The 57671-nt window shown below is 42.7% G+C and carries 43 protein-coding genes (2 of these 43 only partly in view); 23 read left to right on the forward strand and 20 right to left on the reverse strand.

Translation table 11 applies throughout. The features are described 5' to 3' along the window. The 3 genes in view from C505_RS22130 to fhuF are tightly spaced (each overlapping or abutting the next) and all read left to right on the forward strand, a layout consistent with a single transcriptional unit that may run on beyond the window. Positions 1–606, forward strand: partial view of an iron-siderophore ABC transporter substrate-binding protein gene (locus tag C505_RS22130; protein WP_018692682.1) — the 3' portion only. Its footprint begins 288 nt before the window's first position; 606 of the gene's 894 nt are visible here — the last part of the coding sequence; the start codon falls outside the window, past its left edge; its stop codon occupies positions 604–606. Continuing rightward, on the forward strand, positions 606–2603 hold the full coding sequence (fhuB, locus tag C505_RS0111100; protein WP_018692683.1) for a Fe(3+)-hydroxamate ABC transporter permease FhuB: 1998 nt from the start codon (positions 606–608) through the stop codon (positions 2601–2603). The genes C505_RS22130 and fhuB overlap by 1 nt, the downstream gene beginning before the upstream one ends. Next, a complete protein-coding gene (gene fhuF, locus C505_RS22135) occupies positions 2593–3345 on the forward strand; it encodes a siderophore-iron reductase FhuF (RefSeq protein WP_083938331.1) in 753 nt (250 codons plus the stop codon). Before fhuB ends, fhuF begins: the two co-directional genes overlap by 11 nt. A gap of 35 nt (positions 3346–3380) precedes the next feature. Here the strand turns inward: fhuF and C505_RS0111110 are convergent, their stop codons facing one another. From C505_RS0111110 to C505_RS0111140, 7 genes are all read right to left on the reverse strand, one after another. Further along, entirely contained in the window at positions 3381–4211 is an 831-nt protein-coding gene (locus C505_RS0111110; RefSeq protein WP_018692685.1) for a class I SAM-dependent methyltransferase, read from the reverse strand. 106 nt (positions 4212–4317) lie between these two features. Further along, positions 4318–4851, reverse strand: a complete 534-nt coding sequence (locus C505_RS0111115; protein WP_018692686.1) for a cob(I)yrinic acid a,c-diamide adenosyltransferase — start codon at positions 4849–4851, stop codon at positions 4318–4320. A gap of 26 nt (positions 4852–4877) precedes the next feature. Then, entirely contained in the window at positions 4878–5999 is a 1122-nt protein-coding gene (locus C505_RS0111120; RefSeq protein WP_018692687.1) for a CsiV family protein, read from the reverse strand. Next, on the reverse strand, positions 5996–9481 hold the full coding sequence (gene mfd, locus C505_RS0111125) for a transcription-repair coupling factor (RefSeq protein ID WP_018692688.1): 3486 nt from the start codon (positions 9479–9481) through the stop codon (positions 5996–5998). The genes C505_RS0111120 and mfd overlap by 4 nt, the downstream gene beginning before the upstream one ends. Before the next feature lie 66 nt (positions 9482–9547). Then, positions 9548–10441: a carbon-nitrogen hydrolase gene (locus C505_RS0111130; RefSeq protein WP_018692689.1), complete on the reverse strand. Its 894-nt coding sequence runs from the start codon at positions 10439–10441 to the stop codon at positions 9548–9550. A 17-nt stretch (positions 10442–10458) separates the two neighbouring features. Then, positions 10459–11502: an agmatine deiminase family protein gene (locus tag C505_RS0111135; RefSeq protein WP_018692690.1), complete on the reverse strand. Its 1044-nt coding sequence runs from the start codon at positions 11500–11502 to the stop codon at positions 10459–10461. Beyond that, positions 11502–12113 carry a PilZ domain-containing protein gene (locus tag C505_RS0111140; RefSeq protein WP_018692691.1) on the reverse strand — a complete coding sequence of 204 codons (612 nt, stop codon included), beginning with the start codon at positions 12111–12113 and terminating at the stop codon, positions 11502–11504. Before C505_RS0111140 ends, C505_RS0111135 begins: the two co-directional genes overlap by 1 nt. A gap of 32 nt (positions 12114–12145) precedes the next feature. On the opposite strand from C505_RS0111140, the gene C505_RS0111145 reads away from it, so the two are divergent. The 4 genes from C505_RS0111145 to C505_RS0111165 all read left to right on the forward strand — a co-directional run bounded on the left by C505_RS0111145 (position 12146) and on the right by C505_RS0111165 (position 17663). Then, positions 12146–13420 (forward strand): lipoprotein-releasing ABC transporter permease subunit, encoded by a 1275-nt coding sequence (locus C505_RS0111145; protein ID WP_083938326.1) that lies wholly within the window; start codon positions 12146–12148, stop codon positions 13418–13420. Further along, the gene (gene lolD / locus C505_RS0111150) at positions 13413–14093 is read left to right on the forward strand and encodes a lipoprotein-releasing ABC transporter ATP-binding protein LolD (protein WP_018692693.1); all 681 of its coding nucleotides are present in this window, start codon (positions 13413–13415) and stop codon (positions 14091–14093) included. Before C505_RS0111145 ends, lolD begins: the two co-directional genes overlap by 8 nt. Next, positions 14090–15328 (forward strand): lipoprotein-releasing ABC transporter permease subunit, encoded by a 1239-nt coding sequence (locus C505_RS0111155; protein WP_018692694.1) that lies wholly within the window; start codon positions 14090–14092, stop codon positions 15326–15328. The genes lolD and C505_RS0111155 overlap by 4 nt, the downstream gene beginning before the upstream one ends. Positions 15329–15719: 391 nt before the next feature. Further along, positions 15720–17663, forward strand: a complete 1944-nt coding sequence (locus C505_RS0111165; protein WP_018692696.1) for a hypothetical protein — start codon at positions 15720–15722, stop codon at positions 17661–17663. Between the two features lie 148 nt (positions 17664–17811). Here the strand turns inward: C505_RS0111165 and C505_RS0111170 are convergent, their stop codons facing one another. The 3 genes from C505_RS0111170 to fadE form a co-directional block, all read right to left on the reverse strand. Next, on the reverse strand, positions 17812–19071 hold the full coding sequence (locus tag C505_RS0111170) for a M12 family metallo-peptidase (RefSeq protein WP_018692697.1): 1260 nt from the start codon (positions 19069–19071) through the stop codon (positions 17812–17814). A gap of 179 nt (positions 19072–19250) precedes the next feature. Then, entirely contained in the window at positions 19251–20468 is a 1218-nt protein-coding gene (locus C505_RS23650; protein WP_083938327.1) for a substrate-binding periplasmic protein, read from the reverse strand. 107 nt (positions 20469–20575) lie between these two features. Beyond that, complete coding sequence (gene fadE / locus C505_RS0111180) at positions 20576–23032, reverse strand: acyl-CoA dehydrogenase FadE (RefSeq protein ID WP_018692699.1); 2457 nt, start codon at positions 23030–23032, stop codon at positions 20576–20578. A gap of 525 nt (positions 23033–23557) precedes the next feature. Between fadE and C505_RS0111185 the strand changes: the two genes are divergently transcribed. Further along, positions 23558–25405 carry a pre-peptidase C-terminal domain-containing protein gene (locus C505_RS0111185; RefSeq protein WP_018692700.1) on the forward strand — a complete coding sequence of 616 codons (1848 nt, stop codon included), beginning with the start codon at positions 23558–23560 and terminating at the stop codon, positions 25403–25405. Between the two features lie 557 nt (positions 25406–25962). Here the strand turns inward: C505_RS0111185 and C505_RS0111190 are convergent. Beyond that, entirely contained in the window at positions 25963–28311 is a 2349-nt protein-coding gene (locus C505_RS0111190) for a penicillin acylase family protein (RefSeq protein ID WP_018692701.1), read from the reverse strand. A gap of 273 nt (positions 28312–28584) precedes the next feature. On the opposite strand from C505_RS0111190, the gene C505_RS0111195 reads away from it, so the two are divergent. Further along, positions 28585–31548 (forward strand): bifunctional diguanylate cyclase/phosphodiesterase, encoded by a 2964-nt coding sequence (locus C505_RS0111195; protein ID WP_018692702.1) that lies wholly within the window; start codon positions 28585–28587, stop codon positions 31546–31548. Positions 31549–31558: 10 nt separating this feature from the next. Here C505_RS0111195 and C505_RS0111200 read toward each other — a convergent pair whose 3' ends face one another. Together C505_RS0111200 and C505_RS0111205 are read right to left on the reverse strand one after the other, a co-directional pair. After that, a complete protein-coding gene (locus tag C505_RS0111200; RefSeq protein WP_018692703.1) occupies positions 31559–32359 on the reverse strand; it encodes a response regulator in 801 nt (266 codons plus the stop codon). Between the two features lie 45 nt (positions 32360–32404). Next, on the reverse strand, positions 32405–32743 hold the full coding sequence (locus C505_RS0111205; RefSeq protein ID WP_018692704.1) for an SUI1 family translation initiation factor: 339 nt from the start codon (positions 32741–32743) through the stop codon (positions 32405–32407). A gap of 95 nt (positions 32744–32838) precedes the next feature. On the opposite strand from C505_RS0111205, the gene C505_RS23655 reads away from it, so the two are divergent. The 5 genes from C505_RS23655 to C505_RS0111235 all read left to right on the forward strand — a co-directional run bounded on the left by C505_RS23655 (position 32839) and on the right by C505_RS0111235 (position 38985). Then, the gene (locus C505_RS23655; RefSeq protein ID WP_018692705.1) at positions 32839–33987 is read left to right on the forward strand and encodes a methyl-accepting chemotaxis protein; all 1149 of its coding nucleotides are present in this window, start codon (positions 32839–32841) and stop codon (positions 33985–33987) included. 15 nt (positions 33988–34002) lie between these two features. Next, a complete protein-coding gene (locus tag C505_RS0111215; protein ID WP_018692706.1) occupies positions 34003–34308 on the forward strand; it encodes an STAS domain-containing protein in 306 nt (101 codons plus the stop codon). A gap of 18 nt (positions 34309–34326) precedes the next feature. Next, a complete protein-coding gene (locus C505_RS0111220) occupies positions 34327–36003 on the forward strand; it encodes a fused response regulator/phosphatase (protein ID WP_018692707.1) in 1677 nt (558 codons plus the stop codon). Positions 36004–36130: 127 nt separating this feature from the next. Next, on the forward strand, positions 36131–36439 hold the full coding sequence (locus C505_RS0111225) for a hypothetical protein (protein ID WP_026317900.1): 309 nt from the start codon (positions 36131–36133) through the stop codon (positions 36437–36439). Between the two features lie 332 nt (positions 36440–36771). After that, positions 36772–38985, forward strand: a complete 2214-nt coding sequence (locus tag C505_RS0111235; protein ID WP_018692709.1) for a TonB-dependent siderophore receptor — start codon at positions 36772–36774, stop codon at positions 38983–38985. A 62-nt stretch (positions 38986–39047) separates the two neighbouring features. Here the strand turns inward: C505_RS0111235 and C505_RS0111240 are convergent, their stop codons facing one another. From C505_RS0111240 to C505_RS22150, 5 genes are all read right to left on the reverse strand, one after another. Beyond that, the gene (locus C505_RS0111240; protein ID WP_018692710.1) at positions 39048–39650 is read right to left on the reverse strand and encodes a hypothetical protein; all 603 of its coding nucleotides are present in this window, start codon (positions 39648–39650) and stop codon (positions 39048–39050) included. Between the two features lie 140 nt (positions 39651–39790). Further along, on the reverse strand, positions 39791–40180 hold the full coding sequence (locus tag C505_RS0111245) for a SirB2 family protein (RefSeq protein WP_026317901.1): 390 nt from the start codon (positions 40178–40180) through the stop codon (positions 39791–39793). A gap of 48 nt (positions 40181–40228) precedes the next feature. After that, a complete protein-coding gene (locus C505_RS0111250; protein ID WP_018692712.1) occupies positions 40229–41434 on the reverse strand; it encodes an NnrS family protein in 1206 nt (401 codons plus the stop codon). Positions 41435–41579: 145 nt separating this feature from the next. Beyond that, on the reverse strand, positions 41580–42878 hold the full coding sequence (locus C505_RS0111255) for a Na+/H+ antiporter NhaC family protein (protein ID WP_018692713.1): 1299 nt from the start codon (positions 42876–42878) through the stop codon (positions 41580–41582). Positions 42879–43165: 287 nt separating this feature from the next. After that, positions 43166–45079 (reverse strand): DNA topoisomerase III, encoded by a 1914-nt coding sequence (locus C505_RS22150; RefSeq protein WP_018692714.1) that lies wholly within the window; start codon positions 45077–45079, stop codon positions 43166–43168. 206 nt (positions 45080–45285) lie between these two features. Here C505_RS22150 and C505_RS0111265 point away from each other — a divergent pair, with 206 nt between their 5' ends. The 6 genes from C505_RS0111265 (at position 45286) to C505_RS0111290 (ending at position 51750) form a co-directional block, all read left to right on the forward strand. Continuing rightward, positions 45286–45894 carry a DUF2057 domain-containing protein gene (locus C505_RS0111265; protein WP_018692715.1) on the forward strand — a complete coding sequence of 203 codons (609 nt, stop codon included), beginning with the start codon at positions 45286–45288 and terminating at the stop codon, positions 45892–45894. Positions 45895–46005: 111 nt separating this feature from the next. Further along, entirely contained in the window at positions 46006–47103 is a 1098-nt protein-coding gene (locus tag C505_RS0111270; RefSeq protein ID WP_018692716.1) for a DUF2066 domain-containing protein, read from the forward strand. A gap of 4 nt (positions 47104–47107) precedes the next feature. Beyond that, complete coding sequence (gene hda, locus C505_RS0111275; protein ID WP_018692717.1) at positions 47108–47809, forward strand: DnaA regulatory inactivator Hda; 702 nt, start codon at positions 47108–47110, stop codon at positions 47807–47809. Between the two features lie 248 nt (positions 47810–48057). Beyond that, on the forward strand, positions 48058–49038 hold the full coding sequence (pheS, locus tag C505_RS0111280; RefSeq protein WP_018692718.1) for a phenylalanine--tRNA ligase subunit alpha: 981 nt from the start codon (positions 48058–48060) through the stop codon (positions 49036–49038). Positions 49039–49051: 13 nt separating this feature from the next. Further along, the gene (gene pheT / locus C505_RS0111285; protein ID WP_018692719.1) at positions 49052–51439 is read left to right on the forward strand and encodes a phenylalanine--tRNA ligase subunit beta; all 2388 of its coding nucleotides are present in this window, start codon (positions 49052–49054) and stop codon (positions 51437–51439) included. A gap of 2 nt (positions 51440–51441) precedes the next feature. Next, entirely contained in the window at positions 51442–51750 is a 309-nt protein-coding gene (locus C505_RS0111290) for an integration host factor subunit alpha (RefSeq protein WP_018692720.1), read from the forward strand. Positions 51751–52097: 347 nt separating this feature from the next. On the opposite strand, the gene C505_RS0111300 is transcribed toward C505_RS0111290, so the two are convergent. Both C505_RS0111300 and C505_RS0111305 read right to left on the reverse strand, forming a co-directional pair. Then, the gene (locus C505_RS0111300; protein ID WP_018692722.1) at positions 52098–53225 is read right to left on the reverse strand and encodes a response regulator; all 1128 of its coding nucleotides are present in this window, start codon (positions 53223–53225) and stop codon (positions 52098–52100) included. Between the two features lie 76 nt (positions 53226–53301). Further along, complete coding sequence (locus tag C505_RS0111305; RefSeq protein WP_018692723.1) at positions 53302–54564, reverse strand: tyrosine-type recombinase/integrase; 1263 nt, start codon at positions 54562–54564, stop codon at positions 53302–53304. 259 nt (positions 54565–54823) lie between these two features. On the opposite strand from C505_RS0111305, the gene C505_RS0111310 reads away from it, so the two are divergent. From C505_RS0111310 to C505_RS0111320, 3 genes are all read left to right on the forward strand, one after another. Continuing rightward, positions 54824–55687 (forward strand): putative porin, encoded by an 864-nt coding sequence (locus tag C505_RS0111310; RefSeq protein ID WP_018692724.1) that lies wholly within the window; start codon positions 54824–54826, stop codon positions 55685–55687. A 173-nt stretch (positions 55688–55860) separates the two neighbouring features. Next, positions 55861–56658, forward strand: a complete 798-nt coding sequence (locus C505_RS0111315) for a porin (RefSeq protein ID WP_018692725.1) — start codon at positions 55861–55863, stop codon at positions 56656–56658. Positions 56659–56954: 296 nt separating this feature from the next. Further along, on the forward strand, positions 56955–57671 hold the 5' portion of the coding sequence (locus C505_RS0111320; protein WP_018692726.1) for a MipA/OmpV family protein. 75 nt of this gene lie beyond the right edge of the window; only the first 717 of its 792 coding nucleotides appear in the window; it begins with the start codon at positions 56955–56957; the stop codon falls past the right edge of the window.

Here is a 57671-nt window from a genome sequence, read left to right on the forward strand (position 1 = left end):
ACGCCATATCAGGTTCATATCAAACCTTTTTTAGAAAAAATTGCGCCCGTTGTTTCCATGACAACTTACCAAGTTGCTGGAGATGTCATTGAAAAATCAGTGAAAAACACCCGTGAACTGGGCACTATTTTGGGGCGTGAAGCACAAGCAGAGGCTTTGATCACATCAACATATCAGGCAATGCAAGATGCAAAGCAAGTAGTTGAAAAGTATGCATTTCCTTCGTTTCTCGTCATGCGTGTTCATGATAAACAACATGTTTGGGTCTATGGAGAAAATAGCCTTTTTCAGTCCGTGATGTCGCGGATCGGTTTGCAAAATGCTTGGACTCAAAAAACGAATACGTGGGGATTTTCTTCTCAAGGGCTGCCAGCTGTGACTCGAGCGAATCAAAACAAAGAGACCTTTGTTGTCTTTTTAGAGCCAATGCCAGATGAAGGTGTTCGCTCACTCAATGAGTCACCTTTATGGCGACTTCAGCCCTGGATGCAAGAAAAACGATACATTACATTACCGCCAGTACTTCAGTATGGTGCTTTGCCAGCTGCCCGGCGACTCTCGCATGTATTTGTTGAAGCCCTTCAATCGAAGAAAGAGAAGATGTAATGCAAGCTTGCCCAAATTTGATTCAATCTGTTTCTGTAAAGACAATCATCAGCTTTTTTGGCTTGATCTTATTCACGTTTGGACTGTGTTACTTATCCTTTGCCAGAACACTTCCAAGTCTGTCACCCATTCAAAGCATGTGGTCTCCAGATACGGCTCAGATCCCACAATTACTCATTCATTACAGTTGGCTACCAAGGCAGTTTGTTGCATTGATGGCTGGTGCTGGACTCGCCTTAGCTGGTGTGATCTTACAACAAGTTTTACGTAATCCACTGGCTGCGCCCTCCACGCTTGGTTTTTCTTCTGGTGCAATGATGGCTCTCACGCTCGCCACAATCCATGCGCCGTGGATGTTAAGCTTTGGCCGTGAATGGGTCGCGATGGCTGGTGCGCTTGGGACAGGGCTGATTATTTTGGCCCTTACGAAAAAACGAGGCTTTAGTCCGCTCACTGTGATCCTCGTTGGCATGTTTATGACACTCTACTGTAGTGCAGTAACTGCTGTACTCAATGTGATGGATCAAAAAGAGTTGTGGAGTGTCTTTTTGTGGGGAGGAGGGTCACTTGTTCAGCATGACTGGCAGACATTCAAGCAAATGAGCCTTCCATTCTTACTGAGTGTTGTTGCAGCTATTGTATTCGTTCGGCCGCTATCACTCATTGGACTCAGTGATGAAACAGCTGGCAGTGCGGGGCTGAATGTCAATCGAACCCGTATGATTGCCTTTCTCATTGCTATCTTTGTGACCGCTTCAATCGTGAGCCATGTTGGTGTGATCACCTTTATCGGACTGGCGGCACCTGCTTTGCTGAGGATCGCAGGAATTCATCGATTTGGGCAACGCCTTATACTCGCACCCATCGTCGGAGCACTTCTACTTTGGTTTGTAGATTTAGTCGTTCAAAACTTTGGAACATTTTCTGGGTATGCTGCTCCGACCGGTGCTGTGACCGGACTTTTTGGTGCACCGATTATGATTTGGTTGCTACTCAGAACGAAGTCGATGTTTCAACCGAGTGTGGTTGATCATGGGTATGTGTTTCGGACGCAAAAACCCATGCTTGTCGCTTGGGTTTTCTTTGCAATTTTGGTGCTTCTGGTGGTTATTGGTCTCTTTTTGGGGAAAAGTCAGACAGGCTGGGTTTGGGGGGCGCAAGCGTTGGAATGGCGTTCTCCAAGGGTCATCGCAGCCTGGATGGCGGGTGCCCTGCTCGGTGCATCGGGTGTGATCATGCAAAGAATGTTGAGAAACCCGATGGCTTCACCCGAGCTACTCGGGGTGAATGCGGGCGCTTCAATTGGGATGGCGATTGCAATCCTCTCTGGACTTGGCGTGAGTATCGTTATCCAGCTTGGTTTTGCTGCGGTTGGCGCTTTTGGTGCGATGATGTTTGTCATCACGATCAGCCGTCGAAGTAACTATTCACCAGAAAAAGTGATTTTGGTTGGGGTTGCGCTTACATCGTTTGTTGAAGGGATCACGTTGTTGATGTCTGCATCGGGTGATTCAAGAACCTTGCTATTGATGAGCTGGCTCACCGGGTCGACATTTCGAATTGATATGACGTTGGCATTGTTGTCCTCAGGTGCTGCGATTGTGTTGCTTGGTGCTGCTTTTGCTTGTACTCGAATGCAGCAAGCGGTTGAGCTTGGCCCTGCTTTTATTCGAAATGCGGGGCTGAACGAATCAAAAGCACGGCTCATTCTTCTCCTATTGGTTGCAGGCATGAGTGCGACAGCAACGATTGTGGTTGGTCCGCTGAGTTTTGTCAGTTTGATGGCACCTCACATCGCACGAATGCTTGGTGTGATCCGAGTGCACCACCAATTGCTGGTTTCTGCACTGATTGGTGGTCTATTACTGGTTTTTGGTGATTGGGCAGGCAGAACCCTCTTTTATCCATGGCAGGTCACAGCCCCATTGTTTACCTGCCTTGTTGGCGGCCCGATGCTAATTTGGTTCCTGATGCGGAGAGAGCAACATGCTAGATAGTACCCTTCAGACACAACATACGCTTAATCAACGGCTCAAGCTGCTTTCTGAACAGTATGCACCTGAGTTATTGAGTTACTTTCACTTTGCTGGAACGAAAAGCGCAGCGGATATTTCATTTCTATCCGCTGACTCTTGGAGTGAAAATGAGAGATTTGAGTCAATTATTCAGCTGTATGCTGATTTCAGCCACTATGAAGATAGAAAACCACTGATTTCACTTTGGTCTCAGTGGTATTTTGGCTTGTTACTTCCACCTGTAATGGCGGTGATCCTGGCAACAGATACAGCATTGAATCCTGATGCAGCATCATTTCCATTGGAAATTGGCGATGACAATGGTCGACCAAAAGGGTTTTTGTGCGACGATCAGTTTATAGATGTATCCCATGTACCTCAGTCTCAGGAGCAAAAACTCTGTGACTTCATTCAATGGCATTTGATACCGGATGTGGAACGGTTGGTTGCATTGAGTCCTCTCAATGCACGTTTTATTTGGAATAACATTGGATTTGTGCTGCATTGGTATCTTGGAGAAATGACGGAAAAAACGGGAAACCCGTCGTTTATTGCTCTACGCGGTTTATTCCAGCAAGCGCAGCTGCCCTGCGGCACAGAAAATCCACTCTACCGGACGGTTTTAGAGCGCCGAGGAGAACTCCAACGGCGCGGGTGCTGCCTCAGATATGTGATCCCACATGTTGATTACTGTGATGGTTGCCCCAAATTACTGCCAAAGTAATCTTTGGAGAGCCAGTGTCTCGCTGATTTTTATATTCAAGTCGGTTTTCTGGCAATCGTGATCTCACCTGGCAGTGCCATGGTCGATCGTGATTGCTCGAAGAGGATCCGGTTATTTCGAACTAATGTGATCGAATCACGTTGTGCTGATATGATTTGACGCAGTGCTGGTGGCTCATTTTGTCCGGGGAAGTAATTTTCTTTGACCGCATCAGAGCAAATTCGGTAGTCGAATCGCGATGCTGAGGAGATTTGTTCAAATCCAGTTTGTTCTAAAAGTCCATAAAATTCATGTCGCATCAAAAAATAGCGGTTCTTAACCGCATTCTCCATTCCAACAAGTTTGTCCTTGATCTTTGTAACACCTGCAAGCTCTTCTCTTTCTTGCTCGCAATCGAATAAAAAGCCGAGATTGATGAACTGACCACCAGGTCTTAAAAGTTGAAATAGATTATGATAAAGCTTGTTTTGCAGTGACAAGGGGATCTCATGATTTGCACTTTTTATAAAGATACAGTCAAATTGTTGCTCCGTAATCGAGGTCTCATGATCGTGTTCGAGTGTAAGAATATCACCACACACAACGGTACATTCTTCTGGACTCAACCAGGACTTTGCGATATCGGTTTGTGTCTTTGAAAGCTCAAACAGTGTGCTTTTGGGCTGAGAAATTCCATGAAGAGTACAATGATCGAGAAGTCGTCTGGTGAGGTTGCCATTTCCACCCATCACATCCAGTATATTTTGGTTTTGACTGGGGTTGATGAATTGTATAAATTGCGTCAGTAAGTCGTCCGTAAATCCATTTATTTTATCCTGATTATAGTGACCGACAACGTCATAATCTGCTTGAGGAATGTGAGTCATTTGTTGAAATAGCCGCTCTCAGTTAGGTTACCTTGAGCTGAAACTATCACGAACGTGATTTGAGCGACTATCGGATGAAATCATGAAATTAGAGGAAAATGTACACTTAAGGAACGGGAACCTCTTGAACATCGCGACTGGCATTGAGCCATCGAGCGAGTGCAAAGAAATAATCGGATAATCGATTTAAAAAGCGTAAATGATTGGTAGGAATATCATAATGATCTTGGATACCAACCATCATACGCTCAGCTTGTCGTGTTGTTGTTCTACACAGATGAGCGGTGCACGCAGCTTTTGTTCCTGATGGAAGAATAAAACTTGTTTGCGGCGGCAACTCAGCATAAAAGTGGTCAATTGCTTGCTCAAGTTGTTCTGTTTGCGAATCATCAAGAACCTTTTGCGCAGAGATCCCATAGCCAAGCTGGAATAGGTTCTGTTGGATCTGTTGTAGTGCAGGGGTGAGCTTTGATATTTGCTCATCCCCAGTGAGTTCACAGCATAAAAGGCCAACGAGTGCATTGAGTTGATCAAGTGTGCCATATAGCGCTAGCTCAACACTATCCTTTCGCACACGAGTCGTTTTGTCAGCATAAATTTGTGTCATTCCCTGATCGCCAGTCTTGGTATAGATTTTCATTTGCTTATGTTCCTTAATCAGTCGACTTAATGATTAAAACGTCTCAATTGTAAAATCATTCCCATCTTTGGGTGATCAAAATAATGGATCTCTTTTGTGATCACACGACGAAACTGGCTGAAGCGAATTTTCTTTAATGCCTTCGTATGCTTCGTCACTTCTTGTTGTGAAAGCTCTCCCTCCGTTAAGACCAGCGTTGGGATCTTCTCTTGTACACTCAATTCTTCTTCTTCTCGCAGGTCAAATCCAGCATTGACGTAGAGATAGTGGCTTAAATGAATACGAATATAGCCATCCATTTCCCATAGTGAATCTGTGATGATCGGTGGGCTGGATTCAACATGATTTTCTAGGGGGAGCGGCAGTTTAACAGGCTGATTTTGATCCAGTAATGCCAGCTGATGCTTGAGTAGGTACTGCCAGGTGGACTGATTGACACTCGTTTCGTAGTCGTCTTCATTGACTGAAGCGGCTTCTTGCATGTTGCGTGACTGACCATTGACATAGTAATCATTGGCGAAATTTTTACCTGCAAACAAATGTATTGCTCTGGTTTCTCTTCTCGGTACGCCTTTGAAGCGCCACCCGACATGCAACATCGGATGAATATCTTTTCGCCATTGGAGCTTTTTATAAATACCACCAAGCCTGAGTTGAGATTGATTCAGCAAATAAGTTTCTTTTTGATCACTTCTGGCAGGTGCGTTAATTCGCTTAGGAACTTGATTCAACTGTAATATTCGTTGTGAAGGGGTATTGCTTTCCAACCACTCGTTAATATCGTCGACAGATTCAGGTGCCGGGCAAGGGGAAGTGGTTTGCGAAGTATCTGATTGTTCATCAAGGGGTTCGGAGAGGTTTCCGACACTCGTTTGCGTTTCACTTTTTGCCTGTGCCTGTTTTGCTGTGTTCGCATCTGTTGGAAAGCAATCTTGTCCTTGTACAAAAGGTGTTACTTCGGGTTGAAGGAACTTCCTTAGGTTTTCATGCGCATTTGGATAGTCCAAATCAGACAGGTTTTGTGGAAAAGTCTCACCTTGTACGTCATCGTAGGTGCGTTTAAATAAAATGACTTCTGCTTCAAACCAGCGCTCAGCTTGGGCAAGAAGCGGTATACAGCAAATCAGTGTTACAAATAGTTTTTTCATGATGCGATAGACTTTTCCTGAAAATCATTAAGCATGGACTGGACCAGTTTAAACCGTTCATCTGCATTCGCAACTTCAATTGCAAACTTCAATTTAGCCGGGCCATCCATTTTATAAATACGAGGTTGTGCTTGAACAAGTGAAATAATAAACATCGGGTCGACTCGGGTTTGTTGATCAAAGTCTACAAACCCGCCTTTTGGACCAGCTTCGATTTTCCGAATGCCCAAGGTTGTTGCTTTTTGTTTGAGTTCGCTGAGCTTGAATAAATTTTTGGCTGCATCAGGTAGCAAACCAAATCGGTCAATGAGTTCGACCTGGATCTCATTGAGTGCATCTGTATCTACTGCACTTGCAATCCGTTTGTATACGGATAGGCGTGTATTGACGTCTGGAATATAGATATCAGGAAGCAGGGCAGGGAGACGAAGCTCGACCTCTGTTTGCTTTTTCAATGCATTTTCCAGCGAGATCTCTTTCCCTTGCTTGAGCGATTCAACCGCTTGGTCGAGCATATCCATATACAGAGAAAACCCAATCGAGGTCATTTGGCCGCTTTGTTCATCCCCAAGTAATTCACCAGCACCGCGGATTTCCAAATCATGCGTTGCTAAGGCAAATCCAGCGCCGAGGTCCTCTAATGATTCAATGGCTTCTAGACGTTTTTGGGCATCTTTGGTCATGCGCTTTGGTGGTGGAGTAAGTAAATATGCATAGGCTTGGTGATGAGAGCGCCCAACTCGGCCACGTAGTTGGTGCAATTGCGCCAGTCCAAAGTTATCAGCACGATCAATCAAAATCGTATTGGCTGTTGGAATGTCGATTCCCGTTTCGATAATCGTTGTACAAACAAGAACATTGAAGCGTTGATGATAAAAATCGGACATGATCCGTTCAAGCTCACGTTCACGCATCTGACCATGAGCAATATCAATCCGTGCTTCAGGCACCATTGCTTGCAGCTCTTCCATACAGTCCTGAATTGTCTCAACACTGTTATGGAGAAAGTAAACCTGACCACCGCGTTTAATCTCTCTCAGAATTGCTTCTTTCGTGATCGAATCGTCTTTTTGGCGAACAAAAGTTTTGACTGCGAGTCGCTTCGCTGGTGGTGTTGCAATGATTGAGAGATCTCGAATACTGTGCATGGACATATTGAGTGTTCTGGGGATCGGCGTGGCGGTCAGTGTCAAGATATCGACCTCGGAACGTAATGATTTGATCCGGTCTTTTTGACGGACGCCAAAGCGGTGCTCTTCATCCACAATCAATAAACCGAGATCAGAGAAGTTGATATCCTGTTGTAACAACTTATGGGTCCCGATCACAATATCAACCTTGCCTTCGGTCAATTCAGACAAAGTTTGTTGCTGCTGTTTATTGGACTTGAAACGAGATAAGACATCAATTTTGATCGGCCAATTTGCAAAGCGGTCTTGGAAATTCTCGAAATGTTGTTGAGCAAGCAAGGTTGTTGGGACCAAAATTGCTACCTGACGACCACAGGAAGCCGCGATGAATGCAGCACGCATGGCGACTTCTGTTTTACCAAAGCCGACGTCACCGCAAACGAGGCGATCCATCGGCGTTGGACCACGCATATCTTCCATGACTGCCTGAATTGCATCAACCTGATCATTCGTCTCTTCAAATGGAAACTCCTGGCAGAAGGAGATATAGTCCTCTTTCGAGAACTTGTATTCAAATCCAGGTTTTGCTGCACGACGGGCGTAAACATCTAACAATTCAGCGGCAACGTCGCGGACTTTTTCTGCGGCCTTGCGCTTGGCTTTTTCCCAGGCTTCTGTGCCAAGTCGATTCAACGGTGCATGCTCATCATCTGCACCACTGTATCGGCTGATCAAGTGCAAAGAATTGACCGGAACATACAGCTTCGCTTCATTGGCGTATTCAATGGTCACGAATTCTGCTGTGATGCCGCCAGCATCGAGTGTTTGCAACCCTTGATAACGTCCAACACCATGATCAAAATGAACAACAGGCTGACCGATGGATAGCTCAGTTAAGTTCTTGAATACGGCATCTGGAGATATATCATGCTTTGACTTTTTACGACGTCGTTGTTGAACAACACGGCCACCAAGCAGTTCTGTTTCAGTCAAGATGACCAGTGGCGAGGTTTCACCTCGGATAAAGCTATGTTCAATTCCACCAACGATAATGTTGAGATCATGCTCACCCGTTAAGAACGTTGAAAAACTCAGGCAGGGTTTAGGGCGGAGATGAACCTGATTGAGGATATCCAATAAAGCTTCGCGGCGACCTTCTGACTCTGCGACAAATAATATCCGACCTTGGTTTTCTTTGATGTTTGCAACAAAGTCAATGAGATCCTGATGCGGCTGTTTCGATTGGTGTTTGATGCTCACATCGGGCATCAGGGAGAATGGCGCATTTGATTTGCCTGCCCCAGTCTCAATCGAAGTTGCGCTCAGCGAGATCCGAGCAAGCGGTTTAAATTGGCTAAATAGCTGCTCTTTGCGCAGGTAAAGGTGTTCAGGAGAGAGTAAAGGTCGAAGTTGATCGTGCCGACGATCTTCATAGCGTGCTGAGACCTCATCCATAAACGCGTCATAAGCTGGCTCAATTCTATCCTGAGTAAGGAGCTGCGTATTGTCAGGCAGATAATCAAATAGGGTGGCTGTTTCGTTAAAAAAGAGTGGTAAATAGGATTCGATGCCTGAGGGAAAGGTACCACTACTGACTTGATGATAAAGCGCCTCTTTTTCATTTCTCACTGTCAAATATTCCCGAAACTGCATTCGGAAGCGCTCAATGGCTGCTTCATCAGTTGGGAATTCTCCAGCAGGAAGAAGATTAATTGACGAAATGGTATCACCGGAGCGCTGGGTTTCGATATCAAACAAGCGGATACTTTCGAGCTCATCATCAAAAAAATCCAAGCGATAAGGCGTCTGACATCCCATTGGGTATAAATCAAGTAATGAACCACGCATGGAAAACTCACCGTGCGCCATGACTTGATTAACGGCATGATAACCTGCATTTTCCAGATTGCGGCGCATTTGGTGAATATCAATTTGATCACCGTTTTTCACGACAAGGCTTTGCGATTCAATATATGCACGCGGGCACAATCGAGCACTCAATGTTGAGATGGGAACAATAACAATCCCGTGGTGTGTTCTTGGAAGCTGATATAACGTCAGCAGACGCTGTGAAATAATATCCTGATGCGGGGAAAAATGATCATAGGGAAGGGTTTCCCAGTCAGGAAAAGGCAGCAGTGAAATCGACTTATCTTCTAAGAAAAATCCAATTTCATGCTCTAGCTTCAATGCAGCGGCGGTGTCTGTGGTTACAACAAGCGATAAGCCAGGATGTTGCTCCGCAGCTTGTGCAACAGCGAGTGCATATGATGCACCGATGAGATTTCCCCAGGCAATTTTATCCTGCGTGCTTTTCGTAAAAGGAAGAGACAAAAAGTCTTTGGTATACATCAGGGTTAGCGTTCCTGTTTGTTATACGCTCAGGGTGTTGGTGAACCTGAGCGTGATATTATCCAGCTAGTCGCGGTATATTTTAAGCAAATCGCCATAGTGGTCAATACGGCGATCACGCAGATATGGCCAAATACGGCGCACATCTTCACTGCGTTGTAAGTCGATATCGGCCAGTAATATTTCATCGTCATCATCTTCAGCATGGGACAAGATCTCTCCCTGTGGCCCGGCCACAAAGGAGTTCCCCCAGAATTGGATCCCCTCACTTTGCCCAGATGGATCGGTCTCATGACCAACGCGATTACAGCTTATGACTGGAACACCGTTCGCAATAGCGTGTGCACGCTGTACAATGACCCAGGCATTGAGCTGGCGTGTTTGTTCGTCTTCATCGTCTCTTGGATCCCAACCAATCGCTGTTGGATAAATGAGGATTTCAGCTCCCGCCATCGCCATTAAACGCGCACCCTCTGGAAACCACTGATCCCAGCAGACAAGGACGCCGAGTTTACCTACGCTGGTTTGGATTGGCTCAAACCCTAAATCTCCTGGTGTGAAATAGAACTTCTCATAGAAACCAGGATCGTCAGGGATATGCATTTTGCGGTATTTCCCGGCAATTGTACCATCGGTTTCGATGACCACGGCTGTATTGTGATAGAGCCCTGTTGCTCGCTTTTCAAATAGGGAAGCGACAATGACGATGTTGAGTTCTTTTGCGACATCACCAAGTGCTTGCGTTGTTGCGCCAGGGATTGGCTCTGCCAAATCAAATAAATCTACATCTTCTGTTTGGCAAAAATAAAGAGAACGATGCAGCTCCTGCAAGACAATGAGCTGAGCACCATCTACGGCGGCCTCGTGGATACCAGAGATGGTTTTTTGTAGATTATGTTCAACATCAGAACTATTGCTGTGTTGGATCAAACCGACACGGAGCGTTTCTTTTGCTGTCATGGGTATTCTTCTCGATACTATTGTTGACGAATAAAACCGACGGGCAACTGCATGGTAAGACAATGCAAACTGCCGTGCTGTTCAATGATACTGCGGCAATTGATCCCGATGACTTCATGATCGGGGTAAGCGCATTGGATCTGAGCGAATGCATGCGGATCTTTTGGGTCATCATAAGTTGGAACAAGAACACGCTGATTGATGATGAGATAGTTCGCATAAGTCGCTGGTAATCGATAACCTTCTCGACCAATGATTGATGTAGGCCAGGGCAAAGGGATCAAATTGAAAGGTTTGTTTTGTGTATTGGTCATACTGCACAGTTGTACTTCCATGCGTTGCAAAGCATCAAAATGTTCATCTTTTGGGTCATCGCATTGAACATAAACAATCGTGTTGTTTGGTGCAAATCGAGCAAGGGTATCAATGTGCGCATCCGTATCATCACCAGCCAAGTAGCCATGGTCAAGCCAGAGAATTTTTTCAGCGCCAAGGAGCTGCAATAAGGACGCTTCGAGCTGTGATTTCGAGTGGGCTGGGTTACGGTTGGGGTTGAGTAAACATTCGCTTGTGGTAAGAATGCAGCCCGCTCCATCAGACTCAATCCCACCACCTTCGAGTATAAGGTCAACCGACTCTGAGGAGATTGGGTGAATCTCAGGATGTTGAAATAACGCTTGATTAATTGCGTTATCTTGGGTCGATTCAAACTTGCCACCCCAGCCATTAAAGGTAAAGTTCAGCGCTTTGACCTGCCTTGTTTGTTGGTTCACAAGCGTGATTGGGCCATGATCTCTGGCCCATGTATCATCGGTTGGCGTCTCGACAAAGATGACCTGCTTAAGTTTGTCCTGTGGCAACAAGTGGCTAATATGCGATTTGAGCTCAGTATTGTGCACAGCAATGACCAATTGTTGGACATCTAAAATGGCAGTCGCGATCTGAACAAAAATAGGTTCAACATCCTGAAGTATCTCTGCCCAGTCAGTGTCTTTGTGGGGCCAGGTCAACAGAACAGCATCTTGGGGATACCACTCCGCGGGTAAACGAAATGCATTCACTACGAATTTGTGCCTTTATCTTTTTGGCGCGCTTGCGCTTTGCGTTTTAATTGTTTGGATTGTTCATGAAGCGATGCACGAACGATGATTTCCCGATCTTCTTCGCGAAGACGTGTGAATAGTAATGAATGGTGAAATCGTTCATCCTCTTCTTCGGCTTGTAAGATTTCACCATAACCATAAATCGCACTTGCTTCATCCTTGAGGAATAATTTTAAGCGGATCATGGTCCCAACTTCCAATTTTTTTTCGTGAAAAAAAGTCAGACCACCGCCACCGAAGCTTTGTGTGTCACACCGATCCCCCTCATGATCTTGATGAACAAGAATATGGCTCATGAGAAGGTCTATTTTTCTGGATTGTGCGCGAAGGAATTCAACCAGATCATCTGCCACATCGCCCAAGTTCATCAGTGGGCGTAGCATTTTGGCATCAATCGCGGAGACTTCACTGGCAATTTGAAATAGCTCAGGGATTTCGTTTTCAAAATCCGATTCTCCCGGAATATCATCAGGATCCGTGATTGGCAGGATATTTAAGGTATATCGCCGCTTGACCAGAAAATATTCATGGAACAGCTCAAATTTTTGCTCTAAAGAGAGATCACTCATATATTACTCTTCATGACAATGGACTTGTGTTTATGGTACGAAACACATATTATCCCGGGCAAATACTCCTATCTATACTATTATCACCCATGTTTCAACCCGTTACCTCATTTATTGGTTTACGATACAGCCGCTCCAGAAAGGGCAATGCATTTATTTCATTCATCAGCTTCTTTTCGATTGCAGGGATCGCGTTGGGGGTTTTAGCACTGATCGTGATCACGTCAGTGATGAATGGGTTTGAAGGGCAGCTCAAACAACGAATTTTAGGGATGGTTCCACAGATCATCATCAACCAAGATGGGCGAACGTTTTCAGGGCCGGATAAAATCCTCCCCCAATTACAAATGCACCCTGAAGTCAAATCGGCAGAGCCGATCAGTTTGTCTTCCTCACTCGTTCAATATCATTCCGAGTTGAAAAATGTGCAACTGCAAGGCTTGTATTCAGAAAAAATGCCGCCTGGTATTTTGCCGCATGAAGTGATTGCAGGTCAGTGGGAGCAACTGCAAGCACAAAAGTATGGGGTGATGATAGGACGTTATCTAGCGAGCCAACTTGGTGTCAGTGTTGGTGATAAAATCCGGGTGTTGGTTTCTGAGTCTTCCAGATATACCCCAATGGGTCGGATCCCAAGCCAGAGAAATTTTAAAGTGGTGGCTTTATTTGATACGCAGACAGAAATGGATGAGCGGGTGATTTTTGCAAGAGGCCAGGATGTCGCAAGATTGATGCGTTTACCCAAAGATCAGGTCAGTGGTGTACGTTTGTATTTAAACGATGCGTTTGATGCGCCACAAGTTGCAACAGAGTTGCGGCAACAATTTCCGGATCTGGTTGTCACAGATTGGCGACAGCAACAAGGGCGATTTTTTGATGCGGTTAAAATGGAAAAGAAAGTGATGTCGCTTTTACTGATGCTGATTATCGGTGTGGCTGCATTTAATATTGTGGCGGCATTAGTGATGACAGTCACAGAGAAAGAGTCGGAAATTGCGATGTTGTTGACGATGGGAATGGCAGCGAAGAATATCCAGAAAATTTTTATGTTCCAAGGGGGATATAATGGCATATTGGGGACTCTCATCGGCGGTTTGCTTGGTGTACTGCTTTGTGTGAGTCTCAACCCGCTGCTTAGCCTGTTTGGTATTCACCCATTAGGCTTACCCGAGCTGCCTATGATTATGGATGGGGTTACAATCACCTTGATTCTCATTGGTGCATTGTTCCTCAGTCTTATCGCCACCCTTTATCCGGCGCGCTTGGCCGCCAAAGTTCAACCTGCAGAGGTTTTAAAATATGAGTAGTGTGCTTTCATGTCGTCAAGTGTCAAAGTCTTACCGTGACGGCGATCATCAGGTTGAAGTGCTTCAAGGTTTGGACTTGGAAATTCAAAAACAGGAACAAGTCGCAATTGTTGGTTCCTCAGGATCGGGCAAATCAACTTTATTGCACATATTAGGCACATTAGATAAACCAACATCAGGTGAACTCCATATTAATGGCACGAATGTATTCTCTCTCAACCAAACGAAATTGGCTGACTTTCGTAATACGTCGCTTGGTTTTATCTATCAATTTCATCATTTGCTCATGGAATTTACAGCACTTGAAAATGTGGCCATACCATTGCTGATCCGGGGGGAAAGTGTTGAGCATGCAAGTGAAAAAGCAAAAGATTTATTAGTCAGAGTTGGTCTGGGACATCGTTTAACTCATCGACCGAGTGAAATGTCGGGTGGGGAAAGGCAACGCGTCTCTATTGCGCGTGCAGTGATTACATCCCCTGCGCTTGTGCTTGCAGATGAGCCGACAGGAAACCTCGACGGTCACTCTGCGTCAGAGGTTTATGGGTTGCTCTGTGAAATCAATCAGGAATTTGATACAGCCATTATTGTCGTCACCCATGACTTGCGACTCGCAGGAAAGTTGGACAAGTGCTATCAGCTGGTTGAAGGTAAACTTGGGGTGATGGGATGAAAACGGGCAAGGCGCTGAGTTTTTTTCTTGCATCTCGCTATCAAAGCGAAAAACGGAAATCAGGTTTCACGAACTTTGTTTCTGCCAGTTCTATCTGGGGTATTGGCCTTGGTGTTGCAGTGATGATCGTTGGCTTATCGGTGATGAATGGTTTTGAGAAAGAGCTGAAAAACCGTTGGCTGGATATGATCCCACATGTCGAGTTTCGAGCGGTTGATGTCCCCATTCGCAACTGGCAACAGAAAGTAAGACAGTTGGAAGCAGATCATACGGTATTGCGCGCAGCACCTGCAATTACACTCAATGGTATGCTTCAACAAGGCGCTGGTTTTAAACCGCTTCAAATCACAGGCATTGATGCGATTGATAATCATGCGATTGCACTTGAAAAATATTTATCCCCAGATGTCTCACATACGCTGACCGGAAATCAAATCATTCTTGGCTCACAGTTAGCCCAAGATTTACATGTGGACAAAGGGGATACTTTGGTGGTGCTTGTCGCTCAAACCAACCAAAACTTTTCGACACCTAAAATGGTTGAGTTTCAGATTGCGGGGACGTTCAATATTGGCGGATTACTCGATCACTCTGCCGCGTTTATTTCTTTAGTGAAAGCCCAGGAAATACGAGGCTTAAAGCCAGGAGAAGTTACGTCTTTACAACTCAAGATTAAAGATGTGTTTGCAGCACCTCAGGTGTCACGGATGCTAGGCATGAACCTTCAGGAATATGTCTATATGTTGGATTGGCAACGTTTACATGGACACATTTACAATGATATCCAGATGGTTCGATTTATCATCTACTTGGCATTAAGTCTGGTGATTGCGGTTGCATGTTTTAACATTGTCTCCACACTCGTGATGATTGTCCGTGAGAAGCAAAGCGACATTGCCATTTTAAAAACCATGGGGATCCACCACCGAGTGATTAATCAAACGTTTGTATTTTATGGGTTGAGAAATGGACTACTAGGAACATGCTGGGGGGGCATTGTGGGCATTCTGCTCGCAATCTATCTGCCAGATATGATGCATTGGATTGAATCCACATTTCATTTAGAGTTTTTAGATGGAAGTGTCTATTTTATCGGTTTTATTCCAAGTGATTTCCAACCCATGGACGCAGTGGTGACTGTCCTGATTGCACTTGTGATCAGCTTTTTGGCAACAATGTACCCTTCCCGAACCGTGTTAAAGATCGATCCAGCTGTCGTACTGGGGCAAAAGTAACTTCACTAAGATCTGATTGAGGAAGTGCAATATGAACGCACTTCCTCGACTCTTCACCTCATTGTTTGGGCGAAAGCCAACGTATTGACGACATCAGCTTTCTAAAAAATACCGTTTTGATTATGAAGTGCTCAAATTAAATTTAATAACAAAGAATGAGTTTATTAACGAAAAATATTAATTCACCCTATTAGTTTACGCTTTATTAATCTCTTCGCTTTTTTAAAATTCCCACTTTATTCAATAGATTATATTTTATTTTTTGGTTTTTAATACTAAAGAATTGCTTATTCATTTTTCTAATGATATATTCCTGCGCCTCGTAAACGGCGGTGGTGATAAAGTAACCACTCCCAAAGGTTATTTTATTTGTTAAATTAGGCAAGCTCCCATGAAATATAAATTACTCTCAATACTCGTCTCATCTGCCATCGCTTTAGGTGGATGTCACTCATCACATGACAATAAAAATACGTCAACAACTCCGAAAAAAGAAACGCCGGATACGTCAACAACGCCAAAAAAAGAAACGCCGGATACGTCAACAACGCCAAAAAAAGAAACACCGGATACGACAACAGGTACACCGAAGAAAGAAGTCGCAGTTGAAGGTAAATATCAGATTACAGCAATTGATGGCTATCTTGAAAATGCCCTTGTGATTTTGGACAAGAACAAAGACGGTATTTGGAATGAAGGCGAATTAAAAGCAACGACGAATGCAAGCGGTGTTGCTGAATTTGAATATCAGTCAGCAGAAGAACTTTCATCAATTCAATCTGCTCAAGTTCTTGTAAAAGCGATTGCCGGGGAAACAATTGACCAGGACTCAGGTCTTGTTTTACGTGATTATCAAATGACTGCAGAACCTGCGAGTCAAGTGGTGACACCACTGACAACGTTGGTGTCCCAATATAAAAAAGATAACAGCATCGAATCGCTAGAAGAAGCAGAAGAAGGTTTAAGAAACGAGCTATTGCTTATGGATGAACCGCTGACAGGTGACTTTATTAAAGCGTCTCAAGAATTAAAAGCGCGTTTTGTACAATTACAAGCAGATTTGGCTAAAGTCGGTCATGATGAGTCTAAGCCAGAAGAAGAAAAAGCAGATGAATTAGCAACGATTCAAAATGAGCTTCGAAAGGCAGAGTCTCAATTTGAAGCAATGAGCCAATTGCGTGCACTTGCGAGAAACATGGTTTTGAACGCCACAAAAAATGCAGAAGGCGGAAAAGCAATCTTTACAGTTGACAATGCCAATGAAGTGATAACTGGTTTATTTAGCTTCACTGGACAGAGAGGCCAGCTAGACGATTATTCTAATATTACTGTCAACATCAATGAAGGCATCTCTGTCCTGAATTCTCCGAGAGAAGATACGATTATCCAAGTCCCATCAACCTTTGGTCTTTGGCAAAATAGCCCAGGCTATTTGGGGTCACAGTCGCTTATTCAATCCTTTGCGTCTGGCTATCAAGAAATGGTAGGCAGAACAGATCTTGCCAAAGATTTAGAGCTGATGATGGAAGTCGCTTACTTAACGCATGAGAACAAGCAAGACCAAATCGGTGACCAAGTCGAGGTTATGGAACTCGAAGATAAGTCATCAATGTTGGGAAGAGAATATCTATACTCATTCGCGGCGAGTGGATATGAGTTTGCCCTGAACAATTCGATTCTAATGACAGAGTCCATTGAGGTAAGTGGACAAGTTGGTGATTTTACTTTCGATGAGGCAGAACTAAATCTAGGAGATGAAACCGAACAGGCTAATGCACAGCGCAAAAGAGTTCCTGTATCATTTGAACCATCATTTTATCGTTTTGGAAGCAAATGGCTGTCAAAATATGCTCTTGATGCGATAAGTCCACAAGGGTCATATAATGCTAATGTTGAATTTATTGGATATATTCACGCTATACAGGTCGAAGAGGCGCTTTCTGTCAATGCGAATGTGACATCAATGAATTTAAAATTAGAAAATGGTTACACGATTTCTTTCCAACAGACTGTCGCTGATGAAAGTACATACGCTACACGTACTGTAAATTACAATGATATGGCTTCCATCCAACTTGTTGATCGTGAGGACGATATTCTTGTTATCAGACAGAATAAAGCTTTGGGGGCGGCTTACCTTATTTATTCCAAAGCTGATAAGTCACTCAAGTCAGCGAGTATCGAAAGAGCTGATAGTCAAGTAAAAGTTGATTTTGATGTGGTGAATCAATCTGCAACAATTTACGCAGCTGGGCAGGCGCTCCCACTTGTTGAAGATGAAAATGGTATGCATTTTATTTTCAATGGAAAAACAGTCAATATCCCAAAACATTAAATAAGTTGTATGAGTTAGCAACGAAGAAGCACTATCACTGGCAGTGAGAGTGCTTCTTTTTTTATCATTAAATGTAGGTATTGCTGCTACAACAAGTCGCGTGAATTCAAATCTAGGACGTGTTAGCTAACTTAAGTATACCTAATGCTCAAATAGAATGAATATCCCCAGCGTCTCGGTAGTTAGCGACTTTTTCTGCGTTTTCTCGGACGACACGCGTGTTATCGTGAGTTGTATCTCCTAGTGGTAAGCCATTCATTGTATTCGTTGGGCTTGAGAGATATTTGACGCGTGTACAGGCACGTGTTGAAGGGCAGCCGTTATCGTAAGCCATCAATGTACGATAGGACCAATCATTCGCAATCCACCCTCTGCCGTATTCAAAATAAGGGTTTGGCTCCACAAACTCATCATGATGAGCGCCAAATAAATGCGCCATTTCATGTTGCAAGGTGTACTTGTATGAGCATCCCTCGATGGGGTTGGCAATCGCAAATGCATTGTCTGCAAGGAGTGAGTCATCGGCAATCCCGCAGGCATCAGTCGTATCTGCAATCACGATGGCAATATCTGCTTTGGTGCGCTCTCGCTCAGCTGCAACGTCATCCATGTAACCGTCATTTGGATCCTTCAGCTTGTCCAGCGTATCGTCGCTATCGTCCAATGAGCGATCGTCGGTGATCATTGTCCCGACCAAGCGGGTTTTGATATGTGATAACCCGCTGTTTTGCATTACTTCTTCAAACAGTGCCAGCTCCATTTCCGCCATAAGTTCTAAACGCGATGGTGAGATAAATGGCTCTGCTGCAAATAAAACATCGATTGTGAGGGGGTGCACTCTTTTTGTATCAGGCAAAGTGATAGATTGAGGCTGAATGTACTGTGCAGTCATGAATGCAGAAAACTCTGTCAGTGTCGAGCGCTTTGATCGTCTCAGAATCCGTTTTGGAGCATCGGTTGGTAAGCGATGAGCAATGCCTGTGACTTCAGTGAGTTGAGATAAGCCTTGAGCTATTGCATTGAGTTTCAAGAAACGACCGTCCACTTCAATCTGACCTTCAACGAGGCCGGAACCTGCGGTGATCAGTAACACCCGGTTTTTTGCTTGAGGATTTTGCGCATTGGTGACATAGCCTTGCCAGCGTGTATTGCCTCGTTCAGTCCAAGTGAATTGGTCGAGCTGGAAGTGAAGCAATTGACCTTGAAATTGAATTTGTAGCTGATTGGCACCATTTTGAATGCCTTTTGCATCAATGGATAGCCGCTCAGTGGTGTTTGATAACACCTGAGGAGGGAGTTGTTCATAAGCGGTTGCCTGTCCTGATGTTGTTTTCGGTGAAGCGGTTGAAGTCATTGACGAGAGGCTGCATATTACTGCGGAAGCAATTGCAGTTTTTATTGGATTCATAAATACATCCTTAATTTCCTTTGAGTAATGCGAACTTATCGACGTTATCCGTGGATAAGTAAAGGCACGCTATCATATAGGGATTGGATAACAAATACTAACATTTCATGAACTTACGAATATTTTTAAATCATTCTTTTGTGTGGTTTTTGCTGTGAGGTGTGTATTTCACGGTGTGGTCATTGAAGCATGATGAGCACTTTCTCAACATTCACGCCGACAGTGATGGCACCAATGGGAGATTGTGTTGCGGGATCAACGAGAGTAATACTGATTTGTGATAAAAACATACGGGTAGATTGATCAAATTGGATATCATCAATGAATGTTTTAGCGTTGCCTCTTTCATAGGTATTTTTGAATTTTGCTTCATCTCCTTGCCAATAGTCCGATGTCACTTTACTTTGAGCAACATTGAGGCCTTTGTTATCCATGATAAAAATTTCTTGATAGAGTCCTTTCGAGTTTGCTTCAACTTGCTTCAAATAAAGAGACACAGGATTACTGAGTACCTTTTTGATTAAGGGGCCGCCCCCTATCTTTGCTTCTTGACGCCACTGTTGATCCAACTTCATGATTGAATCTTGAGCAAGTTTCTGGTGATCTTCATTTTGTTTTTGGATGTAAGAAAGAATAGTTTGTGTGGAAGCGAAGGCTTTGATCTGTTTTGCTATCTGATGGAGCACATCAAGTTCTTGCTGAGATAAAGTCAGTCTTTTCTTCTGGCAGGCATAAATTCTATCATTAAATTTATCTAAGAATGTAGGGTTTGTCAGCAAGTATTGCAAAGAAAAATAGCACCCCACAGCGGTGTATTTATGAAATATTTTTTGTACAGATTTAAATTCTGCTGGAAGGTGTGCAAACTCTTTTTCGACGGATGTCTCACGTGCTAAAAAAGCAGTGACCCTCTGGCGGCTGAGCAATTTGTATAATTGATGGATAGAATCAACGGATACGATTTGCGAGTAATGATTTAATTTCAACCAAGCTTCTTCATTACTGTCTTTCAGGACGCCGATGGGTTTGGTTGTCTGATTGATATCAAATGGGGACAGCGTATACCAATTCCATTTGTTTAAAGATGTTGGTGCAGAAAACTGTACATTTTGAATATGGCCAGCTTCAGAGATGATGCTAAAAGCGCCGTCAACGCGACCACTCGAGACCATTTTCTCACAAGATTGTCTTGGAGATAGCTCAATTTGGTATTCCAGGTTTAGCTGATTGAAAATACAGTCGATTTCTTGTACTGATCCGCCTGTGAAAAAGCTATTGTTTTTTTCCAAATAAGATTGAGGCATTGCCGTACAAAGGCGTAGAGTAATTGATGAGCTTTCGAAGCCCACGAATAAGAAGAGAAACAAAGCGATCAATCGGGTGCAGTTACGGCTCATATGTTGATGCTAAATCCTGTTTACTGCTCAAATTTTAGCAGAGTTTGGGATAAACTGCGTTTTGGTGAGAAGATGAGAGCCCTGCGAGTAGTGCAGGGCTTTCAATTTTATGCTGCTTTTGTACCGGCTTTCTTGTCTTGTTCAACAAGTGATTTGTTCGCAGGCAAATCCATCGGATCGAAATCATCGACGTTGATGGCTCTTAAACGACCTTGCTCAGCTCGGCGAAGGAGATCTGCATCTTCCTGGCTGATGACCTTCAGCTCAAGACCTTTTTCTGCAACCTCATTCAGGCGATAGAACGGTAGGCGTTCTCCAGCTTCACGGCAAACTTTCTCGAAGATAGGCTCACACGCGATGATGTCTTCCAGTGTTTGCTCCAGCATCCCAATCGGGTTGTTTTCAACACGAGTGAGATAGACACCTGTCGCTAAGCGATTTCTCGCCTCAGATGGTGTTTGCAGTAAACGAGAAACTTTGTGATCCAACATATCAGAAGGGCGCTTGATGCGTTTTCCGAATGGGAAGATCACAAGCTTCATGAAGCGTGCAACAATGGCATTTGGGAAGTTATTGACAAGCTCATCCAGTGCCTCTTGTGCGCGATAAAGGTTGTCTTCACAAGCCCATTGCATCAGCAATTTATCGCCTGCTTGGCGACCATCATCATTGTAGCGTTTCAGGGTTGCTGAAGTGAGATAAAGCATACTTAATACATCACCAAGCCGCGCTGAGATCCGCTCTTTGCGTTTTAGCTCACCACCAAGAACACCCATTGCAACATCAGAGAAAAACGCAAGCGTTGCACTGAAACGAGACATTTGTTGGTAATAACGCTTGGTTTCGTCTTTAAATGGTGTCTCTGCAAAGTGCGCGTTGGTTATCCCATGCCAAAATGTTCTGAAGAAGTTACTGATTGCGAATCCAATATGGCCGAATAATGCACCATCGAAAGCATCAACAGCTTCGCGTTCATCAGACATTTGCGCTGCGTGAAGTTCAGGTAATACATAGGGATGGCAGCGGATTGCACCCTGGCCATAGATGATCATGTTTCGGGTCAAGATGTTTGCACCTTCAACAGTGATCGCAACAGGTGTTCCTTGATAGCCACGTGCCAGGTAGTTTTCTGGTCCCATCATGACACCTTTACCGCCGTGGATATCCATCGCGTCATTGATACCAGTGCGGACACGTTCTGTCAGATGATATTTTAAAATCGCAGAAATGACAGAAGGCTTTTCGCCTAGTGCAATTCCGGTCGTTGAGAGGGAGCATGCAGCATCAGACATATAAGCATACCCACCTAAACGAGCCATAGCTTCTTCAACGCCTTCCATTTTACCGATAGGTAGTTTGAATTGACGACGAACACGGCTATAGGCCCCCGTGGTTATAGCTGCTGCTTTTAATCCACCCGCTGAGTTTGACGGCAGTGTAATCGCACGACCGACAGACAGGCATTCAACTAGCATACGCCAGCCTTGACCGGCCATTTTTTGGCCGCCAATGATGAAGTCAAGGGGTACGAAAACGTCTTCGCCTCGTGTTGGGCCATTTTGAAATGGGACATTGAGCGGGAAGTGGCGACGTCCAATTTGAACACCTGGTGTTGAAACTGGAATCAACGCACAAGTAATACCGAGATCTTCCTCAGAGCCAAGGAGACCATCCGGGTCACGTAATTTAAACGCTAGGCCTAGCACAGTTGCAACTGGCGCAAGTGTGATATAGCGTTTATTCCATGTCAGGCGCATACCGACAACTTCTTTACCTTCCCATTCGCTTTTACAAACAATCCCGTAATCAGGAATTGCACCTGCATCAGAGCCTGCTTCAGGGCTGGTGAGGGCGAAACATGGAATTTCTTCACCTTTTGCGAGGCGTGGAAGGTAATGATCTTGTTGCTCTTTTGTTCCATAATGCTGAAGTAGTTCACCAGGCCCCAATGAGTTTGGCACACCGACAGTACTCGCTAAAACAGTGCTTTTTGTGGAAAGCTTTTGAAGAACACAAGATTGTGCATAAGCTGAGAAGTCTAGACCACCATATTCTTTTTTGATAATCATGGCGAAAAATTGATTGTCTTTTAAATACTGCCAGACTTCCGGGGATAAATCAGCGCGCTCATGGGTTGTATCCCAGTCGCTGATCATGGCAAGGACTTCTTCACATGGACCGTCGAGAAATGCCTGCTCTTCAGCACTTAAACGAGCCTTCGGAATGTTATGTAATTTATCCCAATCAGGATTACCACGAAAGAGATCGGTTTCCCACCATGTTGTGCCTGCATCGAGGGCTTCCTGCTCGGTACGAGACATTTGTGGCATGATCTTGCGATACAGTTTGAGTATCGGTTTTGTCATGTACTGTTTACGAATGCTAGAGACATTTAATGGTACAGCAATCGCCAAGAAGACCAGCCAAGCAAATGACCCAACGATGTCATTCAATGTTCCAAGGATCATGGCTGCGACAGCAACCCCAGTAAAGGTTGTCAGTTTTGCACGGTGATAGGCAAGAATACCCATCAAGATGATAAATATCGACCAGAAGATAAGCATTTAATTCTCCTAAAGGCTTTCATTTTAGAGGTCAGACCACTTCATATAAGACTAGTTAAATACGCCTTAAGTTGCAAGTTTAATTTCATGAAAAAATCGCTTATTTGTAATGAAAGGGGACAGTCTGATTAATTCCTGTTCGGTTCTTTGTGTTGATATCAATCAAGATGCTTTTTTTATCCAAAATTAGTCTCATAGTACCACTTAAAAATTCAATGAATTGGATGATCCTCGTCAGCCTATATTGAATACAGGGTGGGTGTGTTTAAATATCAGTAAATAGTATTGCCAAAAGGGAGTGAATTTTTGTAAGCGATCGGATTTATAGGAGAATATTAAAAATTGCATGCAATTTGTTTTCTTAAAATTAACCTTCCATAAAAATTAAATTAATTTTTTAATTTCTTTTTGTTTTCTTTTTGAGCAGTGTTCTATGCTCAGAAATAGCAAAAAAGTACCAATTTATTTTTCATTGATGGTGCACCCATTGATGTGGGGCACTTTTGTCTAAAAAAGGAGAACACTATGCGTTTTTTGAAAAGACGTACTCTGAATCGAGTTTTGATATTCCCTATTATTGGTTGTGCTTTTACAACTTTACAACTCCCTGCAAATGAAATTGAAGTCTCTGAAGTGAATATAATTTATCAATATGAGGAAATGTTTCAGTTTGATATTGCGGCGTATCTTCAACAGCATTCACCCCATCTGTACCCCTATGCTGAAATCATCTCACACTGGTCGGGCTATAGTAGTATCAGCCCAAAAGTGTTGTTGACATTGATGGAAATGCAATCAGGCGTTGTTCAGCAACCGACAGAAATTGACCCAAAAGCTTTTCAACCTTTTGGAATATTATCGAATGTGATGGGCGTTTCAGCACAAACGAAGCAGGTTGCTATAAAGCTCTCGAAAATTTATTACGACAAATTGCATGCAGAATACGCAGTTCATGCATCACAATCTCCTCAAAGTGAAACTCTTGCCGAAGCGGCTTTAAAAGCATTGTTTGTCCGGCTTCCGCAAAATACAGATCACTTCGCACGTTTTAGAGAGACTTATGCATTGTTATTTCCCGTAGCACAATATCCTGTTTTTGAAGAAACCCAAAAGTCGATAGCGGCGTACCATCACCAAAATGTTCCACAAAAAAATATGCTACAACTGCCTTTTCCAATCAAAGAAAGCTGGTGGTTTGGTGGAAGTCATACCAATACAGGGAGTGGTGATTATCCACAATCTTCTTTGGATATGAATAATGGTGGTCGCTGGGGATCGGATACATCGAATAAGTGGGTCGTCTCCTCAGCTAATGGGAAAGCAAAAAGACATTCATCATGCTTTGTTGAAGTGGTGCATGAGAGTGGCTGGTCAACGACTTACTATCACCTTGGGAATGTTCAAATATCAACGAATGATCCGGTGACAATGAATCAGCGATTGGCGAATTACGCAAATTCGAAATCACAGGCGCTATGTAACGGAGGGCATTCAACTGGACCTCATCAGCATTACAGTGTGAAAAAGGATGGCCGATTTTATCATCTCAATGGCGTTTATCTTTCGGGTTATAAAGTGAAGACCGGACGGGATAGCTATGACAGGAATTGCAATTACTTCTGGTTGGAAAAGGATGGAAAAAAATATTGTACCAGTCAAAAGCTTTATAACCCAGGTGTTGCCGATCAACCGGAGCCACCAGTTACCGAGCTGAAAAACCAAGAGCCAGTTGAGGGGCTTGCTTCAACCAAAGGAAAGGAAAAACACTATTTTATTCAGATCCCGGAGGGCGCAAGAGATCTGAAGCTTGAAATTGATGGTGGGAAAGGCGATGCAGATATGCATGTCCTATTTGGTAAACGTGCATCGCTGGGAGAATATGATTGTCGCCCTTATAAAGTGATCCAGCGAGAAACTTGTGTGTTTGCGGATCCCAAGAAAGGGAAATACTACGCGATGTTGCATGCATTTTCAGATTATCAAGATATTACATTGAGTGGTAGCTATTTGACGGGCAAGGATGATAGTACAGCGCTAGAAAACCGAAAAACCATTGAAGACACCCAATCTCAAAAAGGTGCAATGGCATATTTTCATATAGAAATCCCAGAAGAGGCATCCAACCTGAGATTTGAGCAGCGTGGTGGGACTGGAGACTCAGATATGCATGTTCGCTTTGGCCAGCAGCCGACACTGGATCGTTGGGACTGTAGACCATTTCGGACAAAACCAGATGAAACTTGTGTGTTCGACCAACCTAAAGTAGGTGTTTATCACGTGTTGCTCCATGCATTTAAGCCCTATGATGGTGTTGCTTTGACCGCGAGTTTTGAAGTTGATGGACGAACGGTGACCAAGACAGTTCATAAATAGAGTTCATCGGTTACATGCCAGGGAGGGCATGTTTCTGATACTGATTGTGCTTGATATAAAGATGACGAGTGATGGTATCTTGTCTGAACGAATACATCTGATTTCATCTAGAGAAGTTCAAATAAAATGAAGCGCAGCCCTTTCGAGCTGCGCCGTATTTTCGCAATCCATGTGATGCTTCCATGTACTCCATGTGCCTTCACTGCTTCCTGCAAACAAGACGTCCTTTCAGCCTTGCCTTCTCCCCACGTTCCATCGTAATCCTTGTTCCCTTGCTCCTTGCTCAGCTTCTTTCCTGAAGCACATCCAATTTCCTTGTCCTTTCGATATTCAGTATATGCGCCTGAGTCAGAGAATTTGAGCGTTAAAAATAGAAAATTTTTGATAAATGATTTTATGGTTTGAAGAAATATATTTAAATAACAGCAAGTTAAGTTAATTTTGTTGAAAAAGATGCAACCATAGTGCTCTTATCGACTACATATTTGTAGGAAATATCTCACAGAGGAATACGGAAAAAAGACATCCGTATCCTTTCATCTGTCACCTGATGTTATTTATGGTTTTAAAACCAGCGTGTATTTCTTTTTACCTGGTAAAAAAGGCGTTGGAACCTGGTTGAGCCAGTCTTGATGCCCAACGCCATAATAGGGTGAAAGCGGATGGCCACTCTGACTAGAGGGCATTTGCAATATACCAGTATCTTCATTTCCTGGTGAGACGACCATGCGTTGTGAAGCACCAAATCCGTGCTGCGTGATCATCGGCATAAATGAGCGCTCTCCATCCATAGGCACCTCTGGCATATTGAGAAACTGCCCAAAAACAGGAATACCACTGGCAAGTGGGTGTGAAATACGGCTCCGATTATAGTCTCCCCAAGTAGCAGTCTTCCAATTACCGTGATTCGTTTCAATTTCTTCGAGCGCATCATGAATCGCTTGATCAATCAGATTTTCCCAAGAAGAGAATTGCGCAGGAAGCCAAGAAGAGGGTTGCTTTGTGACCAGTTGCCAAAGCGGTTCTTCTAGTGCATGCTTGAGGGGTAATGCAGGCTTAAAGGTAGGTGCGTATGCAATCAGCTGAGCCATGATGTCGGCATAGACATGTTCTTTAATATGACGTTGGATATGGTGAACGAGAAGATAAACATTCGAGTTTCTTCTTGCTTGTAATTGGGCATGATCGAGTAAACGAAGGAGTTCTTTGGATTCAGCGTGGTGTGTTTTTCTTTCTAGGTGTTGAATGAGAAAATTCTGCCAGCGTTTCAAATACACACCATTGTAGTCATATTGAATATGAAGCAGTTCTGCTTCTGTAAATTGGTCTTGTGCAAATAGTCGACTGCGGATTTGTTGTGCACGGGCACCAAGCGCATATCCGCCATTGCCAATGGTCTGATAGTTTTTTCCACCGACGATCCGGTTGTTCGCTGTCCAAATGCGTTGGTGAGGGGGGCTTGAAATCATCGGGTATTCGTGGGGAAGCCGATAGCCAAACCATTGGTAGGTTGTATCATGCCAGGGCTTTGGCGTTTGGCCGAGCGTTGCTGCACGTTTTGGAATAGGTCCCATGATGGTCCATATAATGTCACCAAAAGTATCGGCAATGACCATATTTTGTGCCGGTATTCCTGCGCGATGTGCAAGTTCAATTGCCTGCTTCGTTGTAAAAGACTGACCTAGAAACCAGACTTGGGCATTGATCCCTTCTGGGTCATAAGCAACCCAACGCAGTGCAAGCGATTGATCGTTGTCAATGACAGGTCCCCAATGCGTTCTTGAAACGGTGATCTGTTCTGAGTCTGCGCCTCGGACACGAATAGTCTCCTTATCCTGAATGAGTGGCTCCCAGCCAAAGGGGGTTCGATATTTTTGAGATGCTTTATCTACATCCAGCTGGATCACATCACTATAGTCACCATAACTGTTTGTAAAACCCCAAGCGATATGCCCATTTGAACCAGCAACGACACCGGGCGTACCCGGTAAGGTAACGCCAGAAATACGAAAGTTTGCGTGTGCATGCTGATAATCCAGGCTGGCCTTATACCAAATATTCGGGACACCAATATTCAAGTGCATGTCATTGGCTAACATCGCTGAGTCATGCTGGGTCAGTTCTCCGGAAATTGCCCAGCTGTTACTTCCCGGATACCCCTGATCAGAAAAGAAACGTTCTTGGTGAACAAAGGTTTTTTTGCTCTGGGGGAGTTGAAGTTCAGGAAGTGCAGCCATTTGGAACTTTGTTCCATCCAATGCCGCATCCCATGGAGTCCCTTCTGGGACCAGGAATTGAACAGTTTCTTTGGTCAATACCGCAGAGAGGACCGCCATATTCTGCTCCCACTTTCCAGTATGATCTTGTAGGTCCAGATACATACTGGCGACAACTAACATTGAATCAATGGGGGTCCAACGTTTGGGCGAAACGCCAAGTAGCAAGTATTCGAAGGGCTTGGCACCCAGTGCGATCAATCCTTCATTGACGCCTTTGGTATATTGCCTCAATAAATCCTGGTGTGCTTGAGGAATAAGAGAGAAGTTTGTGGAGAGGCGTTTTCGGAATTGGTGGACTCGAAATTGTCTGTCCATATCGAGTGCGGCAGGACCAACAAGTTCAGAGAGTTCACCTGCTGAAGTACGTCTGAGAATATCCATTTGAAAAAAGCGCTCTTGTGCATGCAAAAAGCCAAGCGTAAAAGCCGCACTTTTCTGGTCTGGTGCGTGAATGGTCGGGTAGCCATTTTTATCACGATGGATTGTGACCTGCCTTTGCAATTGATTGGTTTGATGTTCTCCATCAAGTATTGGGAGACTTGCTCTTAACAAAAAGAAGATGAATGTCAGAAATAGAAAGCTGAGGGAGATTGTGGTGATGAGTGTACGTTTTAGTAAAGTTTTCATAGCTGTTTTCTATGGGAGCTGTCGTGTTAATTTAAGATTGAGCAACTTCGAGATACAGCAAAATTTCCCATTCAGGATACGCATCAGGTGATTCTTGTGCAAGTTGATTTATACAAAATCATCGCAAGAAAACATCTGTACCGATAAAATAGAATATAAAAAAGACACGCTTTTGTCTGATTATTGCCGAATTTTGAATATATATTTTATTTTATGGTATGTATGTGGTACTAAGGGTGATTCGTCAAAGTACCTTTTCTTCATAGGCCATAGATGTTTGCGAACAGAACGATAAATAGTAAGGTAAGCTTTACAGTATTTCTTATCTGTAGTTTATTTGGCACTCTGCTTTCGATCATTGTATTTCATCATGAGAAATCAGACTTTCTTCATGAACAAAAAGCATTATTGTCACAACTCTCCACGCATTTCTCATTGGCATTTGAAAAACAGCTGGTTGATATGGAAGATATCGCACTGGCTGCGAATAGAAAGGTCAAACAGCGGCTATTCCGAAAAGGTGAACCTGCCAATATTTCTGTAGAATTGGATGAATGGCATGACGGCTCAACAAGGCAATCCGAGGAAGAATCAGCGGCATACATTGGAACACATGCACTCACTGATTTTCATAAACGCCAATTTAATGTAACTGCGGAAATTTGGCGTGATTTGGCGCCAATTATGCGCCAGAAGTTTTACGCTTTCTATTATATTTCGACCGAGAACTTCATTCGAATTTCGCCACCAAAATGGTCACTGGATGTGTTGGCAGGGCATGACTTTCAAGCGGACTTGTTCTTTAAGGTGGCACGCCCCGATTTTAACCCAGAGCAAAGAGCGGTGTGGACACCAATCTACTATGATGTGATCCTTCGCCGCTGGATGACCAGTTTTATTATTCCGATTTATGATGAGTCCAATCAGTTTCAAGGCCTGACGGGAAGTGATTATGAGTTATATGCACTGATCCAAGACCTCAAAACAATGAATCAGGCGAATAAGGTCCATAAAATCATGCTCCTTGATCAGCAAGGCAGAATTCTGTACTTCCCTGGATTATCGGAACAACACCCGGGAGAGCTTCCTAAGGTTTCCCCAACGCTCAAAGCATTCGGTGAAAAAATACAGCAAAATGGGTGGAATGAAGAGGATGTCAGTCTGATATATGAGGGGCGAAAATACTTGGTGAGTGCAAGTCCGGTTCATCAACTCAATTGGACGCTCGTTGTTCTTGCTGATGAAGAAACTGTATTTCAATCCATGTCCGCTTCCAAGTGGAAATTGCCACTTATTTTCTTCCTTGTCACACTGGTTGTAGCGCTGTTACTTCATTTATCTATTGATGTTTTGCTCCTTCGGCGGATCCGTAGGTTGTACGCATCCATGAGTGATTTGATGGAAAAACATTGGATTGCGGAACCGACCCGAAAAAACCAGGATGAAGTCGCAGAGCTTTCGTCTGCCTTTGATACCATGGTTGGCGAAATCAATATTCTGATGCAGGGACTGAATGAGCGTCTGATTGAAAAAGACTCAGCAGAAGCTGCAGCCCAAAAATTGTCCAACGCAATTGCTTGTAGTGGGATGGGCATCGTGATCACCGATCATCATATGAACATTGAGCATGTGAACCCCAAGTGGCTTGAGCTGGCAAAAGGTAATGAAGAGAGCTTTATACATCAATCTCTATATACCATCTTGTCTCCGGAAATGCAGACTCTGCGTCATCAGATTATCTCAGCATTGGATATTGATGGGTACTGGCAGGGGGAAGTGCGAATGGCGCTTCACGTTGACCAAGACATTGAAACCTGGCTCAGCTTAAGTATTTCGGAAGTCAGGGATCACCAAAAACATCTCACAAATTACATTGCTTGCGCACTCGATATTACCCTGCATAAAAAGAATGAAAGTCAGGTAGAACGTTTGGCGTTTTATGATCCTTTAACGCAGATCCCAAATCGACAATATTTGATGGGTAAATTACAAAAGTTATCTAGCCTAGTTCAGCAGGGCTATTATTCTTTTGCGATCCTCGCATTGGATATCGATGACTTTTCTCGTTTGAATGATACCTTAGGACATCAATTGGGGGATTTATTGCTTTCTGAGATTGTGTCACGTTGCCAGTCTCTCCTGAAGGATTCAGATATTATTGCCAGAGTGGGTGGCGATGAGTTCGCGATTATCATCGGGGATGTGAAAGATGTTGATGCAGCGAACCTGATTATTGAAAATGTCATGAAAATCATTGAGGAACCCATCTACCTTGGTGGACATGACTTAAGGGTTTCTGTCTCGATAGGGGCTAGTCTTGTACAACGGGAGACCGAGAGTGGGATGGTCTTTCAACAAGCGGAACTTGCCTTGTTATGTGCAAAGCAAAAAGGGGTGGGACAAGTTGTATTTTTTCATCCGCTGTTGAATCAGGAAGCAAGGGAAAGTCTGGCATTGGAACAGCAGCTTCGTCAGGCGATACAAAATCAGGAATTTAAGCTGCATTTTCAACCTCAGCTTGAGTTGTCGACTCAAAAGATACGAGGGGTTGAAGCATTGCTCCGTTGGGAGCAGCCTGAATCAGGAATGATTTCGCCAGCGAAATTTATACCCATAGCTGAACAATCAGGACTCATCAGAGAGATTGGACATTGGGTGATCCAAGAAGCGGTCGCAGCGATTGCACGTTTTCAACAGGAAGGCTTCTATGATTTAAAAGTCGCTGTAAATGTTTCTGCACAACAGCTGATTGACAAAGACTTTATCACATTCTTGGAAAGGTCGATAACAATGGCGCGGATCCGGCCAGCACTGCTGGAGCTTGAGATCACGGAAAGCATGTTGGTACAAGATATTGATACCGCGATCGAACTGTTGAACCAATTAAAACTCATTGGGGTGAGCTTAGCAATCGATGACTTTGGGACTGGCTATTCCAGTTTAAGTTATCTCAGTCGCTTTCCTGTGAATAAGCTCAAGATTGATCGTTCGTTTATTTTGGAAATTGAAAATGAAGAAAATGATCGCGCGATAGTCTGTGCGATCATCGCAATGGCGCAAAAATTGAGTATTCGAACAATTGCTGAAGGGATTGAAAGCGAATTTCAGCAACAATTTTTAGAACATAATCAGTGTGATTGTATACAGGGGTATTTTTTAAGCCACCCACTTCCAGAAGAACAGCTATTGTCTTTTATTACACAACATCAGAAGACGATCACTCGTCAATCAGCTTAATGGCTGTTGCTTAATGATCATCCAATAGTTGATAAAGGATCGCTTTGACCATTTCTGGCTCAAAAGGTTTATCACACATGGCATTGACACCACTTTGCTCAATGTTTGCCAAATGAGTGTCATTCGCTTCTGAGGTGACCATTAATACTGGGATATGAGATTGGTTGCTATCACCTCGAATATGTTCCGTCAGTTCCTTTCCTGTCACCTCAGGCATATTGTAATCTGTGACAACAAGGTCAAACATGTCGCCACTAAGGATATCGATAGCTTCCTGACCATTTTCAGCTTGTGTGATCCGCTGGATCCCAAGGTTGGTTAAAACGCGAGAAATGTGGTTTCTGGCCATTCGACTATCATCGACGACCAGTACACGGAGATCCTGGACATCGAAGAAGCCTAAGTCCATTTCTGCTGGATTGAGTAAATCCAAAGTTGCGTTAATTGCTTTCCCAAATTGAACACGGTCAAATGGCTTTGGTAGAATCGCAACAACACCACACTGTTTGTATTCTTCTAATTGTGACTTGCGGGTTTCACTGGAAATCAACATGAATGGAATGTCAGACCAACCGTCTGTACTACGGATTTTTTTGAGCATTTCCATACTGGAGCCTTCTGTCAGATGCATTGCACTGATCACCAGATCGGGAATGTGGTCATTTAATATTTCAAATGCGGCTTCCATATTGCTTGCTTCTTCGACTAATCCAATCCCTTCATCTCGTAAATGACGCATGATCAATTTGCGTTGAACATCAGATGGTTCAACGAGTAGAATATTCAAATCTTCAGGTGAGAGATGATGCATGTTATACGCTCAAATTTGTCTCTAGGTGAAAGCACATTGAGTTTATCAGCCGCCGCTTTGCTTTACTTTATAGCCCATTTTTTCGAGTGCTTGCGCAATGATGTCCCGTTTATCTCCTTGAATTTCAATCACGTCATCCTTGACTGCGCCGCCAGTCCCACACTTCTTTTTCAGTATAGCAGCTATTTTTTTGAGTCCTGCTGAGTCTTCTGGTATGCCCATCACAGCAATGACGCCTTTTCCTTTGCGGCCTTTTGTTTCTCGACGGACTCGGACATATCCATCGGCAAATCCTTCTGCTTTCTCAGCTTTTTGCTTTTCCGGTTGGATTCGACCTTGATCTGTGGAATAGACAAGGTTTGAGTTTTCATCTTTATATGGCATGAAGTGAATTCCTTCTAACGATTTTCGGGCATTTTAAAAGAAACTTGCTATAAGTGTTAGTTAGCTATAAAAGTTTTTTCTTCAAAAGAGAGTCTATGAATCATCGTGTCGATTATGGCGTAAGTGCGGTTTTCTTCATTTCGTCATGTATCGGGCTTATTTTAACAGCCCTGCAAGGAAGCTGGTGGGTTTTATTGATGCTCCTGATTATGTTGGGAACTTTCGGCTACAGTACTTTTATTCAGAAGCAAAATCCAAATACATTGAATGAAGGTGCAGAGCAGGACTACCAAACCCAACCACAACATGGACTCTTACCAGAAATGCTCACAACAGGCGATCATAAATTAGGCGAGTTATCGAAGCAAACAGAGGGATTGAGGGCATCGTTTACAAGCTCAATTGAGAAGGTTCAATCAAGTTTTTTGGCATTAGAAGCGGCTTCATCACAACAAACAGATAAATTGATGGACTTGATAAATGTGTTAAAGCACCAGGACAGTGATGACACCGGAATTTCTCTGAAAGAATTCACAGAGCAAACCAACAAAGTTATCGAAGGATATGTCGATGCTTTGATTGATGTGAGCGACAAGAGCGTCAAGGCTGTTCATAGTATCGAAGATATGTCAGGCCCTCTAGAGCAAATGTTTTCGCTCCTTGAAAATGTACGCGGGATTGCTGATCAAACGAACTTACTTGCTTTGAATGCCGCGATCGAAGCAGCGCGAGCAGGGGAGCATGGTAGAGGATTCGCAGTGGTTGCAGATGAAGTTCGCAGCTTGTCTCTCAATTCAAATCGACTGAATGAGGAAATTAGAGAGAAAGTCAGTCAAGTTCAAAATCATATGGATGAAGTTCGCAGCATTATTGGGCACATCGCGACGATGGATATGACATCGTCTATTGAAGCGAAGAATACAGTAGATGATATGCTCAATCAGCTAAAAACAGTTGAAGACGCAACGGAGCGTGCTGTCATGGAAGCTTCTCAACTTGGTGAGGAAATCAGTCACCATGTTTCTGATACAGTGACTGCAATGCAATTTGAAGATCATTTACAGTCTGTCATGAATAATATGACAAAGCAGATTTCGTGGATGCAATCTATGCTTAATCTGTCTACAGACTTTTTACGAAATCATGATAAAGAAACAGTTCAATCTTCTTGGCAAGAATTACAAAAGGACAGTCAAGAACAGATGGATACGCAAGAGCATAAAGACGAAGTGGATTTATTCTAACACTTGGAGAAAATAATGAGCCTCAACAAACATCTGAGTCAGGATGGCAAGCAACTGACGATTCAAATTAAAGGTAAGTTTGATTTCAATATGGTTCAAATGTTCAGAGATGCTTATGAAGACGTTGGCGAAAATCGTCCAACGGTAGTCATTGATTTACGTGAAACGGATTATATGGACTCTTCTGCACTTGGAATGTTGCTGAATATGCAAAAAACACTCGACAATAAGGTTGATGGGTTTCGGATCAGCAACTGTCAGCCACAGATTAAGAAAATCCTACAGATTTCAAGGTTTGATAAGAAATTCTCGATCGACTAAACATCATACAGAATCACCATGACTCAAATACTGGTAGTTGATGATCAGGAGATCAATCGTACCTTATTAATGCATTTACTGATGGAACAAGGGTACGAGGTGATCCAGGCCGAAAACGGCGAAGAAGCGTTGGCGATGTACGAATCGCACCAACCCGATTGTGTGATGCTGGATATCATGATGCCAGTGATGGATGGTTATGAGACAGCACCAAAGCTCAAAGAACTTGCTGGGGATGCCTACCTTCCAATCATTTTTATCACAGCATTGGATGATCAGAATAGTCTGGAGTATTGTCTGGACGTTGGTGGTGATGACTTTCTAACAAAGCCATTTGAGCGAGTCATCTTACAAGCAAAAGTTAAAGCTCACCTTCGAAGTAGAGAGCTTTACTCCAAAATCCTCAAACAGAAAAAGCAGCTGGAATACCACCAAAGACTTATCAATCGTGAGCATGAAATCGTTGAGCATATCTATGACAATGCACTGCGACTTGATGCGACCTATAAAGAATGGATCGACGCTTACATCTCCTCAGCAGATACATTTAATGGTGATTTAGCAATTGCTGATATCTCTCCATTTGGCAGCTTATATATTTTTCTCGGAGATTTTACAGGTCATGGACTTGCAGCAGCTGTGGGCGCACTCCCTTTATCGAAAGTGTTTCATGACATGGTCGCGAAAGGACTGACTGTTGCTGATATTTCATTGGAAATTAATGGAATGCTCCGTAATTTGTTGCCAGATAATATGTTTTGTGCGGCTTGCATTTTAGAGATGTCGCATACGGGAAAAACTATCAGTATGTGGTTGGGTGGATTACCTGATGTTTATTTACTCTCCAAATCGGGTAAGAAGCATGCGATTGAATCAGCACATATGGCACTTGGAGTGTTAGAGGATTACGAATTCAACTCAGATGTGATGACACTTCAGGTTGAACCTGGTGATCGACTGGTTGTGCATACAGATGGTTTGACAGAACAGGAAAATGCAGAGGGTGAGTATTACGGAGAAGAACGACTCCATGATTGTTTATTCAATCATGAATATCCGACGACGAACACCATCATCGATAACTTGCATGAGTTTTGTGGTACGAATAATGAACAGCAAGATGATATCACCTGTATTTTTCTCAACTGTAAACCCATCCATAGTGATATTACCACTCTCAAAGAGCAGGATCAGTTCCTGCTTACAATGGAAATGAATATTGCCATTGAAAATGAGGAGTTAAAAGAATTGGATCCGGTGAAGCAGCTTGTCGAGATGATGTCAGCATTACCTTTTGTGGAACGTCACCGCTCGATTATCTTTCTGATCCTATCCGAAATGTACAACAATGCGCTGGAACACGGTGTTCTTGGATTAAGTTCTTCCGTCAAAGATGAAGAAGATGGATTTATTCGATATTACGAGATGCGTACAGAAGCATTAGAGAATATGAAAGACGGGCGTGTGGATATAGATATTCATTTTTACCCGCAAGATAAAATTCTCAAAATTGGCGTGACAGATAGTGGTGCTGGTTTTGACTTTGAGAAGAAGCTAACTGAGAAGAAGTCAGAAGCACTGCATGGCCGAGGTTTAGATTTGATTCATCGTTTAACAAAACATGTTGGTTATGAGTTAGGTGGGCGACGAATGGTGGTTGAATATCATCTCCTCTCAGATGTCGTCAAATATTAGGTACGTAATATACTGGGGTATATCGCAAGACGTACCCTTGTTATCATGTTGATTTTTTGATAGTTTCACTTATCAGTTCAATATCGTGGTACTGATATGGAAGCCCCCTCCTATTCTAATCGAAGAAATGACAACGCTCGAATCGACCCAATTAGAGGCGCTCGCACAACTATTGTTTTCGCTGGTCGATAATGATGCGTCAGTTGGATTTTTAACACCTTTATCGAAGCCAATGGCACGGCAATACTGGGAAGGGGTTTTGGATACTTCTCGGGTGTTATGGGTTGCGACTTGTAATGAAGTCAATTGTGGCAAGATCCAACTCCACTTAGAACCAAAACAAAATGGAATCCACCTAATTTACTATATCAATCTCTCGATTATATTGAAGCAGGAAAAATTCCAAGCTATGCGAGATCAAGTGATGGTCAATTAGAGAGAACAGTCATGTACTACAAACAGTTATAAAATAGGTGTCAATCCATTGTCCCGAGAGGGTATTGCAATTTGAGACTAGTTAACTCTCTTTTTAAGAAAACCATTCAATTTTAATGGATTTATTCCCACCTTTTTCGAAGGTAAAAAGGTCACTCTTTTTCACGATTATACTGGTAAGTTTTGATCTTTTGATGTAACCTTTGCGACAATTTTTGAAAATGAGAATAATTCTCAGTCGTGTTAATAGAGTGATTAACCTTTTAATGATAGTCACGGCTGGTTTTAACGTATTCATTTAAATATTTTATAACTTTTACAAGGACTTCCAACATGGTGTGCAGTCAATTCAAGTTATCACCTATCGCTGCGATCATTTCACTGAGCGCGCTTACCAGTTTTTCAGTTTTGGCAGATGATGCCAAGGTACAAGAAGAATCAATCGAACGAATTTCGGTGTATGGTGCTTCCTATCGAAATACTGCAACCAAGTCCAAACTCTCCCCAATCGAAACACCGCAAAGCATCAAAGTCATTGACCAAAAAGAACTTCAGATGCGCGGCGCGGATTCAATCATAAAAGCGATGCGTTATGTGTCTGGTGTGACGACGGAGCCACGTGGTGGTGTTATTTCTCGTTTGGATGAATATACAATTCGTGGATTCAAAAATTATAACAACTATTGGGATGGTCTTATACTCCCGTGGAATGGTTGGAATATTCAACCACAGATTGACGCTTTTTCTTTGAATAGTATTGAAGTGTTAAAAGGACCTTCTTCAGTATTATATGGTAATGCTGCACCAGGTGGGATGATTAATCTTGCTCCAAAAGAACCACAACAAGAATCTCAGCATACTTTGCAGGTTCGTACTGGTAATCGAAACCTGCGAGAATTTGGTGTTGACTCTACCGGGCAAATTGGTGATTCGGACTTCAGTTATCGGGTAACATCGTTATACCATGAACGTGATAGCCAAGCTGCAACGTCAGAAAATCAACGTTATTTCCTTGCACCATCTCTCACATGGCAGATAAATGACGCGACTCATCTTAAGGTTTATGGGTACTTTCAAAAAGATCCAAAGAGTGGTGCTTATTCTAGTTTACCGTCAGAAGGTACTTTCTTGTTTAATCCGAATGGTGAATTACCTGTCGACACTTACATTGGCGATAAAAACTTTGATACGTTTGACAGGGATATGTCGCTCATTGGGTATAAAGTATCTCACCAGCTGAATGATAGCTGGTCTATTATGCAACATGCACGTTATTTGTATGCAGAAGCAATCACAGAAAACATTTATAACAGAGGATTTGCGAAGAACTCAAAACGCTTGCTCAATCGAGCTGCATATAGAAATGATGAATCTACAAAAAGTTTTGTTATAGATAATCAAATTTCTGCAACATTGGAACAAGGGGTGATTGAGCATAATCTACTCTTTGGATTGGATTATCAAAATAATAAGTTTGATAAACGATGGGACCATGCTCTCCTTGTGAGTGAAAAGCCTCAAATTCCTTTTGAAAGTATTCCAAATCTCGATCTGTTTGCTAGAAATAATGATCAATTGAGTGGCAGGTCTTTTATTCGTATTAATCAAACACTTGAATCTGTAGATTACTCTCAAGTTGGTTACTACTTCCAAGATCAGCTCAAGGTCAATGATTTTGTCGGGATCTTTGGCTTAAGATATGACAAAGTACAGCAAAATATTGAAGGGCGACAGCTTGACTATAATGCTGTTCTAGCTTCAGGGCAGGTCAAGCCAGAATTCTACACACCAAGCCAAGAAAGTACAGATCAAGATAATTTAAGTATTCGTTTTGGTGCTTTATATACATTCGATAACGGCCTCGCTCCATTTGCTAGTTATGCTGAAGGGTTTGAGTCTGTATCTGGATTAAATAGTGAAGGAAATGCGTTTAAACCGCTTACAAGTGCTCAAACGGAATTAGGTTTGAAATTTACCTCAGAAAATAAAGAGCATACGGTGACTGTGGCTTGGTTTGATATTGATAAGAAAAATATCGTCACAACAAATCCAAAAACTCGTACTAGACGCCAAACTGGATTGGTGAATTCACAAGGATTGGAACTTGAATCTGAAATATCGTCATTAGATAACCTGCTTTTGACATTCTCGTATTCTTACATGGATGTAAAAGTAGAAAAGGATGATAACCCGGCTCTGGTTGGAAAGTCCCCGACTTGGGTTGCTGACGAAAATGCAATGGCATGGGTCGATTATCATTTCTCTAATAACTTCCTAGAAGGATTAAATGTTGGAACAGGTGTTCGTTATGTTGGCAACAGCCAAGTGGATGACTTAAATACAAGGGAAGTTCCAAGCTTTACTTTGTATGACTTTGCTGCATCTTATGACTTTGGATCTAAGATCCCTTCTCTCAGTGGAATGTCACTAACGCTGAGCGTGACAAATCTTACTGATGAACGCTATGTTTCATCATGTTATGATTCAGATAGCTGCTGGTTCGGTGCAGAGCGCTCTATCGAAGCAGGCGTTCGTTACGAATTCTAAATTGTTTCTTTTCTCATGGCAGGGATACCTGCCATGACTTCTTTGCTCTTAAGCAAATTCACTTAGTCAATTTCACCTTCTATTCTTAATCGGCGGCATTTCACGGCATAGATGTGCAGATCATCAAATGCGTTTTGGGTAAAAATCATGCCTGTCATAAATTGATCAATAGGGCATCCTCGCCAAGTGCCATCGTAAACACGAACGATTTCTTCGCCGACCAACTGAATATTTTTTACTTTTGGATCATATGACTTGAGCTGACGACAGCGAAATCCAATGACCGAGTCATCATGAAAGCTACCACGTTTTTCATAATTGACCGAAATAACCACTTGTTCTTCATCGCAGTCATAATCATATTCAAATCCACCATGACTGGGATCGAGATTGATTTGAATCGGGTCATTTTGAGAGAAGCTTAAACGATGGTTGATGCTTTGAATCGGCTTATGTTTGAACTTATATGTACTGATATCATTATTTTTATTGCGTAAGTACAACTGGTAAATAAAACCATCATACGCAGTATGGTGCCATCCAGTATGACGGATCGTTGTTGTTTTGGTTTCAAAATCTTCAAAAAGAGGTGACTCATAAGGAACGGCAGAAACCTGAGTTGAAAGTAAGAGTGAGAATGCACTCATCATCATTGTTTTATTCATATCGTTTTTCTCTAGTTGGCGTGTTAGATGGTTCTCATCAGAGCAATATTGCTCTGATGAGAAGTATGTTCAACGATGAATAATATGGTGTCAGGGATATCCCTGATTTTTAGTACAATGATGGAAGTGAATTGGAGATGTTACATCAGCATCAGCCATGACATTGGGTGATGTGTGATAGCTGTACCTACGATGTAAATGAAGCAGCCAATTGCCATCATCGCTGCAATTGCGCGAGTCTGTGGTGTTTTTCCACGCTTAATCGCGAAAATACCAATGCCAATATAAAGTATCAGCGCGGTGATTTTGGCTGCGACCCAAGGTTGTTCTGTCGGCCAGGCTTGCAGCAACATCATTAAGTAAATCGCACAGCCGAGCAAGACTGTATCATTGATATGTGGGAGTATCTTTACCCACTTCCGCTGGAGTTGTGGGGAGTTGACCACAGACCAATAAGCTCGCAGCATAAATAAGATTAAACTTATCCCTGCTGTCATCATATGAATGTGTTTTATTGCTAGATAGCTCATGTTTTTTGCCCTGAGTTTGCCATTTTGGACTCACCCTAACAATTTTCTTCACCCTGGTCGACCATCCAAGCGTGGTTGGCATAGCATTTTTGTATAACAAATGAGAAATAGTCCATACGCGATGACCCATAAGCCGATACTGAGAGAATAGGCATAATGATTCAATGTAGGCCAAAGTGTTGGGAAAATTGCTCGAATGAATGCAGCAGTGGCCATTGCAAAAAAGCCAACCACAATCGGAGTTGGTGGAACAAGAGAGCGCCCTGTGTGGCCCAGAGAAACGCGACTCATCATCGCAAGGATCATCCCGCCCATACCCCCAACGGTGATAGCATGTATCCCAAACGTGGGGCTTGGAAGCATTCCTGCAAAGTATGCTCCCCATAGCCAAAGGCCGACAGTGACAAATCCAAAGCTTGCATGCAATGACCATAAAAGTGGAACACAATAGGTTTGCCAGGGACGCCAACGTAAAAACCTGATACTTTGTGCAGATGCCGCGATAAAAAATAAACCTGCCAGTAGTTTATCTGGAAGCGTTTCGAAACCACCAAACAATGATGTGAGGCAAAGCAGAAGTACACCACCTTGAGACATATACTCTAAAACTGTGATTGGCTCAGGCTTATCTTTCTTTAGTCCACGAGCAGTAAAAAATGGGATCACGCGCCCGCCCATCACAGTCATGACTAAAGTGATGATCATGACTGCACTATGTGCGCCTTGTGTTATCCACTGTGCCTGTGCGCTATATACTCCCCAATGCATCTGTGCATTGGCGATAGTAAGTAAAGTGAGTAGTGGTATAAAGATAAAATTGCGCCATTGTCGAACAGCCACAACGTATCGTGCCAATATCAGCCCAGCAACAGGGAGAAAGCTGAGATCAATGATAGCGATAAATTGCATCGGAAGTTGTTCAGGAAATCCAATGAGTGCGCGACCGAATATCCAAAGGAAAACAAGACTCGCAAGTGGTTTACCCCGTAAGCCTCTAATGCCAGTCCAAGTTTGAACAGCAGTGAAGAGAAAGCCAACAATAATGGCTGTTGTAAAGCCAAATAGCATTTCATGTTGGTGCCACCAAAAATAGCCACCATATGGGGAAAGAAGTATTTGCCCATGCCAAAAGCTTCCCCAGACAATCATCGCGAGGAGACTGAAAAAAGCGCCTAACAGAAAAAACGGACGAAAGGCAAGGCGAAATAGTGCAGGCATCTGCTCTTCCTGCTTTGTATCTGTGATCTGTATCATGGCAACAACTCTCGATGGATTCAGATATTAAAATATGCATTATAAATACATATTTTAATAAATCACGAATTTTTTCATGAGTAAAATTAATCGAAAGCGGAGACTATAGAGAAATGCCCTACCGAAGTAGGGCGGATGAAGGGGATTAAGCTGTTCTTTTGCGTAGAAATATTGTAATGATTGCAGAAGCAGCAAGTGCAACACCATAGATGTTATGCGTCACAATCTCGATTGGGTTGAGTTTAAACAAAGAGCCTAACAATAATACCTGAGCAGCATAAGGAAGTAGACCTTGGATCACACAGGCGAAGATATCGAGTAAGCTTGCACTTCTTTTGGGAGTGATATCATTTTTTTGCGCGACGTCTCTTGCAACATCACCACAGATGACAATGGCTACCGTATTGTTCGCTGTACAGACGTTTGTTAATGCTGCAAATGTTCCAAGGCCAAGCTCTGCGACTGACTTTTTGCCGTTTGCTTTTTGAATAAACCATTCAATAAATTGTCGGATTGCGTTAAAGCCACCATTGGCACGGATGATTTCTCCAAGACCACCAATCAAAATTGAAAGAATAAAAATTTCCTGCATGTTGGTAAATCCAGCGTAGATATCTTTACCAAACTGGATGAAGCCGTATTCACCACCCGCAATTGCCATACCACCTGAGAGTAAGATCCCAAGTGTTAGAACGATAAACACATTCACACCAGCGACAGCAAAGATCAAGATCAAGAGATAAGGCAATGCAAGCCATGGGTTTTCAACGCTTGGTGCTGTGACTTCGGTCGTACCAGAAAGCACATAAAATATTGGAATACAAACAAGTGCAGCAGGAATCGCAATCCAAGCATTTTCCTTGAACTTATCTTTCATTTCACTGCCTTGAGAGCGGGTTGCTGCTATTGTTGTATCAGAAATAATTGACAAGTTATCGCCAAAAATAGCACCGCCTAAGACAGCGCCTGCAACCCAGAGTGGATCGAGCGATGCTGAAGTCGCAACACCCAGTGCAATCGGGGCTACGGCAGCGATTGTTCCCATGGATGTCCCCATAGCCGTTGCGATAAATGCAGCAACAATAAAAATACCAGGCAGTAGGAAACTCTCAGGGATCACTTGCAATCCTAATGCGATAGTTGCCTCCGTACCACCAGTTGCTTTATTGACAGCTGTGAACGCACCAGCAAGAAGGAAGATAAGGCACATGGCCATAATATTGCTATGACCACAGCCACTAATAAATTTTTCTATTGATTCGTTGACGCGAAGGCGACTGATGAGTACCGCAAGAATAATTGCGGGGATAATTGCGACGGGAGCGCTCAACTGATAGAAGGCGTACTCTGTGCCTTGTGCTTGATGATAAAGCCCATTCCCTACAAAAATTGCAAGGAAGAGAAGCAAAGGCGATAAACTTAAAATGCTACGGATATCTTTCATTCTCAATGTCTGGATGTCTAAACGTCTCTCGATTCTATCACGAAGAATGGAGAGATCTACTATTTTTTCATACAAAAGTTGTGATTCATCTGAAACAGATACGGACTTGTTTCTAGAAGTGCTTGAAATAGCATATATCATTCTAAAAAGGGGCGTATAAAAAAGTTCAATGAAAGCGAACGGTTTTGGTTAGATACCCATATATTTATCCATTCTCAATCTATAACCCTATCAAACGATATGTTCAAAAAAGCGTGTATAAATGTAAAGCTTCGTCTTGGCGTTGCTCAATGACGTGTCTTTTTCCGATAGCGGTGTCGGGACTGTTTAGGTCGTGTTCCTTTGCCTTTTAATTCATGGAATGCATTTGGGTTGATCTGCTGAATGAGTGTTTGAAGTGTATTAGTGAGTGGTCCTATAAAGCTTGCATAATTTGCTTCTTTTTGGCTAATTGCATTGAGTTGTGATTCCCATTGAGCTGTCATATCTGGCAAAGTCATGGGCTCTGGTAAACTTTGGATCAGTTGTTTTCCTATTTCCGTTGCACGGATTTGCTTTCCTTGTCGTGACAAAAACTGCCGTTTAAACAGGAGCTCGATAATCCCGGCTCGTGTTGCTTCTGTCCCCAGCCCATCTGTCTCTCGAAGAATTTTTTTAATCGCTGGGTCTTTTACAAACCTGGCAATCCCCGTCATTGCACTTAAGAGAGATGCATCGGTAAATGGCTTGGGCGCTTGTGTTTCTTTCTCGGCGAGTTCTCCTTGTTGACAATGAACGGGATCCCCTTTTTGTAGTGGTGGAAGTCCTTTTTCCGTTTCTTTTTCTTCTTTGATTGATTGTGATGTAAGTAATCGCTTCCAACCAAGGTCGATTGTGATTTTGCGGTTCGATTTAAATAGACCACCTTGAATTTCTACGGAGACGCTTTGTTCCTCATATTGCCAAGCTTGATAGAATTGCATCAGATATTGTGTTGCAATCAGTGTGTAGACTTGTTGCTCGTAGGTGGATAATCGAACCATATCCATTTGTCGTTCCGTCGGAATTATCGCGTGATGTGCATCAACGTTTTTGTCATTCCAGGCTTTGCTTTTTCGATTGAGGTCAATCTCTTGTTGTGCAAATGACAAACTTTTACAGTGATGAAAAATACGCTGTGTGATTTGCTTTGCCTGATTAAAATGTGCCAAAGGGAGATATCGGCAGTCTGAACGTGGATAGGTAATTAGTTTATGTTTTTCGTATAAATTTTGACAGGTATCCAGAACTTGTTTGGCACTCATCCCGAACTGTTTTGCCGCATCAATTTGTAGGGATGATAGATTGTAGGGGAGTGGCGGGGCTTGGTTTTTTTTCTTTCTAGTACTCTCTTTTATAAGGCCGGGTTGGTTTGTGATCCGTTTTACCACATGATCTGCTAAAGCTTTATTGAGTACTCTCCCTTCTTCATCCATATGGGGCTGACAGCTTTCACTCGGCTGCCATTTTGCGATGAAGCTGACATTGTCCTGTGTCTTGAGGTGAGCAAAGACCTCAAAAAAAGGCTTTGACTGAAAGTTATCGATTGTCTTATCTCGCTGGACAATTAGACCAAGTATCGGGGTTTGAACACGGCCAATTGAAAGCACACCTTGATAACCAGATTGCCGCCCTTGTATGGTGCATGCGCGTGTCAGGTTGATGCCATAGAGCCAGTCTGCACGAGATCTTGCAAGCGCTGAGGTTGATAAAGGAATAAAATCGCGATTTGCTTTGAGCTGATTGAGAGAACTTTTGACAGCACTGACATTGAGATCGCTAATCAGACAGCGCTGCATTGACGATACCTTGTGAGCGGGGACCTGACAATAATGGATGACTTCATCGACCAAAAGCTGTCCTTCTCGGTCTGGATCGCCTGCATGAACAAGCTGCGTTGCTTGTTTGATGAGCCTTTTTAATATACCGAGCTGTTTTTTTGTCTTTGATTTTGGTTGTAATTGCCAAGTCTGTGGGACAATGGGCAAATGCTCTAAACGCCATTGCTGATATTTCGGGTCATAGACATCAGGTTCTGCCTGCTCAAGCAAATGGCCAATACACCAGCTGACACAGTCTCCATTTGCCACTTTGATATAGCCATCATTTTTTTGATGTGGTTTAGGGAGAGCAGCGACGATTGCTCGGGCTAAGCTGGGTTTTTCAGCGATAAACAGGCGCATGGGTCATTCAATCTTGTTATCTGTATTTTTATCCAGTATTCTAGCGTCCAATTGAGAAGAAGCCAAGTGGTTTGATCGGCAGCAGAGATACTGGTACATTGTGTCCGGAAGCAACGGCTTGCAACGAAGAGGGTGATCAGGTATCCGGTGATTATCTTCTCATTTGGGCTTGACTAGCAATGATAAAAATAAGGGGAGTTGGGGTTATGATCAGCGCTGTGAGAAGGATCATTTACCGAGTTTCTGTTTTTACATCGGTATTTGCACTGAGCTTATCTACTCATGCGGCAAATTTTACAGTTCCAGAGAGTATTCAAGTTCTTTCTATTGATGGAAAAAAAATCGAACATGGCTTTTTTTCAAACCTAACCGAATTTTCAATCGATAAAGGTCAACATAAAGTCCTCATGACTTTCAAAACATTGATTGAGTCGGATGAAGATGATCATGTCGTTTTTCGTTCTGCTCCGTTTGGGATATCTTTCCATCTTTTAACAGATCAAGATGTCCAGTTGAGCCACACAGCACTGGAGACACAAGAGCAAGCCCGTGCATTTGCACAAAAACCACAAGTAAATCTCACGACGGATACAGGGCAGAGTATTCCCATTCAACTGGTAAGAAAGAAAAATGAAACAGAAACACTGTTATCGCGTTTAGATCGTTCGCTTAATGCATCGATGGCGCAACAACAAACACAACGACAGCTATCACAAGCGCAATCGACTCAAGCACTTGAAATGCTAAACTTCTGGTGGAATAAAGCTTCGCAAGCAGAAAAAGAAGCTTTTTTAGAACAACATCAACAACGTTGAGCTTCTCGATAGGAATGTTCTTGTATTGATGCTATCCAGACTTTGTATCGTAATGAATTATTCGCTATTATGCGCGCATGATAGCTGAATGCTAAAGGACAGACTTGTTCCGTGATCAAATCAATTATAAAAACTGTTTTTCTCTTTGTACTGATAGCTCATTTTCCTGTATCAGCCTCTGTTGTTATCCATGACCTGTATCGCGCTGAAATTCAGGTGGAGGAACAATCCAACGAAGCAAAATTACGTGCTGAAAAAGATGTTCTCAAAGCTGTATTACTGAAAGTCTCCGGGAAATGGGATTTTCATACAGATCACGCGATTCAAGCACAATTAAAAAAGAGTACAAATTATATTACTCGTTTTCAGTATAAGCGAGGTGCGGATAGCCAGCTTTATTTTGAAGCTGAAGTGGATAAACAAAAAGTCAACTCTCTTTTGAAAAATCATGGTTATCCAATCATGGGGAAGCGTCGTCCACGTGTATTGTTCTGGCTTGCCAAGGAGACACCTGGTACGAAAGAAAGAACCATCTTGTCATCAGCATCAAAAAGCCAACTCCAACAGGTAGTTACGCGTATCAGTAAACAACGAGCGATTCCTGTTGTCATTCCATTAATGGATCTTGATGATGTGATGCGAGTTTCGACAACGGACATTTGGGGGCGTTTTGATCGCTCTATCGTGGAAGGTTCTGCTCGGTATGAAGCTGACTTGCATTTTATTGGACGTTTGTTTACAAGGAAATCGTCAGCTGATAGCCATGCAGCCCAAAATGAAGATCAAGCAGAGCCTAGCTTGGTTTATGTTGCTGAGGGAAGCGTTTATGAATGGGGGAAAGGGATCTCAACTGCAACGGGTATCTCTGAAGAAGAAGCTATCGCTAATTTATATAATCAACTGATGGATCAAATGGCTGAGCAATATGCTGTTGAAGTGTCTGTGACTGGGAAACAGCTTCTCGTTACTGTGAGCCAAATTACTGATGTTAATGATTTTATTCAGGTCGAAAAGGTGCTTTTAGCGATGCAGGCAGTTGCGTCAGTCAAAGTTGTCCGGTTCGTCGGAGACACGATGCATCTTCAACTCAAGCTGTTTGGTCAAGTCAAGGATTTTCAACACAACTTAAAATTGGACCGTCGCTTTATGCAGGAGCCTGCGATGATGGATGAAAGTCAGGATGATTATCATTTGATTTGGCAAGGTTAGATTGATGTTCCCTGCGCAGTTTGCTCTTCCAGTTACCTTACCAGATGATGAAACATTTGAAAGCTTTCACGCTGGTGGCAATGAACAGCTTTTATCGCATTTAAAACAGGTGACGAGTTCTTTTCCCAGACAGTTCTCATTAACTTATATTGGTGGAAAGCCGGGTTCGGGTAAGTCGCATTTATTGTATGCTTGCTGCGTTTCGGCACAAGAAGCAGGTCTCAATAACATTCTTCTTGATGGAGAGTCCTTGCTTGCGACAGACGTGAGTATGATTGAAGGACTTGAACATATGGATGTGATTTGTCTGGATGGTGTTGAACGTATTGCTGGTCATGCTTCATGGGAAATTGCATTATTCAATTTATTCAACAGGCTTCAAGAGCAAGCCAAGACACTCATTATTGCAGGTGAAGAAACGCCAGATAATTTACATTTTCGATTGCCTGATCTCATTTCTCGGTTACAATGGGGCCTCACTTATAAAATTTACCCACTCACAGATGAACAAAAGCAATCTGCTTTAATTCGTCGTGCTCACTTAAGAGGTCTTGAGTTATCCGATGACACGGCACGATTTTTACTCTCTCGTCAAAATCGTCATATGCGTTCTCTCGTTTCAATGCTGGATCAACTCGATCAGGCTTCGATTGAACAAAAAAGAAAGCTGACGATCCCATTTATTAAATCCATTCTCCAGTTATAGATAGCGGCTTGTTCCTCATTCAAACTCAATTTTGTTGGTAATTTGTACTTTGCAATCAATTTTATCAGCGGAAGGGAGGTTCTTAAGATTTAATCGTAGCGGAAAAGCTCATTTGTTGTGTAAAATAAGCAGTTTGCGAAATGATTAAACATCTCCTTCGGGGACACACATAAAAGACTTGCTGTGTTGCTTGAAAAAGTAGTCATGTTTATTGGGTTAGCACCAGACGGTGTCGATTGAGGAAAAAAATGAATCTAGAAGCAATAATCCAACAAGCTGAACAGTCAGTAGCGAATGCTGCAGATTTAAATGCTTTGGATGAGGTACGCGTTCAGTACCTTGGTAAGAAAGGAGAGATAACGGAGTTACTTAAATCTCTCGGCAGCCTTGCGCCAGAGGAAAGAAAATCGGCAGGGCAGCAGATCAACGTTGCAAAGCAAGCGGTTATGCAAAGCATCAATGCACGTCGAGAGTTCCTACAACAAGCGCAACTACGTGAAAAGCTAGCAGCTGAGCGAATTGACGTTACTGCAACTGGACGTTTGATGCCTACAGGTGGTCAGCATCCAGTTACGAGAACAATAGAGCGTATAGAGTCTTTCTTTGGTGAACTTGGTTTTCAGACTAAATATGGTCCTGAAGTCGAGGATACTTACCATAACTTCGATGCACTCAATATCCCTGAGCACCATCCTGCTCGTGCAGATCATGACACATTTTTCTTCAATCCGGAGCTTGTGCTGCGGACCCAGACTTCCAGTGTTCAAATTCGAACGATGGAAAATGAACAACCTCCACTTCGCATCATTTCTCCTGGTCGTGTTTATCGAAATGATTACGATCAGACGCATACACCGATGTTCCATCAGGTTGAAGGGCTGATGGTCGATGAAAACATCCGTTTTTCTGATTTAAAAGGCATCTTAAACGATTTCTTAACGAATTTCTTCGAAGAAGATCTAGAAGTACGCTTTAGACCATCTTATTTCCCATTTACTGAGCCATCTGCTGAAGTCGATGTGCGTGGAAAAAATGGTAAATGGCTTGAAGTTCTTGGTTGTGGCATGGTTCACCCGAAAGTTCTTGAAGGTGTTGGTATTGACGCTGAGCGTTACACAGGCTTTGCATTTGGCATGGGTGTCGAACGCCTCACGATGCTCCGCTATGGAGTGACCGACCTTCGCGCATTTTTCGAAAATGATCTGCGCTTCTTGAAACAATTCAGATAAGGAATACCCGTCCATGAAATTCAGTGAACAATGGTTAAGAGAGTGGGTAAACCCTGCAATTTCTACCGAAGCATTATCTGAGCAGCTGTCTATGGCTGGTCTTGAAGTGGATGGTGTTGAGCCTGTCGCTGGCGAGTTTACCAATGTTGTTGTTGGTCAAGTTGTCGAGTGTGGGCAGCATCCCAATGCAGATAAATTACAAGTGACAAAAGTTGATACCGGTGATGGTGAACTCCATGACATCGTCTGCGGTGCAAAAAACTGTCGTCTGGGTATCAAAGTATTTGTTGCCAAAGTTGGTGCAGTTTTACCTGGTAATTTTAAGATCAAGAAGACTAAATTACGCGGAGAGCCGTCAAATGGTATGTTGTGTAGCGAATCGGAGCTTGGGCTTGCCGATTCATCTCCAGGGATTATGGAATTGCCAGAAGATGCGCCAGTTGGTCAGTGTGCCCGTGAATATCTCAAACTTGATGATGTGAGTATTGATGTTGACTTAACACCAAATCGCTCAGACTGTTTAGGTATGCTAGGTCTTGCGCGTGAGGTTGGTGTACTCAATAACATGCCTGTGTTGCAGCCTGAGGAAAAGCACATTCAACCATCGATCGATGATACGTTACCGATTCAGTTAGATGCACCGGAAGCATGTCCACGTTATTTAGGTCGAGTGATCCGTGATATCAACCCTACAGCAACAACGCCATTATGGATGATGGAAAAACTACGTCGCAGTGGTGTCCGTGCTATCGATCCAGTCGTTGATGTAACAAATTACGTTTTATTAGAGCTTGGGCATCCGATGCATGCTTTCGATTTGGATCAATTGGAAGGCGGTATTGTTGTTCGTTATTCTCGTCCACAAGAGTCGCTGACATTACTTGATGGGAATACGGTAGAGCTTAACGAAAATACACTATTGATCGCAGATGAGAAAAAAGCAGTTGCAATGGCGGGTATTTTTGGTGGTGAAGGTACTGGTGTTACTGAAAGTTCACACAACATCTTCCTTGAAAGTGCATTCTTTGCACCGACCGCTATTGCAGGTAAAGCACGCTCGTATGGTTTACATACGGATGCATCTCATCGTTATGAGAGAGGGGTTGATCCACAGTTGCAGCGTCGTGCAATGGAAAGAGCAACCGAGCTTCTTCTCGACATCGTTGGTGGTGAAGCTGGCCCTGTGACAGAAGCGGTTTCTGGGGCTCACATTCCAGCAGATAAAACCGTTGAACTACGCCATGCACGGATTGCGCACGTTTTAGGTGTTTCGCTTCCAGAAGCACGTATTGAAGAAATCATGCAGTGCCTTGGGTTTTCACTCAAAGCGAATGAAAATGGTTGGTCTGTGTTGGTTCCTGCCTATCGTTTCGACATCTCAATTGAAGAAGATTTGATTGAAGAAGTTGCACGTGTTTATGGATACAACAATATTCCAAATACAGCGCCTGTCGCTTCGTTAACTATGACACGCCAGCAGGAAGCAAGAGTCAATATATATGCTTTCAGTCAGACTCTGATTTCGCGCGGATTCCAAGAAGTGATCACCTACAGTTTCGTCGATCCAAAAGCACAGTCTCGTTTGCATCCATCTATACCAAGTATTACGCTGCCACACCCAATTTCTGCCGATATGTCAGTCATGCGAGTGAGTTTATTCCCTGGTTTGATTCAGACAGTCGTTTACAACCAGAAGCGTCAGCAACCACGTGTCCGCCTCTTTGAGCAGGGTCTACGTTATATTCAAGACGAAAACGCTGAAAATGGCGTTCGCCAGGAGCGTGTCTTGAGTGGGATTATTGCTGGAACGATCAATGACGAGCATTGGGGGATGGAAGCACGTCCGGTTGATTATTTCGACCTAAAAGGTGATGTTGAAGCAATCCTTGCAAAAACGAATGATCTAAACAGCTTTGAGTTCGTTGCTGAGGAGCATGAATCTCTTCATCCTGGTCAGTCAGCATCGATCTATAGAAATAATGAAAAAGTTGGACTCATCGGATCAGTTCATCCAGAGCATGAAAGAAAGCTTGGATTACATGGTCGCACCTTTGTTTTTGAGCTAGATTTAGACAAGATAGAACAGCGTCAACTCCCTGTTTCTGAAAGTGTTTCTAAGTTCCCGGCTAACCGCCGTGATATCGCCTTGATCGTGGATGAAAATGTGGCTGCAGGCCAGGTTTTATCAGCGATAAGAAAAGTTGGCGGAAATCAACTAGTTGACCTAAAATTGTTCGATATATATACCGGTCAGGGTATTGAGCCTGGGCAAAAGAGCCTTGCGATTGCCCTTACACTGCAGGATAAGGAGCGTACCTTGGAGGAAAAGGATATCAATGACGTAGTTGATCGGGTGGTTGAATCAATGTCTGAACAGTTTAAAGCATCGCTGAGGGACTAACTATGGCGCTTACCAAAGCCGATATTGCAGAGCACTTATGTATGAAGGTGGGCCTTAATAAGAGAGACGCGAAAGAGATCGTGGAATCTTTCTTTGAAGAGGTTCGCTCAGCGTTGGAAGCTGGGGAGCAAGTTAAGCTTTCTGGTTTCGGTAACTTCGATCTTCGAAAAAAGAATGAGAGACCTGGACGGAACCCTAAAACCGGCGAGGATATTCCAATTTCCGCACGCCGTGTTGTGACTTTTCGACCGGGCCAGAAGTTAAAAACACGTGTTGAAGTTGGGACAGCGAAGCTGCTCAACGGCCAATAACCACTGACATATCAGACGTGTCACCTCATCAGGCGACACGTCTGGAAACATGTTGTCTCGCCAACAGCATACCCTTCTTATTGTCAAATTTTGCATTGAATCAATTGTAGGTAATTCCATATCCACCTTATCCAAATCCATTTGCTCAAAAAAGCACGTAACAACAGATTCAATTTTCCATCTTGAAAGAGAAAAATCGATTGAAAATTTGGTTGAAGAGGTTATTCAGAAAGTTAAGCTTTCTTTAAGATAAAAAAATGAGTTTTTATGTTGCTATATAAGATGATGAAACTTCAATCGGAGCACTCACAATAGGACAGTCTGATACTATTGTTGTCTACTATTTATTATTGGTACTTTTCCAATCGTTCGCATAGTTCATGGAGCTGTTGATCAACCTCAACACCGTATTCGAAGTTGGCAAGCATGGCATCATGTGCTTGATGAATAGGGGCAAGAATAGCTTTTTCTTGGGATTCAGTGATATGTAATTCGGTCAGTAGATGTTCTATTTTGTCACTCAGATCATCCATAATTCGCATACCACATTCTTTCTGCATGCTTTCTAACTTTGATAAGTCTTCCATCATACCGACAATATCATGCGTCAGTTGTGAAAGTTCCTTTTGGTGACCTTTATATAAATCTTCATATTCGATTGCACGCAGCCGCTCGGAAACACTTGCCAAAAAGATTGCAATATTGTCTCTGATCCGTCCACGTTTGAAGTCTTCATCAGGTAAGTTAGGGATAAGGACAGCCAAGTTATGAAAATTAATGATCAGTCGGTTTTTATATTCAAATATACGGCCTTTTTTACGGCAAAGGTCAATGAGTTCCTTCTCTAAGGCAGATATAGGTTGATCACCATGATTATAATAATGATGGCCGACCTCAGTCTCTAAACGGATCGTGGATGATAAACCATAGGACATCAAAGAATGAACAACTTGTGTTCCTAGTGTCTCGACAGTGTCACAAGAATAACATTTACGAAAGCCTTCAAAAGCATTACCGAGCTCTGCGGCACTAGTCATCGCGATCATGGCCGTTTCTTCTGCTTGTTCCTTCTCATGAATTGCTTGTTGGCGAGCTTGTTTGTGATGAATTGCAACACGGAGCTTTTTTAAGATTTCCTGCTCATTTAGTGGTTTGATAACGTAGTCACTTCCACCAGCTTCGTATCCTGCTAACTTTTCATCAATAGTATCGTAAGAGGAGATAAAAATAATGTCGACAAACTGCATGTCATTATCCGTTTTTAGAAGTCGACAGGTCTCATAGCCATCCATATCCTTTAATGAAACATCAAGTAAAACGGCATCAGGCTTACTCTGCTCACGAATAAAATGGATAGCTTTTTCTCCACTTGAAGCCGTCTTGACCTGGTACTCGGTTTCCAATAGTGACAGCAAAGAAGTCAACTGCTCTGGTGAATTATCCACAACGAGGACACATGGTTTGGATTCTGTCATTCAGTACCATATTATTTAGTTTTCTGCTTATGAACAGCTTAGCAGGAACTTGTTTTATTTCCCTAAAATGGTACAGCTATAATTTCCTACCTTTTCCTGTTTTTGCACGATCTTTAATGTTTGACTGAATATAGACAGCATCCGTTGTTGTCATTGAAGCATGGCCTAAATCTTCCGATAGATGCTTTAGGGGACGTTTGTCAGCATCATCAGTTGCACCAGTATGACGAAGCCAGTGCGTTGTTGCAGCAAGAAGATCATTCGCATCATCGCTAAATCCATCGAGTTTTAATTGCTCAATCGCTAAGTCAAAACTTTCTTGTACAATGCGTCTGAGTTGTCTGGAAGACATGTTGCCACTGCCGCGTAATTTTGCAATCACTGGTGTTTGTTCGTCAGGGGAGGGAAGTGGTGAAAGCCCACGATAAAGTCGATAGCGCTTTAAGTAATCCAAAAAGTCATCAGATAGGGTCACATCCCTAACTTTATTTCCTTTTCCTAACACTCGATAAAACCAAAAGCCATCATTATCCATCCAAAAATTATTCATGAGTGGTGTCCAATTTGGTCGCTCAGAAACTTCAGAAATGCGTAGATATAAACCCTTCAGGCAAGCGAGTAAAAATAAGTTTCTTTCGTACTTTTTATCTTCCTCTGCTTTTTCTTGCGTAACACCAAACACATACTCCCATTGCAACTCACTCAGTGTTTCGGGCATACGGATTTGGGTTTTTTTGATGAGATAAGGACAGTTTTTTTTGACGACAGGAACAAAGTTAACTTCGCAGCGGTCTTCCAGCAGGGCATGTTTATAAAAGACATTTAAAGCGGTAAATGTTGCATTTAATGAGTCTGAAGAAATGCGGTATTCTTTTGGATCAACTTCTTTTTCGCTGTCTTTTTTGAGTTCTGACTTTGCAATCTTGGCAACAAATGGTCGCCATTGTGGGTTGATGATGAATTGTCCTTGTTTCAACACAAAACGTTGTTGTACAGAAGTTCCAACCCAACCAAGCTCAGGCTTCCAAACAAACTCAATATAGTGCTCTAGATCTCGACGTCGGATCTCGAAGATGCTTTTATTGAGTTTTTCCCAACAGAACAAGCAAAATCGTTCTATTTCATTTCGGAATCGATTGAAAGTGCCTGCTGACTTACGGCCATAAATAACGAGAAAATCACAGACAAATCGTAACTCAGTATCGAGTTTGCATCCCATTTTTTGAGATAAGGACTCCAAATAATGATGCAGCGTTGGATAATCGTCAGTTAGTGTTCTTCGTGAAATGGCCGAACGTTGCTCGTTGAGTTCTTCAAATGTATTGATTAGTGGATGCATAGATTAGCAGTGATGAAAATGGAAAACACTATTTTAGCGCGATAGTTCAAATGAGCGCAAAGAATGAATCAAAAATGAACCGAAAATGAATATCTTACGAACGGATTGTGCGTTAACTAATCGGTTTGTTCTATTTTTGTTCGTTTGAGCATAATTTTTTTAATTCATTGTACTGCTTCAGCTTTCGTTCAGATTGATTCTTTAGAATGAATTTCAGTTAAACAGATACACGTTATGACTGAAATAAAGGAGTCAGAAAATGAAAAAAGTACTATCCCTAATAATTGCTGGTATTGTTGCTACAGCTGCCAATGCTGAAGAATATAAATTTGAGGTTGGTGGTGACTATGGTCAATTTAAAAATGATAAATCGAATGCAAAAGTCGATTCTTATTCCGCCAATGGTAAATTCTTCTTTGAAGGGCTTGACGCAAGTAAAGGCCCTCGTAAAGAAGCAGAGTTTTTATCAAAAGCATCGAATATACGTATGAGCTTTCATAAGATATCACCCGAGACTGATGTTTTAAAAGATTTAAACAAGTATTCATTAGGTGCAACTTATCACTTCAGAGCGCCATTTTTTGCAGAGCTAGATATTACATACATGAAAAACACGGATTTAGGAATTGGTCAGGTTCTAGATGATAAAGTGGAAGTTAACTCAAGATCTTATCGGCTTGGTGGTGGATACTATATCAACAAAGATTGGTCTGTCTATGGAGATGTGACCCAAATTGATCATCAATTAAGGAATGTAAAAGGCTCAATCGAAGATCAAACAAACTGGACGATTGGGACGAAGATGGTGAAGCCGACCGCGGCAAACCAATGGATTGCAGTCAAGTCTGAGTATACAAGTCTGGATCTGGATGGGAAGGATGCACATGACAATAGCCTACTTGTTGCAGCGGATTATTTCTTTAATCGTGATTTATCTGTCGGCGCATCATTGAAAGGACTTGGGAAAAATGTATTTTCAACAGAAGATAAGATCATGAGCCTCAATGCATCATATTACGTGGTTCCGCAAGTTGCATTAACGGCATCTTACACGAAAACATCCATGGAAAATGATGCTGCTGATTCAGATGGTTTTGGTCTTGGAGTTCGTGCAAGATTTTAAATTACTAAAATGGCATGAGCTAAAAACCCTCGCTTGAGGGTTTTTTTGTTTAAAATAGCAACAAAGTACTGTTTTTAACCAAAAATATGCTTCCTTTTAACTGTCAAAAAATTGTAGTATTGGACCGCAATGTTCATGTCGACATTGTTATTGATGTTATAAGGAAGACAGAAATGAAAAAATTACTAGCGTTAATCATTCCAGGACTACTTTCCCTAGGTGCTCAGGCAGAGCAATACAAATTTGAAGTTGGCGGAAGCTACACAACCGCTGAGGCAGACCTTTCCAAACAAGATATAGATACGATTACTGTTGACGGAAAATTTTTCTTTGAAGGTTTAAAAGTTGACAATGGACCACGTAAAGAAGCTGAGTTTCTTTCAAGAGCTTCTAATGTGCGTACTTCGTATACACGAAATGATATAGAAAATGCAGATGACGAAGATAAATTCGGTCTGGGTGTAACTTATCACTTCCGTGCGCCTGTCTATGTTGCCTTTGACTTAACCATTGACAATGATAATGATCAAAATATCTATGACCTTGAAGCTGGCTACTATTTGAATAAAGAGTGGACAGTCTTTGCTGATGTGGAAACTGTTGATGTCGATGGTGGCGATAATGCGACAAACTGGGGAATTGGCACGAAAACAGTGAAGTCTGTTTCAGCAAACCAGTGGGTTGCTTTAGAAGCAAAATACAAGATGCTTGACCTGGATGGAAAAGGTGTACATGACAATCAGTGGATGATCGGAGGTGACTTCTTCTTTAACCGTGATTTGTCTATTGGACTTGATATTACAATGGCAGGTGAAGATGTATTGTCAACAGATGATAAAGCATTCGCATTTAATGCAACTTATTATGTTTCTCCGCAAGTTTCATTAGCTGGAACTTACACAACAACATCAAATGAAAACAAAGGCAGTGACTTTGATGCATTTGGTCTTGGTGTTCGTGCGCGATTCTAATGCTTCAAATAAAGAAAAGGCTTTCTAGCCTTTTCTTTTTCACTTTAAGTTCACTTTCCCTCACCTATTTTTTAAATACTAATATTTTTCAAATAGTTATATTTATTCAGTTCATATTAAAACCTAGACAAATTTCTAGTTTTCGATTAGGTTATGAGCGCCTTTCCTGAATTCATCCCTAAATTGGAGCGTGTAGGGATTCGAGCAGCGTCGGCATGGAGTAGCCTTTTTGACTGTGTTCATAACTTTCGCGCACAAAGCTACTTAGTTATTTGAAATAAATTGAGAGTGATCGAATGAAACAACAAAAGCAAATGTATCATTTAGCGCTAGTCGTAGGCGTATTACTTGGTACACACAATGCATTCGCGGCAGAATCAAAAGACCAAAATGGTAATGGTGCCCGTCTACAAGATTATCAGGGTGGTTTTTTTTATGGGTTTGGACTTGGTGTATCCCAATCTATTTATTATGGCGAAAAGCGTGAAATTGTACCGCTTCCACTGATTGGCTACTATGGTGCAGACCTAACTGTTTTAGGGCCATTTATCAGTTATAAAATTTACAAAAATGAAATTTTTAGTTTTCATGCACTTACACAGCCTAGATTTAATGAATATGACTCATCTGACAGTGATATTTTCCGGGGGATGGAAGATAGAGATGAAACATTAGAGGCTGGATTTGGGATCTCAATTGATCTGGGTGATTGGGATTTCGGAGTCAATGCGCAGCATGATGTGCTTGGAAAACATAAAGGGTACGAATTGTCCGCATCAGTTGACTATGAGCTCATGTTTGGGAAAGTATCGATGACTTCTTCACTTGGCGTTAAATATCTAAGTGAAAAGTTTGTTGATTATTACTATGGTGTTGAAAAAAAAGAAGCAATGATTGATCGGCCTTTCTATGAAGGTGAAGAAGCGATTAATCCAGGTGTTGGCATTTCCTTCGAAATGCAAGCGTTGGGTGGGTTTGCAAAATTTGGTTTGGATTACACATGGTATGATGAT

It is taken from the genome of Algicola sagamiensis DSM 14643 (assembly GCF_000374485.1).
In the GTDB taxonomy this organism is placed as follows: domain Bacteria; phylum Pseudomonadota; class Gammaproteobacteria; order Enterobacterales; family Alteromonadaceae; genus Algicola; species Algicola sagamiensis.

Coding starts and splice junctions, on each gene's coding strand:
- fhuB (WP_018692683.1), top strand. CDS start 606: ATGCAAGCTTGCCCAAATTTGATTCAATCTGTTTCTGTAAAGACAATC.
- fhuF (WP_083938331.1), top strand. CDS start 2,593: ATGCTAGATAGTACCCTTCAGACACAACATACGCTTAATCAACGGCTC.
- C505_RS0111110 (WP_018692685.1), bottom strand. CDS start 4,211: ATGACTCACATTCCTCAAGCAGATTATGACGTTGTCGGTCACTATAAT.
- C505_RS0111115 (WP_018692686.1), bottom strand. CDS start 4,851: ATGAAAATCTATACCAAGACTGGCGATCAGGGAATGACACAAATTTAT.
- C505_RS0111120 (WP_018692687.1), bottom strand. CDS start 5,999: ATGAAAAAACTATTTGTAACACTGATTTGCTGTATACCGCTTCTTGCC.
- mfd (WP_018692688.1), bottom strand. CDS start 9,481: ATGTATACCAAAGACTTTTTGTCTCTTCCTTTTACGAAAAGCACGCAG.
- C505_RS0111130 (WP_018692689.1), bottom strand. CDS start 10,441: ATGACAGCAAAAGAAACGCTCCGTGTCGGTTTGATCCAACACAGCAAT.
- C505_RS0111140 (WP_018692691.1), bottom strand. CDS start 12,113: ATGAGTGATCTCTCTTTAGAGCAAAAATTTGAGCTGTTCCATGAATAT.
- C505_RS0111145 (WP_083938326.1), top strand. CDS start 12,146: ATGGTACGAAACACATATTATCCCGGGCAAATACTCCTATCTATACTA.
- lolD (WP_018692693.1), top strand. CDS start 13,413: ATGAGTAGTGTGCTTTCATGTCGTCAAGTGTCAAAGTCTTACCGTGAC.
- C505_RS0111155 (WP_018692694.1), top strand. CDS start 14,090: ATGAAAACGGGCAAGGCGCTGAGTTTTTTTCTTGCATCTCGCTATCAA.
- C505_RS0111165 (WP_018692696.1), top strand. CDS start 15,720: ATGAAATATAAATTACTCTCAATACTCGTCTCATCTGCCATCGCTTTA.
- C505_RS0111170 (WP_018692697.1), bottom strand. CDS start 19,071: ATGAATCCAATAAAAACTGCAATTGCTTCCGCAGTAATATGCAGCCTC.
- C505_RS23650 (WP_083938327.1), bottom strand. CDS start 20,468: ATGAGCCGTAACTGCACCCGATTGATCGCTTTGTTTCTCTTCTTATTC.
- fadE (WP_018692699.1), bottom strand. CDS start 23,032: ATGCTTATCTTCTGGTCGATATTTATCATCTTGATGGGTATTCTTGCC.
- C505_RS0111185 (WP_018692700.1), top strand. CDS start 23,558: ATGCGTTTTTTGAAAAGACGTACTCTGAATCGAGTTTTGATATTCCCT.
- C505_RS0111190 (WP_018692701.1), bottom strand. CDS start 28,311: ATGAAAACTTTACTAAAACGTACACTCATCACCACAATCTCCCTCAGC.
- C505_RS0111195 (WP_018692702.1), top strand. CDS start 28,585: ATGTTTGCGAACAGAACGATAAATAGTAAGGTAAGCTTTACAGTATTT.
- C505_RS0111200 (WP_018692703.1), bottom strand. CDS start 32,359: ATGCATCATCTCTCACCTGAAGATTTGAATATTCTACTCGTTGAACCA.
- C505_RS0111205 (WP_018692704.1), bottom strand. CDS start 32,743: ATGCCATATAAAGATGAAAACTCAAACCTTGTCTATTCCACAGATCAA.
- C505_RS23655 (WP_018692705.1), top strand. CDS start 32,839: ATGAATCATCGTGTCGATTATGGCGTAAGTGCGGTTTTCTTCATTTCG.
- C505_RS0111215 (WP_018692706.1), top strand. CDS start 34,003: ATGAGCCTCAACAAACATCTGAGTCAGGATGGCAAGCAACTGACGATT.
- C505_RS0111220 (WP_018692707.1), top strand. CDS start 34,327: ATGACTCAAATACTGGTAGTTGATGATCAGGAGATCAATCGTACCTTA.
- C505_RS0111225 (WP_026317900.1), top strand. CDS start 36,131: ATGACAACGCTCGAATCGACCCAATTAGAGGCGCTCGCACAACTATTG.
- C505_RS0111235 (WP_018692709.1), top strand. CDS start 36,772: ATGGTGTGCAGTCAATTCAAGTTATCACCTATCGCTGCGATCATTTCA.
- C505_RS0111240 (WP_018692710.1), bottom strand. CDS start 39,650: ATGAATAAAACAATGATGATGAGTGCATTCTCACTCTTACTTTCAACT.
- C505_RS0111245 (WP_026317901.1), bottom strand. CDS start 40,180: ATGAGCTATCTAGCAATAAAACACATTCATATGATGACAGCAGGGATA.
- C505_RS0111250 (WP_018692712.1), bottom strand. CDS start 41,434: ATGATACAGATCACAGATACAAAGCAGGAAGAGCAGATGCCTGCACTA.
- C505_RS0111255 (WP_018692713.1), bottom strand. CDS start 42,878: ATGAAAGATATCCGTAGCATTTTAAGTTTATCGCCTTTGCTTCTCTTC.
- C505_RS22150 (WP_018692714.1), bottom strand. CDS start 45,079: ATGCGCCTGTTTATCGCTGAAAAACCCAGCTTAGCCCGAGCAATCGTC.
- C505_RS0111265 (WP_018692715.1), top strand. CDS start 45,286: ATGATCAGCGCTGTGAGAAGGATCATTTACCGAGTTTCTGTTTTTACA.
- hda (WP_018692717.1), top strand. CDS start 47,108: ATGTTCCCTGCGCAGTTTGCTCTTCCAGTTACCTTACCAGATGATGAA.
- pheS (WP_018692718.1), top strand. CDS start 48,058: ATGAATCTAGAAGCAATAATCCAACAAGCTGAACAGTCAGTAGCGAAT.
- pheT (WP_018692719.1), top strand. CDS start 49,052: ATGAAATTCAGTGAACAATGGTTAAGAGAGTGGGTAAACCCTGCAATT.
- C505_RS0111290 (WP_018692720.1), top strand. CDS start 51,442: ATGGCGCTTACCAAAGCCGATATTGCAGAGCACTTATGTATGAAGGTG.
- C505_RS0111300 (WP_018692722.1), bottom strand. CDS start 53,225: ATGACAGAATCCAAACCATGTGTCCTCGTTGTGGATAATTCACCAGAG.
- C505_RS0111305 (WP_018692723.1), bottom strand. CDS start 54,564: ATGCATCCACTAATCAATACATTTGAAGAACTCAACGAGCAACGTTCG.
- C505_RS0111310 (WP_018692724.1), top strand. CDS start 54,824: ATGAAAAAAGTACTATCCCTAATAATTGCTGGTATTGTTGCTACAGCT.
- C505_RS0111315 (WP_018692725.1), top strand. CDS start 55,861: ATGAAAAAATTACTAGCGTTAATCATTCCAGGACTACTTTCCCTAGGT.